The organism is Paenibacillus sp. BR1-192 (assembly GCF_029542445.1).
Lineage (GTDB): Bacteria > Bacillota > Bacilli > Paenibacillales > Paenibacillaceae > Paenibacillus_AQ > Paenibacillus_AQ lautus_A.
In genome coordinates, this window is record NZ_CP120718.1 from 132,672 (window position 1) to 190,342 (window position 57,671).

The 57,671-nt window shown below is 53.0% G+C and carries 43 protein-coding genes, 1 tRNA gene and 2 pseudogenes (1 of these 46 only partly in view); 35 read left to right on the forward strand and 11 right to left on the reverse strand.

The window, feature by feature from the left end:
* The 3 genes from P0X86_RS00675 to P0X86_RS00685 all read left to right on the forward strand — a co-directional run.
* A protein-coding gene (locus tag P0X86_RS00675) for an ABC transporter substrate-binding protein (RefSeq protein ID WP_009593633.1) crosses the window boundary here: on the forward strand, positions 1-286 show its final stretch. It extends 767 nt beyond the left edge of the window; 286 of the gene's 1,053 nt are visible here — the last part of the coding sequence; its start codon lies beyond the left edge, outside the window; it ends in the stop codon at positions 284-286.
* A 234-nt stretch (positions 287-520) separates the two neighbouring features.
* Complete coding sequence (locus tag P0X86_RS00680) at positions 521-775, forward strand: hypothetical protein (protein ID WP_192570094.1); 255 nt, start codon at positions 521-523, stop codon at positions 773-775.
* Between the two features lie 139 nt (positions 776-914).
* Positions 915-1,988, forward strand: coding sequence for a PdaC/SigV domain-containing protein (locus P0X86_RS00685; protein WP_192570093.1), 1,074 nt, complete (start codon positions 915-917; stop codon positions 1,986-1,988).
* Between the two features lie 484 nt (positions 1,989-2,472).
* On the opposite strand, the gene clpP is transcribed toward P0X86_RS00685, so the two are convergent.
* Both clpP and P0X86_RS00695 read right to left on the reverse strand, forming a co-directional pair.
* Positions 2,473-3,069 (reverse strand): ATP-dependent Clp endopeptidase proteolytic subunit ClpP, encoded by a 597-nt coding sequence (gene clpP, locus P0X86_RS00690; protein ID WP_009593635.1) that lies wholly within the window; start codon positions 3,067-3,069, stop codon positions 2,473-2,475.
* A 162-nt stretch (positions 3,070-3,231) separates the two neighbouring features.
* A tRNA-Arg gene (locus P0X86_RS00695) sits at positions 3,232-3,306 on the reverse strand.
* 257 nt (positions 3,307-3,563) lie between these two features.
* Between P0X86_RS00695 and P0X86_RS00700 the strand changes: the two genes are divergently transcribed.
* The 14 genes from P0X86_RS00700 to P0X86_RS00765 all read left to right on the forward strand — a co-directional run bounded on the left by P0X86_RS00700 (position 3,564) and on the right by P0X86_RS00765 (position 21,709).
* Positions 3,564-4,607: a sugar-binding transcriptional regulator gene (locus tag P0X86_RS00700; protein ID WP_009593661.1), complete on the forward strand. Its 1,044-nt coding sequence runs from the start codon at positions 3,564-3,566 to the stop codon at positions 4,605-4,607.
* A 100-nt stretch (positions 4,608-4,707) separates the two neighbouring features.
* Complete coding sequence (gene gap, locus P0X86_RS00705; RefSeq protein ID WP_009593640.1) at positions 4,708-5,712, forward strand: type I glyceraldehyde-3-phosphate dehydrogenase; 1,005 nt, start codon at positions 4,708-4,710, stop codon at positions 5,710-5,712.
* A gap of 195 nt (positions 5,713-5,907) precedes the next feature.
* Complete coding sequence (locus P0X86_RS00710; RefSeq protein ID WP_012818437.1) at positions 5,908-7,089, forward strand: phosphoglycerate kinase; 1,182 nt, start codon at positions 5,908-5,910, stop codon at positions 7,087-7,089.
* A gap of 79 nt (positions 7,090-7,168) precedes the next feature.
* Positions 7,169-7,921, forward strand: a complete 753-nt coding sequence (gene tpiA, locus P0X86_RS00715; protein WP_012818438.1) for a triose-phosphate isomerase — start codon at positions 7,169-7,171, stop codon at positions 7,919-7,921.
* Positions 7,922-9,466 carry a 2,3-bisphosphoglycerate-independent phosphoglycerate mutase gene (gene gpmI / locus P0X86_RS00720; protein WP_277747493.1) on the forward strand — a complete coding sequence of 515 codons (1,545 nt, stop codon included), beginning with the start codon at positions 7,922-7,924 and terminating at the stop codon, positions 9,464-9,466. It abuts the gene before it with no gap.
* Between the two features lie 49 nt (positions 9,467-9,515).
* A complete protein-coding gene (eno, locus tag P0X86_RS00725; RefSeq protein WP_009593642.1) occupies positions 9,516-10,805 on the forward strand; it encodes a phosphopyruvate hydratase in 1,290 nt (429 codons plus the stop codon).
* A 298-nt stretch (positions 10,806-11,103) separates the two neighbouring features.
* Entirely contained in the window at positions 11,104-12,954 is a 1,851-nt protein-coding gene (locus P0X86_RS00730) for an S-layer homology domain-containing protein (RefSeq protein ID WP_277747494.1), read from the forward strand.
* A gap of 300 nt (positions 12,955-13,254) precedes the next feature.
* Positions 13,255-15,039, forward strand: coding sequence for a sensor histidine kinase (locus P0X86_RS00735; protein ID WP_213579914.1), 1,785 nt, complete (start codon positions 13,255-13,257; stop codon positions 15,037-15,039).
* Between the two features lie 70 nt (positions 15,040-15,109).
* A complete protein-coding gene (locus P0X86_RS00740; protein ID WP_277747495.1) occupies positions 15,110-15,736 on the forward strand; it encodes a response regulator in 627 nt (208 codons plus the stop codon).
* Complete coding sequence (locus P0X86_RS00745) at positions 15,733-15,921, forward strand: helix-turn-helix transcriptional regulator (RefSeq protein ID WP_277747496.1); 189 nt, start codon at positions 15,733-15,735, stop codon at positions 15,919-15,921. Before P0X86_RS00740 ends, P0X86_RS00745 begins: the two co-directional genes overlap by 4 nt.
* Positions 15,922-16,073: 152 nt before the next feature.
* A complete protein-coding gene (locus P0X86_RS00750) occupies positions 16,074-17,405 on the forward strand; it encodes an ABC transporter substrate-binding protein (protein WP_277747497.1) in 1,332 nt (443 codons plus the stop codon).
* A gap of 274 nt (positions 17,406-17,679) precedes the next feature.
* Positions 17,680-18,561, forward strand: coding sequence for a carbohydrate ABC transporter permease (locus tag P0X86_RS00755; RefSeq protein WP_009593631.1), 882 nt, complete (start codon positions 17,680-17,682; stop codon positions 18,559-18,561).
* Positions 18,562-18,573: 12 nt separating this feature from the next.
* A complete protein-coding gene (locus P0X86_RS00760; protein ID WP_012818444.1) occupies positions 18,574-19,401 on the forward strand; it encodes a carbohydrate ABC transporter permease in 828 nt (275 codons plus the stop codon).
* Between the two features lie 52 nt (positions 19,402-19,453).
* Positions 19,454-21,709 (forward strand): FAD-dependent oxidoreductase, encoded by a 2,256-nt coding sequence (locus P0X86_RS00765; protein WP_277747498.1) that lies wholly within the window; start codon positions 19,454-19,456, stop codon positions 21,707-21,709.
* A 170-nt stretch (positions 21,710-21,879) separates the two neighbouring features.
* On the opposite strand, the gene P0X86_RS00770 is transcribed toward P0X86_RS00765, so the two are convergent.
* Complete coding sequence (locus P0X86_RS00770) at positions 21,880-22,764, reverse strand: LysR family transcriptional regulator (RefSeq protein WP_277747499.1); 885 nt, start codon at positions 22,762-22,764, stop codon at positions 21,880-21,882.
* A 109-nt stretch (positions 22,765-22,873) separates the two neighbouring features.
* On the opposite strand from P0X86_RS00770, the gene aroC reads away from it, so the two are divergent.
* On the forward strand, positions 22,874-23,932 hold the full coding sequence (aroC, locus tag P0X86_RS00775; protein ID WP_277747500.1) for a chorismate synthase: 1,059 nt from the start codon (positions 22,874-22,876) through the stop codon (positions 23,930-23,932).
* Positions 23,933-24,041: 109 nt separating this feature from the next.
* On the opposite strand, the gene P0X86_RS00780 is transcribed toward aroC, so the two are convergent.
* Both P0X86_RS00780 and P0X86_RS00785 read right to left on the reverse strand, forming a co-directional pair.
* Entirely contained in the window at positions 24,042-25,166 is a 1,125-nt protein-coding gene (locus P0X86_RS00780) for an NADH:flavin oxidoreductase (RefSeq protein ID WP_096777153.1), read from the reverse strand.
* Positions 25,167-25,282: 116 nt separating this feature from the next.
* Positions 25,283-25,594 (reverse strand): ArsR/SmtB family transcription factor, encoded by a 312-nt coding sequence (locus tag P0X86_RS00785; protein WP_090910344.1) that lies wholly within the window; start codon positions 25,592-25,594, stop codon positions 25,283-25,285.
* A 701-nt stretch (positions 25,595-26,295) separates the two neighbouring features.
* On the opposite strand from P0X86_RS00785, the pseudogene P0X86_RS00795 reads away from it, so the two are divergent.
* Together P0X86_RS00795 and fhuB are read left to right on the forward strand one after the other, a co-directional pair.
* Positions 26,296-27,329: pseudogene (locus P0X86_RS00795) on the forward strand (ABC transporter substrate-binding protein).
* A complete protein-coding gene (gene fhuB, locus P0X86_RS00800) occupies positions 27,326-29,431 on the forward strand; it encodes a Fe(3+)-hydroxamate ABC transporter permease FhuB (RefSeq protein WP_277747501.1) in 2,106 nt (701 codons plus the stop codon). Before P0X86_RS00795 ends, fhuB begins: the two are co-directional and overlap by 4 nt.
* Before the next feature lie 142 nt (positions 29,432-29,573).
* On the opposite strand, the gene P0X86_RS00805 is transcribed toward fhuB, so the two are convergent.
* Entirely contained in the window at positions 29,574-30,506 is a 933-nt protein-coding gene (locus P0X86_RS00805) for an ArsR/SmtB family transcription factor (RefSeq protein WP_096777156.1), read from the reverse strand.
* A 147-nt stretch (positions 30,507-30,653) separates the two neighbouring features.
* On the opposite strand from P0X86_RS00805, the gene P0X86_RS00810 reads away from it, so the two are divergent.
* Entirely contained in the window at positions 30,654-33,422 is a 2,769-nt protein-coding gene (locus P0X86_RS00810; RefSeq protein WP_277747502.1) for a glycoside hydrolase family 2 protein, read from the forward strand.
* Positions 33,423-33,576: 154 nt separating this feature from the next.
* Here P0X86_RS00810 and P0X86_RS00815 read toward each other — a convergent pair whose 3' ends face one another.
* Together P0X86_RS00815 and P0X86_RS00820 are read right to left on the reverse strand one after the other, a co-directional pair.
* Positions 33,577-36,279, reverse strand: a complete 2,703-nt coding sequence (locus P0X86_RS00815; RefSeq protein ID WP_277747503.1) for an S-layer homology domain-containing protein — start codon at positions 36,277-36,279, stop codon at positions 33,577-33,579.
* 211 nt (positions 36,280-36,490) lie between these two features.
* The gene (locus P0X86_RS00820; RefSeq protein WP_009590185.1) at positions 36,491-37,153 is read right to left on the reverse strand and encodes a M50 family metallopeptidase; all 663 of its coding nucleotides are present in this window, start codon (positions 37,151-37,153) and stop codon (positions 36,491-36,493) included.
* A gap of 139 nt (positions 37,154-37,292) precedes the next feature.
* Here P0X86_RS00820 and P0X86_RS00825 point away from each other — a divergent pair, with 139 nt between their 5' ends.
* From P0X86_RS00825 to P0X86_RS00870, 10 genes and pseudogenes are all read left to right on the forward strand, one after another.
* On the forward strand, positions 37,293-39,194 hold the full coding sequence (locus tag P0X86_RS00825; RefSeq protein WP_277747504.1) for a TerB N-terminal domain-containing protein: 1,902 nt from the start codon (positions 37,293-37,295) through the stop codon (positions 39,192-39,194).
* Between the two features lie 62 nt (positions 39,195-39,256).
* Positions 39,257-40,594, forward strand: coding sequence for an ATP-binding protein (locus tag P0X86_RS00830; protein WP_192570078.1), 1,338 nt, complete (start codon positions 39,257-39,259; stop codon positions 40,592-40,594).
* A pseudogene (locus P0X86_RS00835) lies at positions 40,591-42,809 on the forward strand (DEAD/DEAH box helicase). Before P0X86_RS00830 ends, P0X86_RS00835 begins: the two are co-directional and overlap by 4 nt.
* The gene (locus P0X86_RS00840) at positions 42,802-43,614 is read left to right on the forward strand and encodes an aminoglycoside phosphotransferase family protein (protein WP_277747505.1); all 813 of its coding nucleotides are present in this window, start codon (positions 42,802-42,804) and stop codon (positions 43,612-43,614) included. Before P0X86_RS00835 ends, P0X86_RS00840 begins: the two are co-directional and overlap by 8 nt.
* A gap of 174 nt (positions 43,615-43,788) precedes the next feature.
* Positions 43,789-44,808, forward strand: coding sequence for a LacI family DNA-binding transcriptional regulator (locus tag P0X86_RS00845; protein WP_119850513.1), 1,020 nt, complete (start codon positions 43,789-43,791; stop codon positions 44,806-44,808).
* Between the two features lie 121 nt (positions 44,809-44,929).
* Positions 44,930-45,919: an ABC transporter permease gene (locus tag P0X86_RS00850; RefSeq protein WP_277747506.1), complete on the forward strand. Its 990-nt coding sequence runs from the start codon at positions 44,930-44,932 to the stop codon at positions 45,917-45,919.
* 23 nt (positions 45,920-45,942) lie between these two features.
* Positions 45,943-46,827 carry a carbohydrate ABC transporter permease gene (locus tag P0X86_RS00855; RefSeq protein WP_090910332.1) on the forward strand — a complete coding sequence of 295 codons (885 nt, stop codon included), beginning with the start codon at positions 45,943-45,945 and terminating at the stop codon, positions 46,825-46,827.
* Between the two features lie 96 nt (positions 46,828-46,923).
* Positions 46,924-48,567 (forward strand): type 2 periplasmic-binding domain-containing protein, encoded by a 1,644-nt coding sequence (locus tag P0X86_RS00860; protein ID WP_277747507.1) that lies wholly within the window; start codon positions 46,924-46,926, stop codon positions 48,565-48,567.
* Between the two features lie 111 nt (positions 48,568-48,678).
* Positions 48,679-50,025 (forward strand): glycoside hydrolase family 30 protein, encoded by a 1,347-nt coding sequence (locus tag P0X86_RS00865; protein ID WP_277747508.1) that lies wholly within the window; start codon positions 48,679-48,681, stop codon positions 50,023-50,025.
* A gap of 168 nt (positions 50,026-50,193) precedes the next feature.
* Positions 50,194-51,356 (forward strand): IS3 family transposase gene (locus P0X86_RS00870; RefSeq protein ID WP_481858172.1). Its coding sequence is split into 2 segments (ribosomal slippage): positions 50,194-50,458 and positions 50,458-51,356, totalling 1,164 coding nucleotides; the frame shifts between segments, so codons are not numbered across the junction.
* 80 nt (positions 51,357-51,436) lie between these two features.
* Here the strand turns inward: P0X86_RS00870 and P0X86_RS00875 are convergent.
* Positions 51,437-52,150: an SAM-dependent methyltransferase gene (locus P0X86_RS00875; protein ID WP_277747509.1), complete on the reverse strand. Its 714-nt coding sequence runs from the start codon at positions 52,148-52,150 to the stop codon at positions 51,437-51,439.
* 98 nt (positions 52,151-52,248) lie between these two features.
* A complete protein-coding gene (locus tag P0X86_RS00880; RefSeq protein WP_277747510.1) occupies positions 52,249-52,647 on the reverse strand; it encodes a hypothetical protein in 399 nt (132 codons plus the stop codon).
* Between the two features lie 79 nt (positions 52,648-52,726).
* On the opposite strand from P0X86_RS00880, the gene P0X86_RS00885 reads away from it, so the two are divergent.
* Entirely contained in the window at positions 52,727-53,488 is a 762-nt protein-coding gene (locus P0X86_RS00885; RefSeq protein ID WP_036664886.1) for a kanamycin nucleotidyltransferase C-terminal domain-containing protein, read from the forward strand.
* Positions 53,489-53,648: 160 nt separating this feature from the next.
* Positions 53,649-55,397, forward strand: coding sequence for a M28 family peptidase (locus tag P0X86_RS00890; RefSeq protein ID WP_277747511.1), 1,749 nt, complete (start codon positions 53,649-53,651; stop codon positions 55,395-55,397).
* A gap of 121 nt (positions 55,398-55,518) precedes the next feature.
* Here the strand turns inward: P0X86_RS00890 and P0X86_RS00895 are convergent, their stop codons facing one another.
* Complete coding sequence (locus P0X86_RS00895; protein ID WP_213579938.1) at positions 55,519-55,965, reverse strand: DUF3888 domain-containing protein; 447 nt, start codon at positions 55,963-55,965, stop codon at positions 55,519-55,521.
* Positions 55,966-56,201: 236 nt separating this feature from the next.
* Here P0X86_RS00895 and P0X86_RS00900 point away from each other — a divergent pair, with 236 nt between their 5' ends.
* Both P0X86_RS00900 and P0X86_RS00905 read left to right on the forward strand, forming a co-directional pair.
* Positions 56,202-57,134, forward strand: a complete 933-nt coding sequence (locus P0X86_RS00900) for an alpha/beta hydrolase (RefSeq protein ID WP_347177530.1) — start codon at positions 56,202-56,204, stop codon at positions 57,132-57,134.
* A 311-nt stretch (positions 57,135-57,445) separates the two neighbouring features.
* Positions 57,446-57,658: a hypothetical protein gene (locus tag P0X86_RS00905; protein WP_277747513.1), complete on the forward strand. Its 213-nt coding sequence runs from the start codon at positions 57,446-57,448 to the stop codon at positions 57,656-57,658.
* The last annotated feature ends 13 nt before the right edge of the window (positions 57,659-57,671 follow it).

The window sequence follows — 57,671 nt, forward strand, 5'->3', positions numbered from 1 at the left end:
ATTCTCGGACAACTACGCGATTCCAAAAGGCGCGAAGAATAAGGAGCTGGCCGAGAAATTCATCAACTTCATGATGGAGCCTGAAGTCAGCGCCAAAAACTATGAATTTATCGGATACAGCAATCCGAACACGAAAGCGATGGAATTCCATAGCGAGGAATACCGCGCCAATACGATGATCAACCTGACGGAAGAGGAGCTGGGCCGTACCGAGTGGCTCGATAATGTCGGTGACTCGCTCTCCGTCTATGATCGTTTATGGACCGAACTGAAGAGCGGCCGTTAGTATAAGCTTCAGTTCTTCATCTTTTTGTAATAAAGGAAGCCTGTCCCCTAAAGGGGATGGGCTCTTTTTTTTGCAGAGCAGAATGAGACATTAGTCCCAAAGTGGGAAGAATTGGCCGATTTTCAGGAATTCCACCACAACTTCAGGATCCTTTTCGTTGTTATATATAAGGAGGTTGTATACGGTTTAGGCCCGTTTTTTATAAATGGGGTATCCCAGAAAGGAAGAAGCAGCTTGAGTGATCTGACGAGCATGGGGTTTATTGCTTTGATTGTTGCAGGCATCGCTGCTGTTTTTTTTCTGAATTTTTTCAGGAAAAGCGCGCTGCATCTGCTGCTGACGAGCATTCACAGTGCACTCGTTGGCATCGGTTTGATTCTTCTTGCTTACGTTGTCCAAGGCAGTGAACTACTGCTGCTTGCCGGTTCAAGTGCTCTCTTGTTCGGTGTGTTTCTTAGCGCAGCGGCGTTCGTCCGGAAAGAATCATGAGAATGTATAGGTCCTATGGCATGGAGTCAAAATTGTCATTCACTTTGTTACCAATACATTGAAAGCTTTCCTTATAATGATTAAGGGTAATAGATTAACAACTAACGGAAACTTAATTTAACAAAGGTGGAATTCTGATATGAATCCTAAATTTCGTGTATGTGCATCATTAATTGCAACTAGTGTCCTGCTTGGTAGTCTTGGTTTGAGCGGACAGGTCATCGATGCAAGCGCCGCTAAGGCACCCGTTTCCGCCAGCCAAAAAACGTCGAAAAATGAAGTTGTACTGAAATGGAACGGCAAAACCTTGTCACAAAAAGGTCTAGTGCTGCATGGGGTAACTTATGTGCCAGCGACAGCTTTGCGGGATGGTCTGGGGATGCCTCTTAAATATGATTCCAAAAAACGCACGTATACACTGGGTAACGGCTATAACAAGCTGAGCGCCGCCGTGTATGCTGCAAGCGAAATCGGCATTCTGGTGAACGGTTCGTATGCCGGCGAGCCTGGCGGACAGATCATCAATGGACGTCTGTATCTGCCGTTCAAAACGATCAGCGAATACATGGGCGTTCAGGGACAATGGAATCCTTCCTTGAAAACACTGAGCATGACACAGAAGAAGCTGAATGACATTACCATTAAATCGGTTGCGCTCAAGAAGAATATTCAGGGCGTAGACGCTGTTGTGAACTATCCTGTAATCAGCGGACTCGATAATGCGGAGGTCCAAGCCGAAATCAACAAAGTGTTGAAAGAAAATGCGTCCGGCGTAATCACCGGCGCGGAAGGAAACGCCGAGGAATTCCCGCCGTCGGAATCCAGTTTCCCTTACGAATTCAGCGGTGACTTCGTGGTCCATTACAACCAGAACGACATCCTGAGCATTACGGCGTATGATTATTCGTACACCGGCGGTGCCCATGGCATGACCTTCCGTAAAAGCTTCACGTTCTCCTTGAAGGACGGCAAGCAAATGAAGCTGGGCGATTTCATCAACATGCAGGGCAAGAACAAGCAGAAGCTGAACAACCTTGTGCTGAGCAAGATGAAGAAAGAGGGAGGTTACCTCGGCGGTTTTGAGGGAGTGCCTGCCGATGCCGACTTCTATGTGAAGGATAACGCGGCGGTGCTGTACTTCCAGCTTTATGAATACACCGCCTATGCCTATGGATTTCCTGAGTTTGAGCTGAAGCTGAAAGAGTGGAAGTAAGAGTATATCATAGGCGGTTTGTGTAAACTGTAATCACTAAATTTCATACTATAGCTTGTTTAGATACATGATGCTGTCCTGATGTAACACTGTGCTGAAACCCGTTGCGATAAATCCCCTGATCAATTGAGCGTGGAGCATATACTCCTGCGCCCTATGATCAAGGGGATTTTTTGTGTATCTCACCATAGGCGTACCCTTTTTCCCCTCCCCTCAAGTTAAGACAGGCCTTTTAGGAGGGGGATGGCCTTACCGTCTTTATGTTTTATTGAAAAAATCGTACCGAAGTGAGAGTATCCTTGGAGGAGCAACGCGTTCGCCTTTGGAATCGGGAAACCTCCTTATTTAATCATTCATGTTTCCCGATTTCAACAGCGACCGAAGGGGATACTCTCACTATTTAGTATTCGAAGTTTTCGATGAATCCAGAGGATAAGAAAAGGCAGGCACCGGATAACGGCGCCTGCCCTTTACTTCATTTCTTTTATAAACCTTGCGGCGGTGTGTTTTCCAGTACTTGATCGATCAGGCCATACTCTTTGGCTTCGTCAGCCGTCATGAAGTAGTCGCGATCCGTGTCCTTCTCGATGCGCTCCAGCGGTTGGCCGGTGCGTTCGGACAGGATGCGGTTCAGCTTGTCGCGCATTTTGAGAATGCGGCGGGCACGGATTTCAATATCCGTGGCTTGACCTTGTGCGCCGCCGAGCGGCTGGTGAATCATGATCTCGCTGTTAGGGAGACCGTAGCGTTTGCCTTTGGCGCCTGCGTTAAGCAGGAATGCGCCCATGGAAGCAGCCATGCCGACACAGATCGTCGAGACGTCCGGCTTGATGAACTGCATCGTATCGAATATCGCCATACCTGCGGTAATGGAACCGCCAGGGCTGTTGATGTAAAGATGAATATCCTTCTCGGGATCCTCAGCCGACAAGAACAGCATTTGGGCAATGATGGAATTGGCGACCACGTCATTTACGTCGGAGCCGAGGAAGATAATGCGGTCTTTCAGCAATCTGGAATAGATGTCGTACGCCCGCTCACCGCGGTTGCTTTGTTCAACGACCATAGGTATAAAACTCACGTGGAAAACCTCCTCTTAAGTACCTCATATAAATACTGTTACCGTATTACCCACATGATAAACAATTTAAATCAAAAAGTCAAAGAAAGTCAAACTATTGAGTAAAAAAAAGAGCCGTTATGGGCACTATAGGGTAATCAGTATAGAGAATAAATGTTATAATGGCGCGCCCGCGAGGAATCGAACCTCGATCTCAGGCTCCGGAGGCCTACGTCATATCCATTGGACCACGGGCGCACAAAAATCAGCAACGAAGTTGATTATACCGCATCTATTTCAAAAATACAATAGCGGACAAAACTTTGTTCCTATTATATAGACGAGCCGGTAGTTGGCCATAATGTATAAGAATGCCTGGGGTAGAGAAATATACTTTCGGACACTTGCAACCGGCATGATTATTGGTTAGAATAAGGGTGGGACTTAAAAAGTTTAACTGGGACATTTTACGACCAGGTAGGAGAGCCGAGACGAAGTTTGCAGGAGTGGAATGCATGCGTAACCTATTAGAAATACAAGAGCAACTTCTGCCGGATCTGATGGACACTCTTAAACGAAGGTATACCATCCTTCATCAGATCAAGTTGTCCGGAATTGTTGGCCGAAGAACACTGGCTTCATCGTTATCGATGACCGAGCGTGTTCTCAGAGCAGAGACTGATCTTCTGAAAGCGCAAGGGCTGATCGAGATTGAAACGCTCGGCATGCGGATCAGCGGCTCAGGGATATGCTTGCTGGAGGAGTTGGAACCGGTCATGAATGAGTTGTTCGGACTGGTTGAACTGGAAGAGAAGATTCGTCAGGCTTACGGGCTTCGTAAAGTGGTCATTATTCCCGGTGACAGCGAGTCATCTCCGGAAGTCAAACGTGAGCTTGGCCGGGCCGGAGCAAGAACGCTGCTTAACTTTGTCCAGGATGGAGATACGATTGCCGTAACAGGCGGCTCCACGCTCGCCGAAGTGGCAGAGCAGATGTCCTCTTTGCCTGGCGGCGAACCGTTGACAAGCACTTGGTTTGTGCCGGCGCGTGGCGGCCTCGGGGAGAGCATGGAGATTCAAGCGAACACCATCGCTTCCAAAATGGCTAAGCGCGTTGGGGCTGAGTACCGATTGCTTCATGTTCCGGATCTGCTCAGCGAGGATGCTTATCAATCGTTGGTTCAGGATCAGCACATCCAGGAGATCGTGGATGTGATCAGGCGCAGCCGCGTCATTATTCACGGCATCGGGGATGCCATGGAGATGGCCAGACGGCGGAAGCTGGATGAAGGCTCTATCCGGAACTTACAGGCAGATGGCGCGATCGCGGAATCCTTCGGCTATTATTTCAGTGAAGATGGCGAAGTTGTCCACAAAATGCTTACCCTTGGACTCCGGCTTGAGGATATTATGCGGACGGAGACCATCATCGGCATTGCTGGAGGGCAAGGCAAGGGCAAAGCGATTCACGCGGTGCTGAAATTCGGACACGAGGACATTCTCGTTACGGATGAAGCCGCAGCATTGGAAGTCGAGAAGGAAATTGACGCCGGCATCTGAGTCCGCGGGCGTACAACAGATTTTTCATTTTTTGTTGTCTTGATTGGCTTAACGGCCAATCTTGAATATATAAATTTTACAAATATGGAGGGAACTACTCATGGTTAAAGTAGGTATTAACGGTTTTGGACGTATTGGACGTAACGTATTCCGCGCTGCGCTGAACAACAGCGAAGTTGAAATCGTGGCAATCAACGATTTGACGGACGTAAAAACGCTGGCACACCTTTTGAAATATGACACCACTCACGGCAGACTGAATGCAACTGTTGAAGCTAAAGAAGGCGCACTCGTTGTAAACGGCCGCGAAGTGAAAGTATTCGCTGAGCGTAACCCTGAAGCATTGCCTTGGGCTGAGTACGGCGTTGAAATCGTTGTAGAATCCACTGGTATTTTCACAGCGAAAGACAAAGCTTCCGCTCACTTGAAAGGCGGCGCTAAGAAAGTTATCATCTCCGCTCCAGCTACTGACGAAGATATCACCATCGTTATGGGCGTTAACGAAGACAAATACGATGCAGCTAACCATACTGTAATCTCCAACGCTTCTTGTACAACAAACTGCTTGGCTCCTTTTGCTAAAGTTCTTGACGAGAAGTTCGGTATCGTTAAAGGCATGATGACTACGGTTCACTCCTACACGAATGACCAGCAAGTGCTTGATCTTCCGCACAAAGACCTGCGTCGTGCTCGTGCAGCTGCCGAAAACATCATTCCATCCACAACAGGTGCTGCTAAAGCGGTTAGCCTCGTTCTGCCACAATTGAAAGGCAAATTGAACGGTATGGCAATGCGTGTACCTACGAAGAACGTTTCCGTAACGGACCTCGTAGTTGAGCTGTCCCAAAACGTAACCCTTGAAGATGTAAACGGAGCTCTGAAAGCAGCTGCTGAAGGCCCGCTGAAAGGCATCTTGAACTACTCCGAAGAGCCGCTTGTATCCAGCGACTACAATGGCGATCCAGCTTCTTCCACTATCGATTCGCTCTCCACTATGGTAGTTGGCGACAACATGGTGAAAGTTGTTTCTTGGTATGACAACGAGTGGGGCTACTCCAACCGTGTCGTTGACCTCGCTGCTTACATCGCAAGCAAAGGTCTGTAATTGATCTAGCCATTCAATCGAAGAGGAGTTCCGTTCACGGGTCTCCTCTTTGGTTCATGGTTTTTCCTTGTTTTCATGCCAGAGCACTGGGAAGAATAGATAAGAATCCGGGCGCTGGTTAGACGATAGAGAGAGATACGAGAGCAACTGCATGCTGTCGGTGAGGAGAATAGTTTTCTTAGGAGGAACGTGGAGATGAACAAGAAAAGTGTACGTGATGTAGAAGTAAGCGGCAAACGGGTGTTTGTCCGCGTCGATTTCAATGTACCGCTCGAAGATGGTAAAATTACAGACGACACTCGTATTCGCGAGACTTTGCCGACGATTAAGTATCTGGTGGAGCAAGGAGCGAAAGTCATCCTGGCCAGCCACATGGGTCGTCCCAAAGGAGAGGTCGTAGAATCTTTGCGCCTGACTCCGGCGAGTCAGCGTCTGTCGGAACTGCTCGGCAAACCGGTAGCCAAAGCGGATGAAGCGGTAGGAGAAGCCGTTAAAGCTCAAGTCGAGAAGCTGCAAAACGGCGATGTGCTCGTACTTGAAAATGTTCGTTTTTACCCTGGTGAAGAGAAGAATGATCCGGAACTTGCGAAGCAATTCGCTGAGCTGGCCGATCTGTTCGTGAACGACGCGTTTGGTGCTGCTCACCGCGCGCACGCTTCGACAGAGGGGATTGCTCATCATCTTCCGGCCGTATCGGGATTGTTGATGGAGAAAGAGCTGTCCGTTCTCGGCAAAGCCCTTTCGAATCCGGACCGTCCTTTTACCGCCATCATCGGTGGATCGAAGGTTAAGGACAAAATCGACGTGATCGACAACCTGCTTACGCTTGCTGACAATGTCATCATCGGCGGTGGACTTGCTTACACGTTCTTCAAAGCTCAAGGCCATGAAATCGGTCAATCTCTGCTTGATAAAGAGAAGCTTGATGTGGCACTCGGTTTCATCGAAAAAGCCAAAGAGCTGGGCAAAAACTTCTACCTGCCGGAAGATATCGTCGTTACGGACGAATTCAGCGCAGACGCCAATACCAAGGTCGTTGATATCGACGGCATCCCAGCCGATTGGGAAGGCGTTGACATCGGTCCTAAGACTCGTGCCAAGTATGCAGAAGTGATCAAGAACTCCAAACTTGTCGTGTGGAACGGTCCTATGGGTGTATTCGAAATCGCTCCGTTCAGCAACGGTACTCGTGAAGTGGCACAGGCCTGTGCGGAAACGGAAGCTTACACGATTATCGGCGGCGGCGACTCGGCTGCAGCAGCGGAGAAATTCGGCCTTGCCGACAAGATGGATCACATCTCGACAGGCGGCGGCGCATCTCTTGAGTTCATGGAAGGCAAAGCACTTCCTGGTGTTGTGGCACTGAACGATAAATAGAATGAGGAACTGCATTGGATAGCAAGTGGATGAAGTTTGGACCCTGGAGAATCTTCGGGGGAATAAAGGAGTGAATCGTGTGAGAACACCTATCATAGCTGGTAACTGGAAAATGTTCAAAACTGTTCCGGAAGCAACTTCATTTATTGAAGATGTGAAGGGCAAAGCGGAAGTAGAAGGCGTGGAAAGCGTGATCTGCGCGCCGTTTACCAATCTTCCTGCATTGGTTGAAGCGGCAAAGGGCACGAACATCAAAATCGGTGCACAAAATCTTCATTTCGAAGACAATGGCGCCTTTACGGGTGAAATCAGCGGCTTGATGCTGAAAGACCTGGGCGTGGACTACGTCATTATTGGACATTCCGAGCGCCGCCAGTATTTTGCTGAAACCGATGAGATCGTGAACAAGAAGGTACATGCGGCATTCCGTCATGGTCTTCTTCCGATCGTATGCGTTGGCGAGAAGCTGGAAGAACGCGAAGCCGGCCAAACCAAAGACGTGTGCAAAGTACAAACGGAAGCAGCGTTCGCAGGTGTTCCTGCTGATCAAGCGGTTCATGTCGTTATTGCTTACGAGCCAATCTGGGCAATCGGAACGGGCAAATCCTCCACGGCAGAGGATGCGAACGAAGTCATCGCCTATATTCGCGAACTCGTTAAAGGTCTGTACGGCGAAACCGTTGCAGACCAAGTCCGCATTCAATACGGCGGCAGCGTGAAGCCTGAAAATGTAGCGGAGTATATGGGACAAAGCGACATCGACGGCGCGCTCGTTGGTGGTGCAAGTCTACAACCTGCTTCCTACATCGCACTCGTTGAGGGGGCGAAGTAAATGTCTGCTCCAAAACCCGTAGCTCTGATCATCATGGACGGTTTCGGGCTTCGCAACACCGAGGTGGGCAATGCGGTCGCTCAAGCGAACAAGCCTAACTACGACCGGTATTTGAAGCAATATCCGAACACCACGTTGACCGCTTGCGGCGAAGCCGTAGGCTTGCCGGAAGGTCAAATGGGGAACTCCGAAGTGGGTCACTTGAACATCGGCGCAGGCCGGATCGTGTATCAGGATTTGACCCGCATCACGAAGTCGATTCGCGAAGGAGAATTCTTCGAGAACGAAACGCTGGTGGAAGCCGTTCGCGCTGCCAAGAACAACAACAAGAAGCTGCATCTGTACGGGCTGGTATCCGACGGTGGCGTTCACAGTCACATTGAGCACATGTTTGCGATGCTGGATCTTTGCAAGAAGGAAGATTTCCATGACGTATACATCCATGGTTTCATGGATGGACGCGACGTGGCACCGGACAGCGGCAAGCAGTTCGTTAAGGATCTGATTGCGAAGATTGAGGAAGTGGGCGTTGGCCAAATCGCTACGCTTTCCGGTCGTTACTACGCAATGGACCGCGACAAGCGTTGGGACCGCGTCGAGAAGGCTTACCGTGCGATGGTGTACGGCGAAGGCCCTAAATATACGGATCCGCTGAAAGCCATCACCGAATCCTACGAGAAATCGGTTTATGATGAATTCGTAGAGCCGACCGTCATGGTAAATGGCGCGGGAGAACCGGTAAGTCTGGTGGAGAGCGGAGATTCCGTCATCTTCCTGAACTACCGCCCTGACCGTGCGATCCAGCTGTCCCAAGTGTTCACGAACAAAGATTTCCGTGGTTTCGATCGCGGACCGAAGTTCCCGCAAAGCTTGCATTTTGTCTGCTTGACGCTGTTCAGCGAGACGGTGGAAGGCTTCGTCGCCTACAAGCCGAAGGATCTGGACAACACGCTGGGCGAAGTGTTGGTTCAGCACAACAAGAAGCAGCTTCGCATTGCGGAAACGGAGAAGTACCCGCACGTGACGTTCTTCTTCAGCGGCGGACGCGATGTTGAGCTTCCAGGCGAAACGCGCGTATTGATCAACTCGCCGAAAGTGGCGACGTACGATCTGAAGCCGGAGATGAGCGCCTATGAGGTGGCGGATGCTTGCGTGAGAGAAATCGAAGCGGATAAGCATGACGCGATCATCTTGAACTTCGCGAACCCGGACATGGTAGGTCACTCCGGTATGCTGGAGCCTACCGTTAAAGCGGTAGAAACCACCGACGAGTGCGTTGGCAAAGTGGTGAATGCCGTTCTTGCCAAAGGCGGCGTGGTTATCATTACGGCTGACCACGGAAATGCGGACATGGTATTCGATGAGAATGGCCGTCCATTCACCGCGCATACCACGAACCCGGTTCCGTTCATCGTAACGGATGAGAACGTAACGCTGCGTGAAGGCGGTATTCTGGCCGACATCGCGCCAACGATTCTTGATCTGATGGGGCTGCCGAAGCCTGACGAGATGACGGGAACCTCCATGATTGCAGCACGTAAATAAGTAGTTCATAATGGAACATAAACATAACATTTCAAAGGAGACTATACACATGACTATTATTTCTGATGTATATGCACGCGAAGTCCTTGACTCCCGCGGCAATCCAACCGTAGAGGTTGAAGTATACCTGGAATCCGGTGCAATCGGTCGCGCTATCGTTCCATCCGGTGCTTCCACTGGCGTTCACGAAGCGGTTGAGCTTCGCGACGACGACAAATCCCGTTACCTGGGCAAAGGCGTTCTGAAAGCCGTTGAGAACGTGAACGAAATCATCGCTCCTGAAGTGATCGGCATGGACGCTCTGGACCAGCTCGGCATCGACAAGCTGATGATCGCTTTGGACGGTACGCCAAACAAAGGCAAATTGGGTGCGAACGCCATCTTGGCCGTATCCATGGCTGTAGCTCGCGCTGCTGCTGATGCTTTGGATCTTCCGCTGTATGTATACCTTGGCGGATTCAACGCCAAACAACTTCCAGTACCTATGATGAACATCGTGAACGGTGGCGCTCACGCGGACAACAACGTTGACGTACAAGAATTCATGGTATTGCCTGTTGGCGCACCTAGCTTCAAAGAAGCTCTTCGCATGGGCGCTGAAATCTTCCACAACCTGAAATCCGTTCTGAAGGGCAAAGGCCTGAACACGGCGGTTGGTGACGAAGGCGGCTTCGCTCCTAACTTCACGTCCAACGAAGATGCACTGTCTTCCATCATCGAAGCGATCGAAAAAGCCGGCTACAAGCCAGGCGAAGATGTATTGCTGGGTATGGACGTTGCTTCCACCGAGTTCTTCAAAGATGGCAAGTATGTTCTGGAAGGCGAAGGCAAATCCTTCACGCCGGCAGAATTCGTTGACCTGCTCGCTTCTTGGGTAGACAAATACCCGATCGTAACCATCGAAGACGGATGCTCCGAGGACGATTGGGAAGGTTGGAAATTGCTCACCGAGAAATTGGGCAACAAAATTCAACTCGTGGGTGACGACCTGTTCGTTACGAACACGGAGCGTCTGGAAAAAGGCATCAACGAGGGTATCGGTAACTCCATCCTGATCAAAGTAAACCAAATCGGTACATTGACTGAAACTTTCGATGCGATCGAAATGGCAAAACGCGCAGGATACACGGCTGTCATCTCCCACCGTTCCGGTGAGTCCGAGGACAGCACGATTGCTGATATCGCAGTGGCTACTAACGCAGGCCAAATCAAAACGGGTGCTCCTTCCCGTACCGACCGTGTGGCGAAATACAACCAATTGCTTCGCATCGAAGACCAATTGGGCGAGCTTGCTCAATACAACGGCTTGAAGTCGTTCTACAACCTGAAGCAAAAATAATTGAAATAAGAGAAAGCCCGGCTCCTGCTTTTGAGGGAGCTGGGCTTTTTTTGCATTTATTTGAGGAGCCGGGGCGTTAGGGCTGCACACTTGATAGGGAGCTGTGGGGCGGTGCGTATATCGGCTCCGGTTGCTGTTAAAATCGGGAAGCTGAAATGAAATAAGCTGTGCGACGACCGAAATACTCTATTAGATCTACAAGCCTATCTTTTTATAGTTCAAGTTTCCTATATTTGCCGTTATAATGATGAAGACGGAAGTTATAGGAAAAATACTAGAAGTAAGGTGGCTTGAATCTATGAAACGATCACTCCAACGATCGAGAAAATGGCTGATTCTGCCTGCGGCTATGCTGATCGCAGCAGTCTTATCGGCCCCCGATGCCCATGCAGCTGACGTTCAGCAGCTGACGGGAGATCGAACGAAGCAGGATATCCTGAATAAATGGCAGCAGTACAAACCCATGGATACCGGCACATCCTACATGGGGCCTGAACGAATTTACATGGAATCGCCAAGCGTCGCCGTACCCTATAAGGCAGGGACGATAAAACCGGAATATATCGAGGACGGCATTCGCGCCGTCAACTTTGTAAGGTACCTATCCGGCCTGCCCGATGACGTGACGGCCAACCCTTCGCTTGCAGGGCAGCAGCAGGCGGCAGCGCTTGTAAACGCTCTGCATCAAAAGCTGAGCCATTATCCAACCATGCCGGCCGGCATGGACGATTCGCTGTACGCTTCAGCGAAGGAAGGAGCGAGGACAAGCAACCTTTACGGGGGCAGCCCGACCTTTTATGACAATGTCCTTGGTTATATGGCGGATAGCGGGGCTACGAATATCGATCGCGTCGGACACCGCCGGTGGATCATCAATCCGGAGATGAAACAGACCATGTTCGGTATGGTACATACCGCCAACAACGTTGCCTATGCGTCGATGTACTCGATGGACAAGGGCCGCCCGGCTTCCGAAGTTCAGTATGATTACATCGCCTGGCCGTCTGCAGGATATTTTCCGGAAGAGGTTTTTAAGACAAACGATCCATGGTCGGTGTCGCTGAACCCGCAAAAGTATGACCGGACAAGAACGGATCAGATTCAAGTGAAATTGACCCGTGTCAGGGACGGGAAAGAGTGGAGCTTTGACAAAAGCGACAACGATAAATCGGGCAAATATTTCAATGTGCAGACCAGCTATTACGGCGTGCCTTTTGCCGTCATTTTTAGGCCTGACGGCATAGGCGATTTTGCGCCGGATGATGCCTTCACCGTTCAGATCACGGGTCTATATAGCGCTTCCGGAAGCGCGGCACAGGTTGAGTTCACCACGACGTTTTTCAAAATGATGCCTGGTTTGTTGGCCCGCTACGATATTCAGCTTCAAAAGGGGGAAACCCTTCAAATGGGCCTCACCGACGGACTGCAGACCAGCGGCAATACGTTCAAAAGCGGAGATAACCGGATCGTGGAGATTGATGCAAACGGCAAGGTCAAAGCCGTAGGCAAGGGATCGACATGGATCTCTGTCAATGATTATCTGGAGTCAAGAAGCCGGGTCCACGTTAACGTGAATGACGGTCCGGCTGATGGCAAAGTGAGTAACTGGGCTCAAGCGGATTACATGAAGGCAAAAGCGAATGGCATTATCGGCTGGCCGTTTGACCGATCCTACCAGCAGCCGATTACCAGAGTGGAGTTTACGGAGATGGCGGTACATATGATCGAGACCATGCTGGGACAGGATCTTTATATGGACGTCACCGGCGTTAAGACCCCGTTTAAGGACGTCGATGATTGGACCGTGACGTGGGCAAACCAAAACGGTATCATCAACGGCACATCGCCGCAATCCTTCTCGCCGCGAGCGACCATCACCAGAGAACAGGCTGCCGCGCTGATCCTTCAGGTGTATGCCAAGACGAATGAATTGAAAGGCAGAGCGGCATCAACCGGATCCGTTTCGGCTTCTCGGTTCGCGGACGACAGCAGCATCTCGCCATGGGCGAAGGAACAAGTATACCAAGCGATAAACCTCTCTTTAATGAACGGCATGGCCAAGAATCAGTTTAACCCGAAAGGGGAGCTCACCTTTGAGCAGACGTATGTGCTGCTGTTAAATTGCTTTGAAATGCTGATGGAAAAGTAAGTCCTTAAATCCGATATCAAATGCAACACGCATGATCGGGAGTGGCTGACCTCGACGTTAGCGGGCGCGATCGTTAACGCGCTTGAGCACGAAATGCGTTGATGCAATCGATGAGGACCAAGCTCTCTCGGAGAGTTTGGTCTTTTTTGTCTGATAAAAATAGAACAAATCTACACATCCACTGCGCCTGCCCCCGGCATCGACCGCACATATCCATGCAATTTCAGGCATTGTCATTCTCAAGCGAACCGGTGCTGATATAATTGAAGAACAAGCGAGCGAAAAGGAGAGTGCGGGAGGGTGCTGAACCGAATACGATCCCTGTTTCCACACAAGCTGAAATACCGTCTGTTTGCCGCGTTCGTTCTGGTCATACTGCTTCCTTTCGGCATTTTGAATTTGTACAACTACCAGCGGATCGAGACCTTGGTCCAGGAGAAAATCAGCCAGCAGAGCCACAGCCAGCTGGAGCAGATGTATCGAACGCTGGAGGATCAGTTGAGCGTAGCCTTCAAAACGCTGATATTTCTGGAGCAAGATTCGACGGTGGCCTCCGTGCTGACCCATCCCGGGCAGCGGCAGGGACTCGAGAACAAAAACCTGATGGAGGAAAAGTTCAAAAATTTGAACAACAGCTTTTTCCTATATAATCCGTCAGTCTACTTCACGATTCTCGACTTTCATGGCAACGCTTACACTTCTTATTCTCCCAGGGAGGCCCTCGATTACAGGAAACTGCGGGACAACCCTGGCTTTGATAGGGAACAGATGGATGGCGTGTCGTATCATTGGGTTTCCAGCGATGCGAACTACGTGCTGCGGGATATCTCGACGAGTCCTTACCTGCTGTCGCTGTACGCTTACATGGAAACTCCCCGCAACAAGCCGTACGGCATGGCCCGGATCAGCATCGACTACTCCTTCTGGTTTCAATCGGTATTGAAGCAGTCGACGCTGCGGCAGGAGTATTTCTTGATTACGAGCGCTGGCGAGAACGTATCCCAATCGATCTTGAACAGCAGTCTGACCGGCGAGGTGAAAGCCAGGATTGCGGCCGAGCCCAGGCAGAAGTATTTTATCGATAAAACCTCCAACACCCTGGTGAATTACATTTACGTGGAATCGCTGGATTGGTATATCGTGAACCGGATTCCGCTGACGGTGCTCTTTAACGAGATCGAGGAGCTGAAGCGCCAATATTTCATGACCTTTTTCCTGCTGACCGGCGCTTTCCTCATCATGACCTTCATTATTGCCGCCACGATTACCCGGCCGTTATCCCATTTGCAGAATAAGATGAAGGCGGTTGTCCGCAACAATCTGAAGATCCGTCTGCCGGAGCACAAGTTCCGGGGCGAGATTCTGGAGCTGACGCAGACGTTCAATTCCATGCTCAACGACATGGATATGCTGATTCAGCGATTGAAGGCCGAGGAAAGGCAGAAGGAAGCGGTGCATTTTCATATGCTTCTGGCTCAGATGAACCCGCATTTTCTGCTCAATACGCTAAATACGGTCAAGTGGAGTGCCATTCGCCACGGGAATGAGGATATCACGAATATCACCCTGTCACTCGGCAAGCTGCTGGAGGCGAGCCTGAATACGGAGAAGGATCTGGTGCACCTGAAGGATGAAATCGAGCTGGTGCAGGCTTACGTCCATATTCAGCAGGTGCGTTATAATCACCGTTTTGACGTGACCTTTGCGTATGATGAGGACATCCTCTATGCGCTTGTGCCCAAGCTCTGCCTGCAGCCGCTCGTGGAGAATGCCATCCTACACGGAATCGGGCCGCTGCCGGAGCAGGAGGGTCTCATTGAAATTACGGTTACCCGGGAGGGACCGAATCGATTGGCGGTGGAGATCAAGGACAACGGCGTCGGCATGGAGCAGTCCCGGCAGGCGGGCGGAATGCGTAAACGTCCGGGCATCGGTCTCAACAATGTGCAAGAGCTGCTGCGGCTGCTATTTAAGGAAGAGGGCAGCATGGAGATTATTTCTTCGGAGCGGGGAACGCGAATTCGATTTTCTATCCCGCTGTTAATCTCAACGCCTTATCAGAACGATCACTTGATTTCATCATAACGGGCAGATTATTCGCCTCTGGCCTATGTAGGCTTGGAACCGGATTGAAAGCTGCGAGGAGGAGAGACCTATGTGGAAGGTGCTGCTGGTGGAGGATGAGGTGTTTGTGCGAGAGTCCGTGCGGGAGATCATCGCGTGGGAGGAGCTTGGATTCAAGGTGGTGGGAGAGGCAGGCAACGGCGCCGAAGCGCTGGAGATGATCCGGAGCAATCCGCCCGATCTCGTGCTGACCGATATCGTGATGCCGGAGATGGACGGCGTGGAGCTCCTCCGCAGAACCCGGGAAGAAGGGTATGCCTCAAAGTTCGTGATGCTGACCTGCATGAGTGAATTCGAGTATGTCCGGCAAGCGATGGAATACGGGGCATCCAACTATATCCTGAAGCTGTCGATGAGCGTGAATACGCTGAGGGAGACGCTGCACAAAATGAATGCCGAGCTGACCAAGAGTAACCCGAGCCCGAACCCAAGCCAACCTGTTTCGATTCCGGTCGCGTCCACGGAGACGGTGCCGCCACAACCGGCGCATCATGCCTCCCCCGAGGAAATCACGTCGCACCCGGAAGTACAGAAAATATTGCAGTACATCCATAAGCACTACGAGCAGGACATTACGGTAAAATCGATGTCGGGCTACGTGATGATGGGCGAGAATTACGTCAGCGCGCTCTTCAAAAAAAGACCGGACGCACCTTGATTCATTATTTGCACCAGGTCCGGGTGGATAAAGCCATCGCGTATTTGCTTCAAACCGACCTCCCTGTTCACGAGATCGGCCTTCGGGTGGGGTTCGTGAACGACAATTATTTTATAAAGATATTCAAGCGGTTGACCGGCTTCACGCCGAGCAAATACAGACAACACAACAAAGACGCTAAATAGAACGATTCCATGCAGGGCATAGGATTCGCCGAAACAGGAATTCCATCGTTTTGTTCCATTATCTGAATGGATATGTAGCTTAAAAGCGGCTCCCGTTCCCTGCTACGATGAGAGGGCATCACACCAATATGATTCTCGGGGAGGTCTCTAATGTGAGAAATAAAAAAGGATGGGCGATGCTTCTCATCGGCGTATTGCTAATGGGTCTTCTTGCAGGCTGCGGCGGCAAAACAGCGTCATCCGCGAATGAGGGACAAGGAACGGACAATTCGAAAGCGCCTTCATCAGGCGATCCGGTCAAACTAACCATGTGGGGCGGCGTACCGCCGGAGGCCGGACCGCAAGAGGTCATCGACGCGTGGAATGCCGAGCATCCCGATATTCAAGTCGAGTATGTCCGCTACGTCAATGACGATGACGGGAACCTGAAGCTCGATACAGCCATGATTACAGGGCAGGATGTCGACCTGTTCGTGAATTACACGCTTTCTCAAACGTCCAAACGGGTGGAGTCCAATTTGGCCTTGGATCTGAGCCAATTCGACGATTACAATATCGACGAGAAAATGGGGCCCGACGCCGAAGGCTGGAAAATCAACGGGAAGTATTACGGGATGCCGACCACGAAAAGCGCCTTCTTCGTCGCGCTGAACAAGGATGCCCTTGATGCGGCCGGCCTGCCCGTTCCGAAGGACTGGACGTGGGATGAACTGCGCGAATATGCCAAGAAGCTCAAAGTCGGCAATAACTACGGATTTATTCAAAATATGGAGCCGTTCGTCGATCCGATTGATTCGGTGTTATCGCAAGAGGGGTACACCAAGGCGGACGGAACTTCGAATCTGGACCACCCGCTGGTCAAAAAATGGCTGGAAACCCTGAACGTCATGATGAAGGAGGACAAGACCACGCCGCCGCTCGGAGAGCAGCTGACTTCCAAAATGCCGGTGGAGCAAGTGTTCCTGAGCGGGGAAGTGCCTATGCTGAATATCGGGGCTTGGCTGCTGCGAAGCTCGAATAACTTTACGGATTTTCCGCGCGACTTCACCATCGCGTTCGCCCAAGTGCCGAGATTAACGGACAGTGCGGACAGCTACGTGACAAGGGGCGGACTCGGTGATTACATCTCCATTAATGCCAAATCCAAAAAACAAGCGGAAGCTTGGGAATTCCTGAAGTGGTATGCGGACGGAGGCATGGCTCCTATGGCTGCGGGCGGAAGATTGCCGGCTTCGAAGGACGCCGATCAGGATGAGGCGTTAAACAACCTGCTCGGTGATAAGAAAGACACGTATGACCTGGATTCCTTGATGCACGTCTTGTTCGAAGACAAAACGCCTACGTACGTTAGGAGCTTGCCGCAAGAGGTGATGGATATGCGGGCTCAGGAGTATGAGAAGTATTTCCTTAACGCCCAATCGCTCGATCAAACGCTGGAGGCCATGGTGAACCGGCACAATACGTTTTTAAAAGAAGGCAAATAAGGAGCTGTCGGCTCCAATAGAAGGGGACTATCGCTTCGGGCGGAGGTCCCCTTTTTGTTCGGCTTCGACACTGCCTATCTCGGCATGATCCGGGCTGGGGAGTTGATTGCCGCTTTTTTCTCGTCAGCCATAGAACAAATCTACGGAGACGTTGAAATTCACACCCCTGCAATTGCATACTTCTGTAGCATAAATTCAAAGGTTTTGTTCCTTATCCCCGCTTGGTCCCGACTGCTATGCTTGAGATGAAAAAGACCAAGAGGAGTGGGGCTATGTGAAAACATCCTGGATGAAACGGCAACAGTATCTCGGCTATCTGTTTATAGGGCCAAACATGGTCGGCGTGATGCTGTTTTTTATTGTGCCAGCCTTGTATTCGTTCTATCTCATGTTTACGGACTACAAATTTATGAGCTCGGACACGAAGTTCGTGGGCCTGGCCAACATTCAAAAAATGCTGGGCGACGAGGTCTTCTACATTTCGATCAAAAATACGCTGTTCTTTCTGTTATCCGTTCCTATATCGATCGGACTGGCTTTCATCGTCGCCGTGGTTCTGAACCGCTCGGTGTATTTAAAAAAGCTGCTCCGCGCCTTATATTTCATGCCTTACATCACCAGCGGCGTCGCCGTGGCTTTCGTATGGATGCTGCTGTTCCATCCGAATAACGGCCCGATCAACGGAATCCTCAAGTCGTTCGGGATAACCAATCCCCCGGGATGGCTGTCCACCATGGATTCGTCCATGTATGCCATCGACATCATCTGGATCTGGTTCATGCTCGGTTATAACATGATCATCTACCTGGCCGCGCTGCAGGAGGTCTCAACGGAGCTGCTGGAGGCTGCCAAAATCGACGGGGCCCGCGCCTGGCAAACGGTTCGCAGCATCCTGTGGCCGCTCGTCAGCCCCACGACCTTCCTGCTGCTTATTACCGGTCTCATTATGACCATCAAGCAGTTCGGGATCATTCAAGCCATTACGCAAGGGGGCCCGGGCAACAGCACCACCGTGTTATCCCTGTTCATATACCAGAATGCCTTCCGCTACTACGAAATGGGTTATGCATCCGCGATCTCCTGGGCGCTGTTCTTGATCATCATGATCTTCACCGTCATTCAATGGATCGGCCAGAAGCGCTGGGTTCACTATTAAGGAGGAAGGACAATGACCAAAGCCTTATACACCAAAATAATCGTCACGTTCATTATGCTGTTCTTCAGCGTGGTTATGATCGTTCCTTTCCTCTGGATGATCAGCACCTCGTTCAAGATGCCGGCGGAAGTATTCCAGTACCCGATTAAGTGGATTCCCGCCCAATTCATGTGGGATCATCATGTGAAAGTGTGGACCGGAGCGAACAGCTTTGGCCACTACTACCTCAACTCGCTTAAAGTCGCCTTGATCAGCACCGTCGGCGCGGTATTGCTGTCCGCTTTAGCCGCTTACGGTTTTGCCCGGATCGAGTTCAAGGGACGGAATGCCATGTTCATGATCTATTTGTCGATGATGATGGTCCCTCCTCAGGTCCTGTTTGTGCCGAAGTTCATCATGTTCGACTGGGTCGGCATTTACAACACGCATTGGGCTCTGATATTGCCGGGCGTATTCACGATATTCGGGGTGTTCATGATGCGGCAGTTCTTCCTCTCCGTACCGCATGAAATTTCGGAAGCTGCCTTTATCGACGGAGCAGGACATTTCCGCATTTTTTCCCGGATCATTCTGCCGATGGCGAAACCCTCGCTGGCCACGCTGGCCATTATCGATTTCTCCTGGCACTGGAACGATTACGAGAACGCCTTGGTATTCTTGATCGATCAGGATCTGTATACCGTTCCGCTGGGGCTGCAAAATTTCATCCTCGAAAATACGGTGGATTATAACGGCATGATGGCGGCGGCGACCGCAGGTATCATTCCGATGATTCTCGTGTTCCTGATCGGTCAGAAATATATCATTCAGGGCGTGGCGAGCTCGGCTGTAAAAGGATAGCCCATAATCCATGTCCACAGATGAGCTGGACGAAAATGAAAGGAGAAAGAGCATGAGAAACGAAACGGAAGTAAGCGACATAACGGTGATTGGCGGCGGTTTGGCAGGGGTCTGCGCGGCGGTGGCGGCCGCGAGGCTCGGACAAAAGGTAGCGCTCGTGCAGAACCGCCCGGTTCTGGGCGGCAACTCCAGCAGCGAGGTGCGCGTATGGGTATGCGGCGCGACGGCCCACGGGATCAACCGCTATGCCCGGGAAACCGGCATTATGGGCGAGATGTTCGTGGAGAACCAGTACCGGAATCCGGACGGCAACCCGTATCTATGGGATTTGATCGTGCTGGAGACCGTGCGGGCCGAGCCGAACATCACCCTGTTCTTGAATACGGACGTGCATGAGGTAGAAGCGGACGGAGATTCTGACGCGCGGCAGATCCGTTCGGTTACCGGTTGGATGATGGGCTCGGAGCGGCGCATCCGGTTTGAGAGTCCCGTGTTCCTGGATTGCACGGGGGACGGGCTGGTCGGATTCCTGGCGGGAGCGAAATACCGGCTCGGACGGGAAGCGCGCGATGAATACGGGGAAGAGTGGGCGCCGGAGACGGCGGACGATGTGACACTCGGCAGCACGCTGCTGTTCTACACGAAGGATGCCGGACATCCGGTAAATTTCGTGCCGCCCGTCTTTGCCAAGGATATTACGCAGACGCCGATCCCGATCAAACGGGTCATCCGCAGCGGCGACTCGGGCTGCCATTACTGGTGGATCGAATGGGGCGGCGAGCTCGACACCGTGCATGACAATGAGCGCATCCGCGATGAGCTGTGGTCAGTCATATATGGCATATGGGACTATATCAAAAATTCCGGCAAATTCGATGCCGCCAATATGACGCTAGAGTGGGTCGGTGCCCAGCCGGGCAAGCGGGAATACCGCCGGTTTGTCGGCGACTATGTGCTCACGCAAAACGATATTATGGCCCAAGAGCCGTTCGAGGACCGGGTGGCCTTCGGCGGCTGGTCGATCGATCTGCATCCGCCGCAGGGCATGTACGCCGAAGAGAGCGGCTCGAAGCATATGCATGCGGACGGGAATTACCATATACCGTTCCGCAGCCTGTACTCGGCGAACGTGGCCAACCTGTTGTTCGCCGGGCGCAACATCAGCGCCACCCACGGGGCCTTCGGCACCACGCGGGTGATGGCGACCTGCGCCGTCCTGGGCGAAGCGGCCGGCACGGCTGCAGCGCTGTGCGTCCAGCACGGCCTCTCCCCGGGCGAGCTGTCCCGCAGCCGGAGCGGGGAGCTTGGGCAGACGCTGCTGAAGCAGGATGCCTCCGTGCTCGGGGTTGCAAACCGCGATCCGCTGGATCTGGCCCGAAGCGCCAAGGTCAGCGCATCGTCCCACCTGTCCAGGATCGCGATCGAGGAGGCGGAGGCGCCTTACCCGCTGGAGCGGGACATCGCCGTGCTGATGCCGGCCGATCCGGGGCTGGCGGGCGAGGTGGCATGGCTGGTGGATGCGGAGCAGGAGACCGACATGATGGTGGAGGTTTGGAGCACGGGACGTCCGGAGAATTACGTGCCGGCCGCGTTAGAATTTCGCACCTCCGTCCGGATCATGCCGGGGCAGGGACAGTGGGTCCCCGTCCAGCTGGATTGGCAGCCGGCGGAGCCGCAGAACGCCTTTATCATCGTGCGCAAAAATCCGGATCTGACGCTGTATTTGTCGTCTAAGCCGATGAGCGGGCTGCTTGCCTTCGAACGGGGGGCGCCAGCCCGCGTCTCCAAGGAGTTGGAAGACCATGATGACAGCCAGCCGGTGGTGGAGTGGAGCATGAAGGGGCTGGTCCGCAAGCTGTTCTGCCTGCGGTCGGCGATCGGTTCAAGGGCGTATCAACCGGAGCATGTCATTGATGGATACAAGCGTCCTTACGGCGGTCCGCATATGTGGGTATCGGAGCGAATCGCAGACGGGGAGACGCCTTGGTTGAAGCTGGAGTGGAAGGAAGTGCAGTCGGTCCGCGAGATTCACCTGATCTTCAACGATGATGTCAACGAGGATCTGATCAATCTGCATCATCATCGTACGCCGTTCGACATCATCCCTGAGCTGGTCCGTGCCTACAGACTAGAAGCGCTGGATTCGGAAGGGAAGTGGATCACCCTTGCCTCGGAGGCGTTGAACCGCCGCCGGAGAACTGTCCACCGTTTGGAGGAGCCCGTTCCATGCGCGGCGCTTCGATTGGTGGTGGAGCGCACGAACGGCTCTGATTATGCCGAGGTTATTGAAGTGAGGGCTTACGGTTAGTTTTTCAAAGCTAACAGCTCTTGTGTGTATTCAACAGGTGCTTAGCCTGCCTGGATAGGATTTGATGAGCAGACAAGCTTATATCTGCTAAACCGTAGTCAATACAAACGAAGCAAAGGCAGCCGTTCATCCGGCTGCCTTGTTCAGTTGGGAATGTCGGCGGAAGATCGTCAGTTCTGCTGCAGCATCTCCAAAAATGCTCCTGCCGCCAGCGATGGCGACTGGTGCTTCCGAACGGAGACGCCGATATATCGATCCGGTAACCGAGTATCTGTTCGAAGCTCCAGCAAGGAACCCTCCGCGATGCGGGGCGAGACAAAGGCCCGCGGCAAGAAGGCTGTTCCATAACCGCGCTCGGCAAATTCCGCTAACATGTCCAGGCTGTTCAACTCGAAGTCGGCCTCCACTTCCACCCCTTGCGATCGGAACCACCCTTCGATGAAGGATCGGGTCGAGCTGCCAGGGGATAACAACAAGAGGGGAAGCTCCGTCAATTCTTCCGTCCGTAGAGGCCTGCGAGCCCAATCTGCGAAGGCCGTTCCAACCACGGCGCAATAAGGCGAAGTACGGGAGTCGATGATATGGATTTCCTCGTCCGATACGGGAAGGTGAACAAAGCCGAGATCCAACGAGCCTTTCTTTAAGCGCTCCACGATGCTGCTGGTTCGCTCCTGTGACAGCTGGATGCGGATGTCGGGATAGCGGGCATGGAATCGGTCGAGCAAGGAGAGGAGAAAGTCCTTAACGATAGCCCCGTTCGCGCCGATCCTCAGCCTGCCTTCGCCGAACTGCTTCAGCTTCTTCAAGCGGCGCTCGCCTGAATCGAGTTCGTCAAAGGCTTGCCGGACATGCTGATACAGGGCTTGGCCTTCTTGCGTCAGGCGGACGCCCTTGGATAATCGGTCGAACAGGCCCACGCCGAGCGCTTCTTCCAGCTGTTTGATGGCATAACTCACAGAAGGCTGCGTCATATGGAGGTTTTGAGCGGCTTTCGTCAAATTGGACGTCTCGGCGGCATGAAGAAACACCCGATACCATTCGGTGTTGGTGATCATTTGTCATCAATCCTCTCTATGGCATCTCTACGATATTACGATTTCATTTATTTCAACTATACCCTTAAACTAAATGAAAAGGAATCGAAAGTATTCGGGAGGTAGGGACATGGCAGGAAGCACGTTTGGAGAACGATTGAAAATGACTACGTTCGGGGAATCGCACGGAGAAGCAGTCGGCGTCATTTTGGAGGGCGTCACGCCTGGCGTTGAGCTGGATGAGGCCTACATCCAGATTCAGATGGATCGCAGAAGGCCGGGGCAATCCTCCGTTACGACTCCCCGCAAGGAATACGATAAGATCCGCATTGTATCCGGGCTATTCGAGGGGAAAACCACGGGCACGCCACTGTGCATCATGCTGAACAACACCGACATGCGCCCGTCGGCATACGACACCATCAAATCGGCCTATCGGCCCGGGCACGCGGATTTCACTTATGAGAAAAAATACGGGATACGCGACTATCGAGGAAGCGGAAGAGCTTCGGGAAGGGAGACGGCTGCGCGAGTGGCTGCCGGTGCCGTGGCGCGCAAGCTTCTGGAACGTCGGGGGGTCTCGATCCTGGCCTATACGACTGAGATCGGTGGCATCCGATGCGAGCAATTCGACGTCGATGCCATCGAACGCAATGCTGTACGGGCATGTGATCCTGAAGCGGCCGTTCGCATGATCGAGAGGATAGAACGACTGGCCGAAGAGGGCGACAGCTGCGGGGGGATCGTCGAATGTCGAATTAGCGGTATTGCCCCAGGACTGGGGGAGCCCGTATTCGACAAGCTTGACGCTGAGCTGGCGAAGGCGATGTTGTCCGTGGGAGCGATTAAGGGCATCGAATTCGGGACGGGCTTCCAAGCCGCCTCCATGCGGGGAAGCGAACATAACGACCAGATGGACGCGGAGGGATTTCGGACGAACCATGCCGGCGGGATCATCGGCGGGATCAGCACCGGGGCGGACATCGTGTTCCGAGTCGTCGTCAAGCCGACTTCCTCCATTTCGATCCCCCAACGGACAGTCGATGTGGAGGGTAATGAACGGGAGATAACGACGATCGGCAGGCACGATCCCTGCATCTGTCCCCGTGTCGTACCCGTGATCGAAGCGATGGCTTGCATGGTCATCGAGGATCATTACAAACGTCAAGCCGCTTTGCATGACGAATAGCCATGAACAGCATACGGCAAAAAAACCGGAAGCAGTCTGCTTCCGGTTTTGTATTTGAAGATCTAATGCGGCGCTCAGGTCCCAAGGGGGCTGGGGAGCTGAAATCGCATTAAACCAGGGTTTGCAAGGATTCCGGCGTGAAAGGGGCAAGCTCGTCGAAACGCCCGTCTCGAACCTTGGCAGCCCATTGCGGATCCGCCAGCAGAGCACGGCCGACGGCAACCAGGTCAAATTCATTTTCCTCAAGACGATTCAGCAGCTCTTCGAGGTCTCTTTGGCCGGCACCCTTACCTTGGGTGAAGAGGCTGGTGAATACTTCATCGAGACCGACGGAACCGACGGTGATGACCGTTTTTCCAGTCAGCTTCTTGGCCCATCCGGCAAAGTTCAGGTCAGAGCCTTCAAATTCAGGCTCCCAGAAGCGGCGGGTCGAGCAGTGGAATATGTCGACGCCAGCGTCTGACAGCGCGGTTAACAACTGCCCTAGCTTTTCAGGCGTATCTGCCAGCTTGGCTTCATATTGGGTCGTCTTCCATTGGGATAGACGGATGGCAACAGGGAAGTCAGGACCCACCGCTTGACGGACTGCCTTTACGACTTCGATCGCAAAGCGGGCACGCTTCAGCATGTCGCCTCCGTATTCATCGGTACGCCGGTTCGTTCTTTCCCAGAGGAATTGGTCGATCAGGTAACCGTGGGCACCATGGATTTCTACGCCGTCAAAGCCAAGGCGTTTGGCATTCGCGGCTGCATCGGCATAAGCTTGAATCACCTGCTCGATTTCATCCTTGGTCATGGGTTTCGTGACGACGTTGCCGTCCAGGTCAAGTCCGGATGGCCCGATCGGAAGTGCTTCCGGGTTAGGCTCGGCACCTAGCGGTCTTGTCATGCCGATGTGCCAAATTTGCGGCATGATCTTACCGCCGGCTTCATGGACCTGACGGACCACCTCGGCCCAGCCGTTCAATGCGGCCTCTCCATGGAAATTAGGTATATTAGGGTTATCGGTAGCCGCCGGGTGGTTAATCAGCGTTCCTTCGGTAATGATCAATCCGACGCCGTTCTCCGCACGCCGGCGGTAGTAAGCGGCCACATCCGGGCCCGGAACGCCATTCGGGGAGAAGCCTCGGGTCATGGGAGCCATCACCACGCGGGAAGGCAGGGTAAGGTTACCGATGGTATAGGGCTCGAATAGGGATGCGGTGGATCGGATACTTTGATTTTGGTTGCTCATGTATGGAATCCTCCAATATGTTTAATATGCTTTTCTGTATTTTCATAAAAATAGATATATATGATAAAAAGAAAGAGCTTTTAAGCTTAATCTTCAGGTTGATTTGCTTTTTAAGCCTAAAGCTCTTCCTTGAGTTGTTCGATAAAACGCTTAATGCCCTCCTCATTACGTCTGTAATATGTCCACTGGCCCGCTCGATGGGATTCCAGTAGACCAGCCTTTTGCAATTTTACGAGGTAGCCAGAAACGACCGACTGAGCGAGTCCTGTTTTTTCTGAAATGGAGCCCACGCAGATACCGCCATGAAAATCACATTTGGAAGGCATGTGCTCCTGCGGATCAAAATGTTCTTCCGGGTGCTTCAGCCACTCCAGGATTTTGAACCGGGACTCGTTTGATAGTGCTTTGATGGTTTGTAAGGTATCCATAAGCTCATTATATCTATTTTTATAGAAATGTAAATATGTTTTTTGTGAATGTTCTCCTTCGGTAAGGTTTGACGTATTGGAGCAAACATAAACGTGATGGATCCCTGAACCTTTTTGCGGCTTAGGGAATCCATCCTATGTAGGTACCTTATGTATTCACTCTTTTTTTTATTCTTTGAAGCCAGACCCTTCTCGGCCAAAGCGGCGCGCAATACTCCGATCGCCTTTGGACCAACTCCGTGAAGCGCAAGCAGCTCTTTCTCCGTCGCCCGGGTAAGATCGGCAAGCCGATGATAGCCGGCAACGATCAGGGCTCGCCGTGCCGGATTGCCGGCTTTAACGGGAAAGTCGCTCTCGGCCGCAGCTGCAGGGGGGTTGTCACGCATGGAAATCCCTCACTTTTTCGGTTATTTGTCAAAAGAGCCACGGACTTCCGTGGATGAGTCGATGGCTGAGATTAAGCGTGCATAAAACAATCAGTAAGATTATGTTACAGAATGACTTGGCTGTAAAGAGTTAATCCGATCTTCATGGCGAAAAGTAAACGATTCATGAAGGGTTCAGATTATCTTCATAAATCTATTGACATTATCAATGAGAATGATTATCATTGTGCTGAGTATTTAATGATAATTGTTCTCAATAATTATTATTAATAAACAATATCTACAATACATAGAGGGTATAGGGGGAGAAATTCAATGCGGAGTATGAAGGGTCTTGTATTTATTGTATTGATATTTGCTGTGGTTTTAGCCGGCTGCGGCGGGGGGCGGCATCCAATGAAGGAAGCGGCTCCACAGCAGCGCAGAATTCGGATCAAGGGGCCGCCCAAGGCGGGGATAAAACCGAGGCCGCGCCGGAAACCCGAACCATCAAGCACGCGATGGGCGAAACGAAAATTACGGGTGTTCCGAAGCGCGTGGTGGCGCTGGAATGGCTTTATGCAGAAGATGTTCTTGCGCTGGGTGTTCAGCCTGTCGGCATTGCAGACATCGAAGGGATGAAACAGTGGGTGAACATTCCGGTGGAGATCGGTTCGGACGTAACCGATGTCGGCACTCGTCAAGAGCCGAATCTGGAGCTTATCGCTTCGTTGAAGCCGGACCTGATCATCGGTTTGAAATCCAATCTTGAAGCCGGTTTTGAAACGTACAACAGCATTGCGCCAACATTGGTGTTTGATCCTTATCCGGCTGAGGGACAAGGGGATCAGTATGAAGAAATGATCAATACCTTTAATACGATTGCTGACGTGCTTGATAAAAAAGACGAAGCCGCAAAAGTGCTTGGCGATTTGGATCAAACCTATGCCGATGCCAAAGCCAAGCTTGAAGCTGCGGGCATGACGGAAAAACCGTTTGCGCTGGCGATGGGTTACAGCAACCAGAATGCGGCGGTATTCCGAATATCGACGGATAATTCCCTCGCCGTAAAAATTCTTGAGCACATCGGGCTGACCAACGCCCATAAGCCGGGTCAATTTGAGGTCTACGGATTCACCACTGCGGACGTCGAGGCGCTGCCGGCTCTTCAGGACGCGAATTTCCTGCACATTATCCAGGACAGTGATAACGTTATCGAGAATCAATTGAAGGACAATCCGGTTTGGAAAGGCCTGAACTTTGTTAAAGAAGACCGCGTGTATGCACTTGGCGGTGACATGTGGCCTTACGGCGGCCCGTTGTCTGCCCAGACCATGGCTCAAAAGACAGCTGACCTGCTCACGCAATGAGTTTCGGCGAGAAACCGGCTCAAGGCTCCACGCCGGTGAGCATCCATCCGGCCCCGCCTGTTGCCTCAGGTAGGGGCTGGAAGCCGTTATGGATGCTGGCTGGAGGCCTTGCGGCACTGCTATTTCTTATGTTTATCAGCTTAACGCAAGGGCTTGCGGATATATCGGTCAAAACGGTTGTGCAGGCGCTGGTGTCTCCGCAGGATATTGCAGATCACCACCTGATCCGCAGCGTGCGCCTTCCGCGAACGGTCATGGGCCTGCTGGCGGGTGCGGCCTTGGCGGTGTCCGGCGTGCTCATGCAAACCGTAACGCGCAATCCGCTTGCCTCGGAAACGACGCTTGGCGTGAATGCGGGCGCTTATTTGGCTGTCGTGGCCGGGATGATCTTCTGGCCGGGATTGCTGCACCAATATGCCCTTCCACTGGCAGTGGCAGGCGGAACGCTGGCGGCTGTAGCCGTCTATGCGCTGGCTGGCAGGACGCACGGCTCTCCCTTGCGGATTGCATTGTCCGGCATGATCGTAACCCTGGTCCTATCGTCCGTCACGAGCGCGCTGCTGCTGTTGAATCAGCAGACAACACAGGGCATTTTACTATGGGGTTCTGGCTCGCTGATCCAGAACGATTGGGATGGCGTAGCTTTTTCATGGCCGTGGATCATCGGCGGGTTAGTCGTGTTATGCATGGCGGTACGCCAATGGGACATCCTCACGCTCAATGAGGAATCGGCGCGCTCCCTCGGCCAAAAGGTCGGTACCACCCGCTTGCTTGCCATGGGGGCAGCTATCGTGCTGGCCTGCGTGACCGTGAGCGTAGTCGGTCCGATCGGCTTTATCGGGTTGATTGCTCCCCATTTGGTCCGCTTGTCCGGCGTAGTCCGGCATGCAGGGTTAATTCCGCTGGCCGCGTTATGGGGCTCTGCTCTGCTTGTCGGGGCCGACACGGTGGCCAGGATGTTCGTGAACGCCTACGGGGAACTCCCGGTCGGAGCCATTACGGCCATGATCGGTGCCCCTTGCCTGATCTGGCTTGCGCTTCGGGTATCCCGCTCGTTGATCGGGGGACGCGGAGCCTCGGGGGGATCGATGATGGCGGGCACAAGCCTGCGCCGGATTCCGTATCCGGTCCTGGTTGCACTGTTCAGCGTGCTGCTGGTGCTCGTCTGGGTGTTCAGTCTGGTGAGCGGCAGCTTGCGCATCCCCTTTACGGAAGTGATGGCCGTGCTTACCGGAGGCGGCGAGGAGATGTATCGCCAAATTCTGCTGGACTTCCGCCTGCCAAGGCTGCTCACGGCCGGCTTGTCCGGCATAGCGCTGGCCGTCAGCGGCAGCCTGCTGCAGAATGCGGTACGCAACCCGCTGGGAGATCCTCAGGTGATCGGGGTAACCAGCGGGGCCGGAGCCGGGGCGCTGCTCCTGATGGTAGGCTTCCCGCAATTGTCGGCCGGCTGGGTACCGGTCGGCGCGGTGATCGGGGGAATGGCTGCTGCGGCTTTGGTATACGCAGTGTCCTGGAAGAGAGGGCTTCACCCGACAATTCTTACGCTGGTCGGCATTGCCGTCGCCGCGCTGGGTTCGGCCATCATCAATTTGATGATTGTCTATGCGAAGGTCGACGTTGCGCCCGCTTTATCCTGGATGGCGGGGAGTACCTATAACCGGGGCTGGACGGAGGTGCAGCGGATTGTTCCGGCGATCCTCATCCTGCTGCCTTTGGCGGCATGGCTCGGACGGAAGGTGGATCTGCTGACGTTTAACGAAGAAAGCTCCACCGGACTTGGACTGAATGTGCGGAATACCCGGATGTATGTCGCCATCATTGCGGTACTGCTGGCTTCCATCGCTGCCGCGAACGTCGGCTCGGTCGGCTTTATCGGACTGCTTGCGCCGCATGCCGCCAGAATGCTGGTCGGTGCCCGTCACCGGCAATCGATGGTGATTGCGGCGCTGCTCGGCGGAATTCTGCTGGCCGGGGCAGACTGGATCGGCAGGGTGGTCATCATTCCGAAGGAGCTGCCTTCGGGTATCGTTACCGCGCTCCTGGGAGCACCGTATCTGTTATATTTAATGGGGAAATCCAATAAACTGAAGAAGAAATAAACCGTTAGGATTGTAATAGCGAAAGAGGCTATTCCATCGTCGCCAAGGGGTGACATGGAATAGCCTTTTTGCGTACCATCGCCCCTGGACTGCCGGGGGTGGCCAAGCTGACGATCGTTCCGTTCGTCGTGGCGTATAAGGATCAGGCTTCCGTGTACCGCACAAACGACAGGATGATATCCTGCGGATGATCACCGAAGCCCGAACCGTATAGATTCAGTCCGTTTGGATATTCCGCGTCTTTTTTCACCTCAAAGCGGACGCGGATCGGCCGGTTAAAAGCAAGGTCCAGCGAATCGATGGTCGTGGCACTGGATGCATGGCCGTCGACCTGGCTGCCTTGTTTCGTCACGCGCCATTCCGTCAGCATGCCGTACTCGCTGCCGCTCCTCCATTTATCCGGGGTGAGCTTCCCTTTGCGGTCGCCAAAATCACCGGGGCTTCTCCAAGTACCTACAGGTAGGTCGTTGATGCTGACGGTGATGTCGGACGGCCATTCCTGCTGGAAGGAAGGCGCCTCGGAGCTTAGTTCCGCGCGGATGCGCAGTTCATCGAGGGCCGCACCAGGGGGCATGGGGTTCGCAAAATAATATTCGATGTATCCCGCCCCCGAGAACCAGAGGAGCGCAGCCTCCGTTCGTTCCGGCATGTAAAAGGCGCGCGGATCGTCAGGCGATCCGATCAGCGAGCCGTCCCGAGCCGCCATGCCGCACGTAGGCTCGATGAAGCAGTGGGAAAACATGCCGATCGGCATGTGGATTTCTTCCGTGCGCTGCAGCCCTTCTCCCGGCTTCGAGGGCAGCTCGAGAAGAATGGAGCGGCAGGTGACGGCGCAGATTTTTTCCCGATTCGCACCTTGCGAAGAGACGATCAGCTCGGCTTGCTCCAGCATTTGGACATTAATGGACACCGTAGGCTGGGCAATCCCCAGCGCCTCCGCCAACTGACCGACGCTCATCGGTTTATCGCCGAGCGCTTCAAGGATGCGGACCCGGACATCGCTGGATAAGGCTTTGGCGACTTCCACGATCCGCGATGCCGGATAACGGTTGGTTTCCAGCTTCGATTCGTTCATAATTCCCTTCCTTTTCTGAAGCGTTATAGTGACTCCAAGTGTACAATAAATTTGTTATATTGTAAAAATATAATGTACATTGCAATAATTATATATAGGTGCTAGAATAGGGGCAAATTCAGAACAAGGAAAGGTTGTGTTCGCTTCATGAAGATTTCTGTGGCAGCGCCCATCGGTACGGACATTCCACGTCCCGAGTATCCGAGACCGGATTTTGAACGAAAAGACTGGCTGAATTTGAACGGGCGGTGGTCGTTCACGCTCGAGACCGGCGGCGCTTTGGAGCAAGGCGGCGCGGGCTCGAAACGGTTGCAAGGGGGAGACGCCGGTCTTTTTGATTCGGAGATCACGGTGCCGTTCTCGTGGGTCAGTCCCTTATCCGGCATTGCACGAGACGAGAAGGGAGTTGGCTGGTATCGCCGGTCCGTGAGATGGGAGCCGGCCGAGAAGCCATCGCGGATCTTCCTGCGATTCGGCGCCGTGGATTATTTGTGCGACGTATGGGTCAACGGCAAGCATGTGGGCTCGCATCAAGGCGGATACGGAACCTTCGAGTTTGAGGTGACAACCGTTTGGAATACGGAACAAGACAATATTCTCGTGGTTCGTGCCGAGGATTACGACCATAACTACCAAGCCCGCGGGAAACAGGGGTACGGCGAGATCAGAGGGATTTGGCAGCCGGTTTGGCTGGAGGCCCGGCCGCAAACCTACTTGGAGCAAGCAACCTTTACGACTTCCATGGACGGCCGCATCGAATTGAAGTCTAAAATCCAGGCGCAGGAAGCAGGCACCGTGACACTTGGGCTCTCGTTCGCTGGGGGCTCGATCACCCATCAGACGGAGTGGGAGCTGCAAGAAGGCGCGAATGAACGGATAACGGTGTTCCAGGTCGACGATCCGCAGCTTTGGAGTCCCGAAACCCCGCATTTATACGAGGGGGAGCTGCGCCTGGCGGGTTCCGCCGGCGAGGATGTCGTTCATACTTATTTTGGGATACGCGAGATCGGGACGGCGAAGTTCGACGGCCGGGATTACCGCTGGATTACGTTGAACGGGAAGCCGGTTTATTTAAACGGAACGCTGGACCAGTCTTACCATCAGACGGGATTCTTCACTTACCCGACGGATACGGAGATGCGGGACGAGATTTACCTGATGAAACGGCTCGGGCTGAACTTCGTGCGGATTCATATTAAGCCGGAGGAGCCCCGCAAGCTGTATTGGGCGGATAAACTCGGGATTCTGGTGATGGAGGATATGCCGTGCTTCTGGGGCAACCCGGACGAGACGGCGCGTTCCGCCTATGAGCGCGAGGCGCTGGAAGTGATTGAACGGGACCGGAATCATCCGTCGATTTTTTCGTGGGTTATGTTTAACGAAACTTGGGGGCTTCGCACGGATAGCGAGGCTGCCGGCCTGACAGGCGGCGAAGGACAGCAACATTATTATCTCCCGGAGACGCAGGAGTGGGTGCGGGAGAAGTACCGCTGGGCCAAGAGTGTTGACCCTACCCGGATCGTGGAGGACAATTCGCCATGCAATTATGATCATGTGGAGACAGATATCAACACTTGGCATTTTTATATCAACGGTTATGAACCGCTGCGTAATCATATCGAGGAAATTGTACAGAAGACGTATCCTGGATCGGAGCATAACTACATCGGCGGCAACCAGCAAGGCGATGCTCCGCTCATGAACAGCGAATGCGGAAATGTGTGGGGAATCGACGGGGGAGCCGGGGACAGCGATCTCGCATGGCACTATCGTTACATGCTCAACGAATTCCGCCGCCATGATAAGCTGTGCGGCTTCGTGTTCACGGAATTCCGCGACGTCACGAACGAGTTCAACGGCTATTATCGGCTGGATGGGACGGACAAAAAATTCGGGTACGAGGATTTTGTGCCAGGCATGACAATCGCCGATCTGCACACGCCGGACTTTATCGTGATCGACGCACCGCCGTGCCAGACGCTGGACCAAGGGGCTGAGAAGACCATACCGCTGCTGCGTTCCAGTTATTCGGATCAATATCACGGGCAGAAGCTGACCGTTGCCTGGGAATTATCCTATGACCGGCTTGGCACGAAGGTCGTGGCGGATCAAGGAACCCTGGAAGTGGCATGGGACGGCTACGGCGTGGCGCCGCTGACCGAACTGCAGCTTCGCATGCCGGAGACCGATGCGGTCGCGATCCTCGGTGTTCGTCTCCTGAATGCAGGAGGCGTCGTCGTAACGCGTAACTTTACCACGTTTGATGTGCGTGGTGCAGAGGAACAAGGGAACGATGGAGCGGATGTCACTACCTTAAGCATTCCCGTCAACTCGTTCCGTGAGCAAAGCTTTGCCTACATGTGGGAGGCGCTTCTAGGCTCCAAAGTAAACGGCGGCGGTGAAGGGCGGTTCGTCTATGACGTGCAGCTGCCGGACCGTGAGGAACAGCCGCTGATCCGCGATATCGACATTGTTTTCGAGGCAGGCGCGAAGCGCTTATTGGCAAGAAATATCGAGGGCGCGCGGCATCGCGCTCACGGAATCGACTTTATGCACGGGGCGTCGGCGGACGTGGAATATAATCCAAGCACCTATTATATGACGGATGAAGAGCTGCATGAATCCCGTGTATCGGTGTGGGTGGACGATGTCAAAATCGGCGAGGCCGTGCTCGCGGATGACCCTGCCGACAGCCGGGGCGTGCTGTCGTGGCACTATCAGCCGGTTCATAACCTTCTGGAAGAGGCCGGTTCGTACGGCTATCTGTGCCAGGCGCAGGTGCCGGGCAGACTCGCGGCAGAGCTGGACCGCAAGCGGAGCTTCCGTCTGGAGCTGCGCACCGAGGAGGGCGGCATCAGTTTGTATGGTCGGAATGCAGGCCGTTATCCGATCGATTTGCTGGTACGGTGCCGGTGATATAAGAAAGGTTGATGAATGGCAGCCTTGAGTTTAGTGGTGAGGAATATGGGAGGCGATCAAATGCGACCGGCCCATGGACCGACCCAGGGAACAGCAAAGGAGCATCGTTGTAGCGTCGCTACAACGATGCTCCTCTTTAGTTAACTCCTACTTACGGAGTCGGCTGCCAGGTTTCAGACGGCGTAAACCCGTCAGCAACATGGTCCTGGTCGAACTCCAGGATGGTGACGTATTGACCGATGATGTTGCGATTTTCATCGTATAGACTTAGGTACACGACTTTATCGTTGACTATTTTTTCATTATCATAGTCGGATTGGTGGTAGTATCCCCCGGTGAGCTGTAACTCTCCCGAACCGGATGGAATCGGGCGCAAGCTGCTCATTTGGTAAGATTGGTACCCGTACGGCTGCAAATTGCCCTTCAATTCGTCAATGCTCAATCCCGAAGGGAGCGAGGAGGTCGGCATGTGCATATCATACGACCCTTCCACGAAGAATTTGGCTGCCGGAAACTCGGCGCGCAGCTTGGACATGTCCGCGTAGACGAGATAGCCATACTTAAACGGCGTGGTGAAGTTTCCTCCACTCAAGAAGAAATCGATCAATTCTTGCTTGGTAACGGCAGAAGCGCGCAATCCGATGTCGTTGGTCAGCACAGGAGCCGTCGTGAAGTCGTATTGATACTCGCCGGTTCCAACAAGCGTCCCGTCGCGAAGGATCTCTACTTTCCAGGTACCTGTGGTATTCATAGTAAATTTGTCGTCCGGCAGGTTGCAGCTGGTATATTGGCAGGTCAGGAACGGCGAGGAGGCGTTCGGCTCGTATAAGAGAACCGTATACAGATCCCCGAGCTTGACTCCGCCTACATTGCCTTTAATGAGGTTGTAGTACATCTTTTCCCCTACCAGCACTCCGTTGTTGCTGTGCGTCCCCTTGTGGGAACCAATCTTTAGACCCTCTTGGATCGTTCTTGGGTATTGAATGAAAATTTCGTAGACCTTCTTGCCGATTCCGTCTCCGCTCGTGACGGTCAAGCGAACCCGTACATCCTTCATGCCTTTGATCTCCAGGTTGAATGCAGGATTCTCGTCGGTGATCGTCCCGGAAGCCAAGGTATTGGCTCCATCCTCCCAGACGGTATAGTCTACCTTGTGGTAAGTCGCTTTCGTGACCGATACCGTAGCCGGTACGGGCTGAGTCATACTGCGGTCCGTCACGATGCTGTATTCGAACGCGTCCGGACTAAAGCCGGTGACTCCCGTAGTGTACTCGTTCGCATCCAATTGGTTCATGGTGAAGCCGGATACGGTGAGATCCACCAGGCGGGCGTCTCTGCACTGGTCTGCCGTTCCTGTGCAAGGAACGGGTTCTCCGCCGTTTCCGCCACCGTTGCCTGGTCCCGGGTTGCTCCCATTATTGCCGCCGTCGTTTCCGCCGGAGCCGCCATCCACCACACCGCCGCCATTGTTGTTGCTGTTGTTGCCGCTGTTATTGCCGCTGCCCGTGGTGCTGCCGCTTGCGGGCGGTGCTGTTATTGTGTTTGCCGCATCGCCGGCAACCGCGCCAGGGCGCTTCTGGAATGTAGAGCCGGCGGCATCCGCGTTAACCGTTGCATTGGCGATGGTGCCTTGACCAAGCAGTTTGGCAACGGCGTTCAGAACGAGATCCATGACCGAAGCATTGGCATTGACGTTGATCTCCGTATTTTTTGCTCCTTCTTCCACGTTCAACTGCTTAACGGACCCGCTAGGGATGCTGACTTTGATGTCCGATGAAAGCACGCGAACATCCTCGAATTGGCCGACAAGCTGAACCTCCGAGCCTTGAGGCATGTTCTTCGCGATTTCCACATTGGCGAACCCGCTGTCGGTCACGCTGGATTCCTCAAGTTTGACCGGAGAATGGACAACCACATGCTGAATCGCGGATTCTCCGACGACAACGACACGCACGGTGCCGGTTTGCTTGTCAACGGATACGCGTACCAATACAGAGTCCTCGAAGTGGACCGAGTTGGCTCCGCCGCCTTGAATGGTCGTGGTACCTTTGACGTTTACTTTTTTGAAGAAGGCATCACCCTCTCCGACGGCCTCGGTCAGCGTAAGATTCCCTTCGATCACCACATTTTGAAGGGTAACGCCCGGCGCGGCTACGATGACATTCCCTTTGATCGTTTCGACGCCGGCAGTCGGTCCGTAAGTTCCAGCCTTAACGTATGTAATATCCGTCGGAACCTTGTACTCCAGTGATTTATCGAGCAGGGTAACGGCCTCCGCGCGAGTAAGTTTGCCCTGCGGATTAAAGTTCCCTTTGGCGTTGCCGGTGATAACGGCTTTCTCAGCCAAGGCGGAAACCGCCGGTTTACTCCACTTGGAAATGGAGGAGTCGTCCTTAAAATCGGTTGCAGGCACGGTTTCGGCGGAGACAAGCTCCGTCAATTTGGCCACCATGACGGCGGCCTCTTCGCGGGTAACCGTATGGTCTGGGCGAACCGTATTGTCGTTATATCCATCGATGTAGCCTGCTTTCACGGCTCTGGCGATTTGGTCATAAGCCCAATGAGAAGTTTCCAAGTCCTTAAACGAGATGCTGCTTGGTTCGGATACTTCAAAAGAACGGTTGATCAGCGTTACCAATTCGGCCCGCGTTACAGGACGATCGGGGTTAAATTTCCCGTTGTAGCCCTGAAGCAGACCCTGATCGGACCAGCTGCGCAGCCGGGTTTCCGCCCAATGTCCTTGAAGATCGTCCGCATTCGGTTGTGCGGCCCATGCCGTCGTCATGATGGACAGCGAGAAGATGAGCATGATCATGACAAAGACGGGTTTCTTTAGTGCTTTCGTGATGTGCATTCTAGTAGCCTCCTGGTAAGATTTTATATGAATATAGTTCTTAAAACCCTCTTCAATCATTGCTAAATACCTAATATGAGATTAAAATACTAGGACTATGTTATTATATTTTGGAATATTGATAGAGTCAAAGAAAATATTGGAACGAAAAAAAGACCATTTCCATCATGGAATGGTCTTTTATATTAAATATAAAGCAATCTACGATTCGTCACCGCTTCTTCCAGAACAGCTGCAGCGCCACCTTGGCGCACCATAGGGAGAACAGCAGGAACAGCAGCGCCCAGGCGAACGCCGGGAGCACGGTCATGTTGGCCAGGTTGGACGCGTCGCCCGCTTGCTTGGGCTGGGTCAGCGCCATGGTCAAGAGGGTCAGCGGACCGACCACGGATTCTTCCAGCACGAGAAAGGCGAGCAGCAGATAATAGAAATTGCGGACCTTATCGCCGAGGAAATAGAAGATCAGATTTACGATCATAAATATGATAAGCCACCATAATCCGTAACCGGCGCGAACGAAGAAGATGATCATGATGAGGGCTAGCACGGTAATGGTGATCAGGCCGGTAGCCTGTTTTTTCTTGGCATAGCCGTAGAACATCAGAATGGCGAACAGGGATGCCGACGTATAGCCTGCAAGCGAGACTACGATCGGACTCCACCCGCCGGAAGCCAGCATGGAATAGGTGACGCCGCTGTGATCGGGATTCAGCTCGATGCTGAGCACCCGGCCCGACATGAGAAGGGTCATGGCGGCATGCCCCAGCTCATGGATCATCGTATCCAGAATACGGAACCAGGAAGAGAAGGGGATCAGCCTCGTCAGAAAAGCCGCGCCGGCCAGAAATAACAATGCTTTCAGCCATTTATTCATTCGAAGGTCCTTTCAGCATAAAGTCATTCGCTAGACTATCATTTCGTCCATTATAATACAGATGAGAAACATGTGAAAACTCAGGTGGCGCCCATAGGTTAAATGGTATAATTGAAGTTGTGACGGAGGTTCATGTTCGATGAAAAACGATAAGCCTAACAACGACAATCACATAGATTCGATAAGACATACTACGCACGTGACCGACCAAGGGATTCGCTTTGCCGAATTCGAGCTGGCCGGTGATGAGCAGGATATTCCACTGCCGGACAAGCGGCCGGATCGTCAGGAACAGGAGATCGTTAATCCTAACGAGCAAGCGAAGAATTCCCTGATTGTGAAGCCGCAGCAGCCGCTGGACATGAATTGGGGCGAGGACTTCCGCTATGTGACCAAGGAACAGCAATTCGTGCAGAAGGCGAGGGAACTCGCATGGCATGTGGAGGATGAGGCCCCTTTCGTAGCCTTCAAAAGCTATTGGCCGACCTACGACCAGATGGCCAGCGACCAGTTCAAATGGTATTTTTACTGGCGGGAGGAAGTAAGGTCCGGGCGGTACCCGGATACGGACCTTTCCTATCTTTTTGTCTATTTTTACGAGCTGATCCATGGCGTGGGCTGGAGCGATCCCCTGCAGGGCTATGCATTGATGGAGCAAGCGTGGACGGCCTACCGCAAGCGTTATGCCAAGCTGGATACGTATCTGCGGGAGTGGTTATATGATTTTATGATCGTGCATGGCCTGGATATGCCGATCCGGGAGACGTACCAGCGTTTTCCGCGCGTCTTATCCGCTGAGCTGAAGGAGAAGGAATGGAAGCGCCGGTTCTCCCTCCAGCCGGTGGAGCTGACGTGGGAGCTGCTGCTCGATTTGCTGGATTATGACGTGGAGAAGAGCCGTTTTTACCAGGAGAAGGGACGCAAGGACCTGGAAGGGTACGCTCCGAAGGTGATTGCGCTCGTGGACAGCTATTGGGCCAAAATGAAGGGGCAGCGTCTTATCGACCGCTTTCAGCCGCGGCCCCGGCAGGTGAAACGGCATTTATTCCGCAGCGCGGTGTACGATCACGGGTTATACGGCCGAACCGTCGTGCTGACGGTGGTGTCCTTAAGCGAGCACGCTCCTTTGCGCTCCTATATAACCGGGCTGGTCCGCTTGACCGAGAATAAGCTGCGGGAATTGAGGGGCTTCAAGGGACGGCTGCGCGGAGCGGAAGCGGTAGAACCCGAAGTGGAAGAGATCATCACCCGTTATCTGAAAAAAGAGATTCAGGAGCAGATGGAGGCCGAGCGCAAGCAGAGCCTGCCTGAGGTTCAGATCGATACGGGGAAGCTGCGCCGCTTGCAGCGGGAATCGGACCAGGTCCGCGACATGCTGCTTACGGAGGAAGCCGGGCAGCTGGAGGTTGAAGCGGAGAACAGCCGATCTGCAGCGGAAATTGTAACGGATGCGGGGACCTCTTCGGGCTATGGGGGACATGCAGCAACTATCAGGAGAACGGGTGCGTCTTCAAAGGGGCATTCCTCTCCAAAATCCGCGGCGAAGAACCCGGAAGTGTTCCAGGCAGTGATGGATTTTGATGCGGTTATTTATGAAGAGACGCCAGTTCCAGAGGAAGCCCGGAATGAAGCTAAGGAGCAAGAAGCGCTCGTTGTGACCGAGAAGGAAGAAAAGGCAATCGCTGCTTCGGAGGATGAAGGAACAGCGCTCGCTGCACCCGAGAGTAAGGAACCATCCGTCCCGGCGGCTGGTAAATCATCTGAGGGTGCGGTGGTTTGGAATACGGACGGACTGGATGAGGATTGGCAGGAGCTCGGAGAGCGTCTTAACCTTATACACTTGGAGGTTCTGCACGCCCTCAAGTCCGGATCGAACCGAACACAGCTGCAGCGGATTGCGGAGCAGGCCGGCTCCATGCCGGCGCTGCTGCTTGATGAGATCAACGAGGCCGCGATGGATACCGTCGGCGATCTGCTGATCGATGGGGAGTCCATTGCGGATGACTATATAGATATGCTGGAAACATTGAAGTCCGTATAACCGGACGGATTGACATCGATTGGAATCGTTAAGACTGTAAGATGCTTGAAAGAGGTGGAACCATGACGGAACTGAAAATACCGAAGCGGCTCACGACCGCCCTCGTGAACTCTTTGACGGCAGGGGTCGTGCCGCGGGTGGGGCTGGAGTTCATCGCCGTCGGCCGCAAGCCGGAGGTGGAGTCGATCCTGCGCGACATGGATAATATCGCCGAGGGCGGCGCCGCATTTCGGCTGATTACCGGCCGCTACGGAAGCGGAAAAAGCTTCCTGCTCCAGATCATCCGCAACTACGCGATGGATCGCGATTTTGTGGTGGCGGATGCGGATCTGTCGCCGGAGCGGCGGCTTGTGGGCACGAAAGGGCAAGGGCTTGCCACATACCGCGAGCTGATGACCCATCTGTCCACGAGAACGCGTCCGGACGGAGGCGCGCTGGAGGCCATTTTGCAAAAATGGATCGCCGCGATCCAGCAGGACATCATGCAGGAGACAGGCCTGCGCCCGGATGACCCTGCGCTGAACGATAAGGTGGAAACGCAGATTTATGCCGTGACGAACGGTATGCAGAATCTGGTGCACGGTTTTGATTTTGCGAAGGTCCTCGCTGCTTACTGGAACGGCTATAAGCTTGGCGACGATGACCGTAAGGGAGCTGCGCTGCGCTGGCTCCGCGGGGAAGTCCCGACGAAGACGGAGGCCCGCAAGGACCTTGGCGTCGGGGTCATTATCGATGACGACAATTGGTACGATTACATGAAGCTGTGGTCCGAATTTACGGCGGCCATCGGGTATAAGGGATTGCTGCTGTTCATTGACGAAGGGGTTAACCTCTACAAAATCACCAACAGCGTGTCCCGCCAGAGCAACTACGAGAAGCTGCTGACCATGTTCAACGACACGATGCAGGGCAAAGCGGAGCATCTGGGCATCTATATGGGCGGAACGCCGCAGTTTGTCGAGGATGAGCGCCGGGGACTGTTCAGTTATGACGCGCTGCGCTCCCGCCTGATCGACGGACGCTACGGCAGCAGTTCGCTGAGAACCTACACGTCGCCTATCCTGAAGCTGGACATGCTGTCGTATGAGGAGATTCTCATCCTCCTGCAAAAGCTGCGCGACATCCATGCCCTGCATTTCAAGTACGAAGCGCAGTTGACGGACGAGCAGCTGATCGCGTTCATGCAGACGGCCGTGAACAGGCTGGGAGCTGAGGAGCTGCTAACCACCCGCGAGGTGGTGCGGGATTTCATGGATCTGCTGCATACGCTGCATCAGCATCCGGAGGCCGCGTTTGAAGAGCTGCTAGGCGAGAGGGCCGCAGCGCAGCCGCAGGGCAAAGGGCAAAGCGATGCTCCTTCGGACGATCTGGACGATCTGCTGGCGGAGTTTGAGCTATGAGCGTGAACCCGTTTTCCAGACTGGCCCCGTTCATTCAGGAGTTTATCTATAAAAAAAGATGGGACGCCCTTCGCGAGGCGCAGGTGGAAGCCTGCCGCGTCCTGTTCGATACGCCCAATCATCTGCTGATCGCTTCCGGCACGGCATCGGGCAAGACCGAAGCCGCATTCTTCCCGGCGCTGACGGAGCTGTACAACGTGCCTTCGAGCTCGGTCGGGATCCTGTATATCGGGCCGCTTAAGGCGCTGATCAACGACCAATTCGAACGCATCACCGATCTGCTGAAGGAAGGCCAGGTGCCGGTATGGCATTGGCACGGCGATGTGTCCCAAGCCGAGAAAACGAAGCTGATGCAGAAGCCGTCGGGCGTGCTGCAGATTACGCCGGAATCGCTTGAAGGGCTGCTCATGAATCGTCCGAACGCCATTCCGGCGCTGTTCCAGGATTTGCGGTATGTCATCATTGACGAGGTGCATGCTTTCATGGGAGCCGACCGGGGCATTCAGGTGCTGAGCCAGCTGACCCGGATCGAGCGGATGGCTGCCTGCTCCCCTCGCCGCATCGGGCTGTCGGCGACGCTCAGCGATTACGAAACCGCAGCCGGCTGGCTGGGCGCAGGCACGAAGCACGCAGTCGAGGTCGTTTCGCCGCAAGGGGGCGGAAGCTGCGGCTGTCGGTGGAGCATTTCTCCTTCCCGGATGCCCGGGACGAGAAGCAGGCGGAGCAGCTGGAGCTTGCGCGTAAGGCCTACTATGATTTCGTATACGACAACACCCACCTGAAAAAAGCGCTGGTCTTCACCAACAGCCGTTCGGATGCCGAGCTGACCACGCTCGAGCTGCGGCGGATTGCGGCCAAGCGCGAGCAGCGGGATGTCTTCCATGTGCATCATGGAAGCATCTCCGCCATGCTGCGCGAGGAAGCCGAGGCCGCGCTCCGCGAAGGTCCGGGGCCGGCGGTTGCGGCGGCCACCCTGACGCTGGAGCTCGGCATCGATCTCGGCGAGCTGGAGCGGGTCATCCAGCTGGGCGCGCCGTACAGCTGCTCCAGCTTCGTTCAGCGGCTGGGCCGCTCCGGCCGGCGGGGGGATCAGGCCTCCGAGATGATGTTCCTCTGTCCGGAGGACGAGGACGAGGAGGCCATGCTGCCCGCGCGCATGCCGTGGATGCTGCTCCGGGCCATTGCCGTCATTGAGCTGTATATTCGGGAGAAATGGGTCGAACCGCTGGCCCTGCGGAAGAAACCGGTTGGCGTGCTTTATCATCAGACGATGAGCACGCTCAAGAGCATGGGCGAGGCCGAGCCGCCGGATCTGGCGCGAGCGGTGCTCACGCTCCCGGCCTTCCGCGGCATCGAGCCGGAGGAATACAAGGAGTTCCTGCAGTATTTGCTCCAGACGGACCACATCCAGCGTACGGAGGAAGGCAGCTTGATCATCGGCCTTGGCGGGGAGAAAATCGTGAACAACTACCGCTTCTATGCGGTGTTTAAGGACGATGAAGAGCATGTCGTCTATAACGGGTCGGAAGAAATCGGATCGATTACGACCGTGCCGCCGCCGGGCTACTGCTTCTCGCTGGCAGGCAAGCTGTGGAAGGTAGAGGAAGTCGACACGAAGCACAAGGCCCTGTACGTGAAGTCGGCCAAGGGCAAGGTCGATACGTTATGGCTTGGCGCAGGCGGCGATGTGCATACCCGCGTGGTGCAGAAGATGCGGGAGGTGCTCGCTGACAGCGCCATCTATCCGTACCTGGCGCCGGGTGCGGTGAATCGCCTAGAGCGGGCCCGCCGACTTGCTCGGGAGAGCGGACTGCTGAAACAGGTGGTCATACCGGCGGGCGGCGACTCCCTGTTCATTCTGCCTTGGGCAGGCAGCAAGCAATTTCGCACGTTGGAGCGGTTGCTGAAGCATAATCTGTCGGAGCGGCTTGCTCTCCGTTCTATCGTGCCGATGGAGCCGTATTACATGGTGGTCGCGGGCAAGGTCGATAACGAGACGCTGATGGAGGAAATTAAGCAGGAGTTGGCGGACTGCGAGGACGCCGGCGCGCTTCTCGATCCCGACGAAGCGCCGTATCTCGGCAAATATGACGAGTTCGTCCCGCCGAAGCTCGTTCGCACCGCTTTTGCCGCCGACGGACTGGATCTGGAGGGACTGGCCGAGGCGCTGGGGCTGGCATGTGGAGCAGCGGGAAGGGGAGCTGCGGATGGGTGACAAGGAAGAAATACTTCCCGGTGGGAATGTTAACGAAGTCGTACGTATCGGAAATAACGTTCACCGTACTACGAAATGGAGTTCCTTCGTGCATGACTTGCTTCGACACTTGGATAAGCAGGGTTTTGAAGGCGCCCCTAAGTTCATAGGCATTGATCATGTCGGTCGGGAGATCTTGTCCTACATTCCTGGCGAGGTGCCGGGAAACCAATATCCTGATTTTAAACCCTATATATGGTCGAACCATGCCCTTATCCAGAGTGCAGCGTTGTTACGGCGATATCATGACGCCGTACAAGGCTTTACAGCAACTTCAATCCAAATGGAGTCTGCACATACCTCTCAGGCTTCGGGGGAATGGGACGATGAAGTGATCTGTCATAATGATGCCGCGCCATACAATATCGTTTTTCAAGACGAAGTGCCGGTTGCACTAATCGATTTTGATTTGGCTGCGCCAGGTCCGCGTATCTGGGACATAGTTTATATGCTGTACACCTCAGTCCCGCTGGCAAGCTTTGCAATAGATTACACGACAGGGACATCGATACCTTATCGATCGGAATTGCATGCTGCGGATCGCACGCACAGAATATCGCTGTTCTTTAAATCCTATGGCATATCACCGCCTCCCAACTTGAAAGAATGGACTATAAGACGCCTCAAGGCATTATGCGATACACTTACAACCGGTGCGGCACAAGGCAACAAGGCTTACCAGAACATGATCGATGAGGGACATGTGGCCCATTACGAAAAAGAGATTCAATTTCTGCAGGCACACTTTGAAGAGTGGTACCGATGAAGGGTACGATTTGAAGAGTGCCTGCCTTTTTTCATATTATCCCTCCAAGGGTTGTGGAGCATAACTGAAAAAAATATTTGTAACCCCTTCCAAAAAAGCATTGTGTTCACCTCACATATGTGGTAACTTATGAACATAAAAACGTTTTTATCGCAAAGGAAATGGAATGGTTATATGGGTAAAGTAACGATCAAGGATGTGGCAAGAGAAGCCGGAGTCTCCATTTCTACGGTTTCGAATGCATTGAATGACGTAGATGTATTGAACCCGGAGACCAAATCCCATGTGCTGAAGGTGGCGGAGCGGCTCAATTACGTACCTAACCTGAACGGAAAGCTGTTGAAGTCGGGCAAGACCAAGATGCTGGGCTTCTTTACAACAAGCGTGTCAGGGCCTTACTTCTACACATTGGTGGAGTCGATGTCACGGGAATGTGACCGTCTGGGTTATGGTTTGAACGTGTTTGTTACGAAGGATAAGCAGGTGATCATGAGCAATATTATGGGCGGCCGGGTGGACGGCGTCATTATCTTCGAAGAGCTGAAGATCGACGACAAAGACATTGCTGCCATGGAGAAGGATAAGATCAAGGCCGTTTTCCTGGATCGCGAGGTTCAGAACGAGACGATGGGCAGCATCATATTCGACTCTTATGTAGCCGGTTATGAAGCAACCAAGTACCTGATCAGCCTGGGGCATAAGAAGATTGCCTACATCTCCGGCGTAGATACGATGTTTGACAGCGTGCAGCGGAAGGAAGGGTATCTGGCTGCGCTCCGGGAGTGCCAGTTCCCGATCGACGGAGACTACATACTGCAAGGCTATTTCGAGGAAGAGGGTTCCTATAACGCCGTCAAATCGTTTCTTCACTTACACCCAGGCAAAGTGCCGGATGCTTTTCTCGCCGGTAACGACGTGAGCGCCATCGGCTGCATCCGGGCCCTGAAGTCCCAAGGATACGAGGTTCCGCAAGACGTCAGCGTCGTGGGCTTCGATGATATCGATATCGCACAGTATTTTACGCCGCCTCTATCGACCGTTCGCAACCAGATTGCCAGACAGGGAATTCTGGTCGTGGATCATCTGGTGCGCATGATTCAGAAGAAAGAGAAGGGCAAGATTCAGAAGCTGCCGGGAGAACTGGTCGTTCGCGGCTCCAGTCACGTGAAGATGAATCGGAATGAACCGGTTTAACCGAAGGGAAGGATCGCATCAAACGGTTTTTTTAAAATGGTTTTATAAATTCGGGGTTTTTTTGGCGAAAAATAAAAACGTTTTTATTATGAAGCGTTTTTGATCAAAGGGGGTTAAGCAGGTGAGCAAAACAGCTGCAGTTCAGTCAACCGGCACGGGAGCGGTTCAGCCCACCGGGAAGAAGCCGATGGGGCAGAGGATCAAGGAATTTTTTATTGATTACAAGCGGCAATGGGAGCTTCAATCGATGATCATTCCCGGCGTCATCTTCATGTTCATCTTCTGCTACATACCGATTTACGGTTTGACGATTGCGTTTAAAAATTACACCGTTATCGATACGCTGGATTCCGCGCCGTGGGTTGGCCTGGACAATTTCAAGATCATTATGTCGGACAAGTATTTCTGGGACTCCGTCGTCAACACGCTGGGCATCAGCTTCTTGAAATTGGCGATCGGCTTTGTCATTCCGATTATTCTGGCCATTATGATTTACGAGGTTGGCATGGGGCGCTTCAAAAAATTCGTCCAAACTGTCTCGTACCTGCCCCACTTCTTGTCCTGGATCGTATTGGGCGGCATGCTCATTACTTGGTTCTCGACATCCGGCTTGTTCAACGAAATATTGCTTGCTCTGGGGCTGATCTCGCAGCCGCAAAACATTTTGCTTGATCCAAGCAAGTATTGGTGGATTGCAACGCTGTCGGATATTTGGAAAGAGGCCGGCTGGGGAACGATTCTGTACCTGGCGATCATGGCCAAGATCGATCCTACCTACTACGAGGCCGCAAGAATCGACGGGGCCAGCCGCTTGAGACAAATCTGGAACATCACCCTGCCGAACATGAAGATGATTATCAGCTTGAATTTGATCCTAACTGTAAGCGGTTTATTGGGATCGAATCTGGATCAAACCTTGGTGCTCATGAATTCGCAGAACCGTGAAAAGGCCGAAGTCATTAACTCGTACGTGTACCGGATGGGTATGACGCAGGGAGATTTCTCCTATGCCACAGCGGTTGGTTTGGGCGTATCCATCATCTCCGTCATTCTGCTCGTTACGGCGAATAAGGTGACCAGTAAATTAAACGATAATCAATCCGTTCTATAGGTCATGCAGAAGGGGGTATAACGGTGAATTTCAAAGCAGCAAAAGGAGATCTCGACAGCCGGATCTTTGATACGATCAACATCATTTTACTGGTTACGTTTACGATCATCATCGTCGTTCCGTTATGGAACGTCGTCGTCTCATCCTTCAGCTCGGGCAGGTCCCTTGCCGAGGGCGGGTTCATCTTCTGGCCTACCGAGTTCTCCCTTGAGAATTATCAGGCCGTGTTCAGGGATGCCAACATATGGAATGCTTTCTTCATCTCGGTGGCGAAAACCGTGATCGGGGTCATCACGCACGTGTTCTTCTGTGCCATGGTGGGTTACGGCTTGAGTAAAAAATACGTCCGCGGCCGCAAGTTTTACGTGGCGATGGGCGTTGTCACCATGTTTTTCTCGGGCGGCATGATTCCGACGTACTTGTTGATCAAAGACTTGGGGCTGCTAAACAGCTTCTGGGTTTATATCATCCCGGCTCTGTTAAGCTTTTACGACGTTATCATTCTGATGAACTTCTTCCGCAACGTGCCGGATTCGCTGGAAGAGTCGGCAAAGATCGACGGCGGGGGCGACTGGAGAATATTCCTGAGCATCTTCATTCCGCTTTCCATGCCGGCTATGGCCACAATTGCCCTCTTTAACGGAGTCGGGCAGTGGAACGATTTTATGACCACCAAATTGTATATCACGGATCAGTCGCTGTATCCGTTACAGATGATGCTGTATGAGATTATTGTGCAGTCCCAGACCCAATCGATGCAAAATATCGGTTCGGTCGCGATTCAGACGACGACCAAAGGGGTCCAACTAGCAACAATTGTCGTGACGACGCTGCCGATTGTTGTGATGTATCCAATATTACAGAGATATTTTATCTCCGGCATGATGCTCGGAGCTGTTAAAGAGTAGCGAAGCCGCAGCTCTTTAAGGGAGTGGAACAGAAGCAAGCCTGTAAAGACAAGGGTTTATTGAGAAAGCGCTTTTATTTAAAGGGAGGGTTACAGGATGTTAATGAACAAGGCTATGGGTAAGAGAGGACTTACGCTGCTTACGGCAATGATGGCCGTTGTGCTGGTTGTGAGCGGCTGCGGCGGATCGGGGGGCTCCGGCTCCAAGAAGGAGAATTGGGTTTCGATCGAGGACCGGTATACGCCGGATCCGGAAAAGCCGGCTTGGCAGCTGGACAAAAAAGAAGAGACCACCGAGCTGACTTGGTACGTGAATGCGGACTGGTGGAACACGGATTTCGGCAAGGACGTTGTCACCAAGAAGATCAAGGAAGACCTGAATATCAATATCAAATTCATTACGGGTGACGATACCAAATTGAATACGTTTTTTGCCGGCGGGGATATGCCGGATTTGATCACGACGTTTGACTCGAACTCCCCGGTCGTACAAAAAGCGGCTACATGGGCGCTGCCGCTGAACGATCTGGCCGAGAAATATGACCCTTATTTCAATAAGGTAGCGGCGCAGGATACCCTCAACTGGTTCCAATTGAAGGACGGCAAAACGTACGGATACCCGAACTATTCCAATACGCAGGAAGACTATGACAGCGGCAACATTCCTGCCAAAACGGCATTTATCATCCGCAAGGACGTGTACGAGGCTATCGGCAAGCCTGCGATGGGAACGCCTGAGGAATTCCAGGCTGCTCTCGCGGATATCAAGAAGCAATTCCCTGCCCTGATTCCACTGGGCTTCAACTCCATCGGCGAAGGAACGGGCTCGCTCGGCGACGTGCTGCAGGATTTCATCGGCGTGCCGCTGGAAGACGAGAACGGCGGCTTCTATAACCGGAACCTGGATGAAGATTATCTGACTTGGGTGAAGGCGTTCAATACCGTATACCGTGACGGCGCGATTAGCGATGACAGCTTTGCCGATGACGGAACGGCTTTTGAAGAGAAGGTGAAGGCGGGCAAATACGCAACGATCATGCTGGACGGCACGCCGCAGCAGGGCGGAAACCTGCAGAGCTTCTACAGCAACAACAAAGGCAAAGAGTACATCGCAATTGACGGACCGCAAAGCACGGTCGGACATGCGCCGACTTTGAACCAATCCGGTATCACGGGCTGGATGATCAGCTTTATCACGAAAGAGAACGCAGACCCTGCCAAATCCATTCAGCTCTTCACGTACCTGTTAAGCGAAGAAGGACAAATGCTGATGAACTATGGCATCGAAGGCGAGACTTACCAAGTGAACGCAGACGGAACGGTGGAATTCCTGCCAGACGTGAAGGAGCTTCAGATGAACAATCCGGATACGTTCAAGAAGGACTACCGCATGGGTGAATTCATGTTCTTCGGACATGACCGCCACAAGGCGCTGAGCGGGGATGCTTTCCCGGATGCGATCAAGCAAATGCAGGAATGGGGCAAAGGCAAGCTGACGCCGCACTTTATTTTGGAGAATATCAACCCGGATCAGGGCACGCCGGAAGCGCGCTCCCTGACGGCCATCAATACGAAATGGAACTCCACGCTCGTCAGCATGATTCGCTCGAAGGACGACGCAACCTTCGATAGCCTCTTGAACGATTATAAAAAGTTCCTGGACGATAACAACTGGGATAAAATCGTCGAAGTCCGCAACGAGAAGATGAAGGCGAACAAAGAGAAGCTGGGGCTGAAATAAGTTTGCGTTAATGGATGGAGGGGCCCCTTTCTTGACAGGAGAGGGGCTCTTTCCAAGTTATCTTCGGTAGGCCATGGGTAGGAAGACACAAGAAACCTGGAGGGAAACAACATGCTGAACATCACCATCTACCAATCAAACGGTGAAGAAGAATTATTCGTGAAGAAAGACAAGGCGCAGCTCACGCCCGTAACTACGGGTGCAGCGAAGCATAAGGTTGTCATCGATGAGGAGCAGACGTTTCAGGAGATGGACGGCTTCGGCGCGTCCTTCACGGACTCCGCTGCTTATTTGATCCATCAGGTGCTGGAGACGAAGCAGCGTTCCGAGCTCATGACGCAGCTGTTCGATCCAAACGAAGGGATCGGGTTATCCGTACTCCGCCAGCCGATGGGAGCATCGGATTACGCGCGTGACTTCTACAGCTACAATGATATGCCTGAGGGCCAGACGGATGTAGAGCTGGACCAGTTCTCCATTGCGCATGACGAGAAAGATATCATTCCTCTCCTGAAGGAAGCGCTCCGCTTGAACCCGGATGTCAAGCTGATGGGTTCCCCGTGGAGCCCGCCCGGCTGGATGAAGACGAGCGGGTCGATGATCGGCGGAGAGCTGAAGCCGGAATACTATTCGGTATATGCTGATTACTTTGTGCGTTACATCCAGGGGTATGAAGCCAACGGGCTGCCGATTTATGCCGTCACGCCGCAGAACGAGGCATTATACTCGCCGGGACATTACCCCGGCATGATCATGCTGCCCGAGGCGCAGAGCGATTTCATCAAGAACCATCTGAAGCCGCAATTCGTAAAGAACGGCATCGGTACGAAGATTCTCTGTTATGACCATAACTGGGACAAGCCGGACTACCCGCTGACCGTATTTGAGCAAGCGGCCGACGCGGTGGATGGGGTTGCCTGGCACTGGTACGGCGGCAAGCCGTCGGCCCAATCGGAAGTCTTCGAGGCATTCCCGGGGAAAGAGGTTCATTTTACGGAAGGATCGGGCGGGGAGTGGATTCCGCCGTTTGAGCAAGCCTTCTCCAATGTGATGCGGACCGGAATCGAGATTCTCCGCAATCACAGTAAATCTTACGTGCTGTGGAATATGGCACTGGACGAGAAGAACGGACCTACCGTGCCGGGCTTTGGCAAAAGCACCTGCCGCGGCATCGTGACGGTGAATCAGCAGACGAAGGAGCTTACCTATACGCTGGACTACTACGCGCTGGCGCACTTTAGCAAGGTGATCCGTCCCAAAGCGCGGCGTGTGGCATCTACCAGCCATGAGTTCATCCGTTCGGTAGCCTTCAAGAACACGGACGGCTCGATTGCCGTCGTGTTGTTCAACGACAGCGAGGCTCCGGAGAGCGTGGCGATCCAGCTGCGCGGGGAAGAGGCGTTGCAGCTGGAAATGCCGGCCAAGAGCGCGCTGACAGTCAAGTTGGAGAGCAACTGATTGGAGGCGGGGCTTCTATAACAGCAACTGATTGAAAGCTGCGACCTCTATAACTGAATGATAAAAAAAGCCTGGAACGATGGTTGGTATTATCCCCTTTTAGTAGACAAGAGAAAAAAGACATCTGTTAAGATGGACTTAATCTTGCCTAACGAAGGGGATTTTTTCATGGCTAAAAAAGGACAAACTTACCAACGGTACTCCTTGGAATTAAAATTGGAGGCGGCCCGGCTGGTCAACGAAGAACATATGAGTATTCGTGAAGTAGCAAAACGTTTAGGTATTCAAAATAAATCTCAAGTACAAGTATGGGCGGCGAAAACGAAACGTGGAATGAGCCTAGAACCTGCCACATCCAAACGGGGACGCCCCAGAACGAAGTTTTCCAGTATGGAAGAAGAGATGGCATACTTGCGAGCGGAGATTGAATATTTAAAAAAGCAGTATCCAAATCTACACAAGGAGTGACGAGTAAAGCAGCTAGATTTCAGATCATAGAGGACTTGCGAGTACGCCATCGTCTTGTTTGGCTCTTGAAGTTAGCCGCGGTTTCCCGTTCAGGCTATTACAAGTGGAGAAAGAGCTTGCAAGCGGCAAAAGAACGTAGACAAAAGCAGCATGAATTGGAATCCCATCTGCTTGCCATCCATCGCATTCATCCCTACTTTGGTTATCTTCGAATGACGGTAGCTTTACGGAGGGAAGGCATTAGGGTCAACCACAAGAAGGTGTACCGATTAATGAAACAATTAGGAATCTGTTCTGTCATTCGGAAGAAGCGTCGATTCTTTGGAAAACAAGCTTCCGTGGTGAATCCGAATCGGCTTCAACGCCAGTTTAAAGCGGATACGCCACGAACTAAACTGGTCACAGATATTACCTATATTCGTGCTGGAGAACAATTTGTGTACCTGTCTGTGATTCAGGATTTATACAATAACGAGATTGTAGCTTGGCATTTATCGGAACGAAATGACCTCGCTTTGGTTCATGAAACGCTGGATAGACTCCGTCAGCACGTGGATGTGAGTGGGGTAATCCTACACTCGGATCAAGGATTTCAATACACGTCAAAACCATTTAACCGTAAACTGAAACAACTCGGCATGCTAGGCAGTCACTCTAGGCGAGGGAATTGCCTGGACAATGCCTGTATCGAGTCTTTCTTCTCTCATTTGAAGAGCGAGAAAATATACTTGAATGAGGCAGCAAACAAAGCTGAGGTTGAACAGCAAGTGAGTGAATACATTTTGTTCTATAACCAGAACCGATTCCAGAAAAAATTAAACGACCGTTCCCCGGTAGAATACCGGGAAACGGCCGCAGCTTAAATCTTGTCTTTTTTGTACTGTCTACTTGCCAGGGTTATGACCACATTGCCGGCTTCCTCGCTTCTTGCCTTCTCAAGCTTCTATATCTTGCGAATGCTTAGCAGCGAATTGCCGTTCTTCATAAACTCATAGGGTACTTTAACTTCCGCTACCCGCAAGCCTTCTGCCTCCAGCTCATGAATCAGACGGTCCAAATGGACGTAGCGGCTCCCCGATAAATCGGTCAACGGGAAGATGCGCACCTCTTCCGAGGCCGCTCGCAGCAGCTCCCGAACCGTCTGGACATGAAAGTCATAGTCCAATCGGTCGCTGTACATGAACAGAAAATGGGCGGACAGCACCAAATGAAACTGTTCGTTATCAAAAGGCAGTCCCGGCAGTACCGCAGCGACATAGCGATCCGGAAACTCCCGCATATCCCTAACGCAATCGCGGAGCGCTTGCTCGCGATGCCGGCGGAGCCCCTCCACATCCCCGTAATAATCCCAGACATAATTGCTTTTTGCCTGCTCCATCGTTTCCATGGCATGCCCGATATCCTGCAGTCCCTTGGCCTCCAGATCATCCGGTTTGTGATCATAAGCAATATCGCTGGCCGTTATATCGAGACCCTGCTTCGAACCGTGAGCGGTGAACGAACACGCGCCGGAAGGGCAATCCAGCACCCTTTTACCGGCGAGCTCCGGCATCTTCAAATCAAACATGTGCGCGTACTCTTCAAACGTGCGGCCAATGAATACAACCCGGTCCAATTCCTGCTTGGTCTTACCTCTACTCTGCTCAGCTTTACTCATCTCTTCTCACCTCAGCTATAGATTGGCTGCGGATGCGGCAGCTCCTGCACACTCCGCAAGGATATACTACCATAATATGGGGTAAGGGAATTGGAATATTATGATCCCTGCCTGTTCTTTTTAAGAAAATCTATAACATCATCTAAGTCATCTGTTTTCAAGACGATTTCCTTATCATTCACCAATACAATAATCGGAAATCTGGCTAGTCCTATAGCATCCGCCCTTTGCCTGCCGGTCTCGTCCCTTACATTATGGAGCATGGTAGCCTGCAAAACCTCTCGATCGGCATCGGACATACGGACCTCTTCACTCCACCATGCAACATGCGTCTGCCCATTCGGCCCTTTCGCGGCATTTGCATCCTCGTAGAAATAATGAATTCGTAATTCATCTTCTTCCGCCAGCAGATCCTCAGGCACAGCTATCTTGCTTAATCCAGAACAACCAATCACCGTCGCCAAGACGAACCCGGTTAGAACGCTCTTAAACTTCAAAAACCCGTCACCCCCTAATGCACCCGTTCTATTTATACTATAATATAGATAACTAACTTTCTTCGGAGGGGATTTCCTTATGCTATCTTATCCTGCGGCTACGACCAGAGAAGAGAAAATGAACATCATTCATCACATCAAAGACCGGCTGCTTCACTTGCACGGCGATGACATTCTGGCCATCGGCCTGTACGGTTCGATTGCGCAAGGAATGGATGGCCCTTACTCGGACATTGAGCTTCGGGTTGTTACGCAGGACGGAGTCTCCCTGCCCGGATACGAATTCATATATCCCCCATTCAAAATCGAAATCGGAATGAAACAGAAACAGGACATCTTCAAGGCTGCCGCGTCAGTGGATGACTCCTGGGCAATTAAAGCCGGCGCCTATGTACACCTGCAGGAAATCTACGATCCGGGGAACCTGCTCGCCGAGATTCGGAAGCTGCCCCTTGAAGTTTCGGACGAGGCGATCAAAGAAACGATGCGGGAATTCATGATTTGGGAGCCCTACGAAACGATGGGCAAAATCCGAAACAACGTCCAGTCCGGGAACCTTAACTATCTCCCGCTTGGCGCTAAGGACCTGACCTGGCAGACGGCCAAGCTGATTGGGCTTGCCAACCGAACCTTTTATCATACTAGGGCCCGGACGTTGGAGGAATCCCTTACCCTCCCATCCCGACCTTCCGGTTATGACGAGCTGGCACAGTTGGTCATGCGTGGACAGCTTCTCCAAATCGATCATGTCTATGAACTCTGCGAGCAGCTCTGGACCGGACTAAACGCATGGTATGAACAGATGAATATTGAATATAAATTAAAGGAGCTTCCATTCTGATGGAGGCTCTTTTGTTAGTTAGGGAGCCATCGTTCTCAATCTTATATTGACACATGTCATATTCTGGAACTACGCTGTGTAAGGGCCTATTTCTTACATATGATGAAAGATCACACCGCGAATGACCCTGAATGATCCTAAAAGGAAGTGAGTATTGATCATGCAAATTCAATTGAGCAGACCGCCGGACCGCAGACCTCCTTATTGGCTGCCGCTTACAACCATCCTGGCCGTCATACTCTTTATCTCCCTCATGCTGTGGTTCGAGAAGCCGCCGGAAGCCAGAAAGATCGATGCACCCGCAACCGAGTTCTCGGCGGAACGCGCCATGGCACATGTCGAACGGATTGCCCAAGAGCCCCACCCGATGGGGTCCCCTGCCAATGCGGAAGTCCGGGCTTATTTGGTGGAACAGATGAAGCAGCTCGGCTTGAACCCGGAGGTTCAGGAGTTTAATGACCGTCTGACAACCAAGTACGTCGACGCCGACGTGCAGCTTACGAACATTCTTGGCGTCATTAAAGGAACCGGATCGGGGAAACCGCTCCTTCTGATGTCGCACTATGACTCGGTCCCTACCGGCCCCGGGGCGAATGATGCTTCGGTCAGCGTAGCTTCCTTGCTGGAGACGGCAAGAGCGATCCAGGCCGGACCTCCGCCGCAAAATGACATCTGGCTCCTACTGACAGACGGGGAGGAAAGAGGCCTGCTCGGTGCCGAGGTGTTCTTTCAGGACCCGGCGCACCGTGAGATCGGCATGATTGCGAATTTTGAAGCCCGGGGATCGAAGGGTTCGTCCTTCATGTTCCAGACCAGCGACAGCAATGGACGGATCATTGAAGAATATGCCCGGGCCGTATCCAATCCTGTCAGCAACTCCCTCTTGGTGGATCTCTACAAACAACTGCCGAACGATACCGATCTGACGGTGGCGCTGGAGCATGGCCTCCCGGGGCTGAACTTTGCCTATGGCGACGGGTGGGCAGCTTACCATACCCCGATGGACAACACGGAGAATGTCTCCCTTGAGACCATGCAGCATCAAGGCGAGAATGCGCTCGCCATGGCAAAGCATTTTGGCAATCTGGACTTGGCTGACCTGACCTCCACAGGCGACCGCATCTATTTCAATCTGTTTGGCCTGCTGGTTCATTACCCTGCGCAATGGGCGATTCCGATCACTGTGGCGATCGCAGCGCTATGGCTGGCTTTTGCTTGGTTGTTTGCCCGCTTCTCCCTGCTTACCGTTAAGGGAAGCCTGATCGGGCTCGGAACTCCGATTCTGGCCGTCGTGCTCTCAACCGCGCTCAGCTATGGCTTGTGGACGCTCATCGATGCGTTGTGGGCAGGCAAAATGACGCAGCCTACAGGCGCAACCTACGATTCGCTTCTGTACAGCATCAGCTTTGTGCTGGTGACCCTCATCGCTCATGTCGCGCTTACCCGCTGGGTGGTGCGAAAAGCAAATGAAGTGGAGATGCTGCTTAGCGGCGCACTCCTGTTCCTGCTGCTGCTCATCGGCTCGACCTGGCTTCTGCCGGGCGCAAGTTATTTATTCGCGATACCGCTGCTGGTTCATTTCGCGGCTCTGACGTGGGCGGCATTTACCCGGGACCCGCGCGAAACCTTAACCCATCCGGCCGTCGTGTTGGGAACGTCGCTTATCCCTGTTCTGATGTTCACGTCGGTCTTTCACATCGTATTCCTCCTGCTCCCGCCGGGGATTCATCTGTTCAGCGTTGTGCTGATCGGACTGATACTGGCCCTGATGTCCCCGGCAGTCCGAATGCTCGCGCATTCTTGGAAATGGGTGCTGCCGGCTGCTTTCATCGCCATCGTTGTCCTGCTCGGCATCGGCTGGAGCCAAGCTGAACCCGGGCCGGATCGACCGGTTTATGAGAGCCGATAGGGTTCCCCTAGAGCAGCTGATAGTTGTTACACCTGATAAGTGCACTCTATCCTGCATGCCAAACAAGCAAACGCGAACACCGCGTTTGCTTGTTTTTTTACATTGAACAGCCCAGCCCCCGTTACTTCACGATGTCTTGCCAATGCGTAGGGAGCTCATACGTCTCCAGATGCTTGTATTCTACCAGCTTCACCATACCGCCGGGAATCGTCGGAGCGACCTCAAAGACAAGGCGGTCCTTACCCACCGGGATATGGGGGCCGACCACCGGGCGCGCCTCCAGCGTGATGACGAAATGAAAGCCGCGGAATCCGTTCACTCTCTTCACTTGAATCACGTCCACGAAGTAGGGATAGACAACCGGAAGCTCCTTCAACGTATGGCTATAATGCCGATCGACCACTTCATCGATATGGGGAAGCAGAAACAGCATCAGTATATCTTGATACTGCAGCTGGGCACTATCCTTTTTCGGTGATGTATAATCGGTCACCTCGGCATGGGACGGCAGCGGCAAGCCGAAAATCGTGACGACGGCAAGGATCAGGCTGATAAAGCATTTGTTCATGTTCCTCTCTTCGCACCTCCTGCCACAGCTCTTATGGATTAGGTTCTCCCATCCGATAAGATTGATGTAACGCCATCCGAAACGAATGTTGTCTGCCATATGGATGAATCAAGTTACGTACGATATGATAGGTGGAAGGAAGCTATCGATTCGGCACATCCCTTCCTCTCGGCATGCCTTCGGCGCATACGATCAACACCGACGGGAGGATATACATCATTAAGAAAAAAAGGATTATGACCATGTCTGCAGCTATTATCGCTTTACTAGCAACCATTATAATTTCAGCCAGCTTCTACTTTTATAACGTCGCTATTGCCCGGGCCGACAAGGCCTTCCTGAACGGCAACCCGGACCTGGAAGCCAACTCGAATATCGACAATCCCTTTGCGGACAGCAAGGATTGGTGGGCCAAGCAAAGCTTCGAGGAATGGAGTCTTACCTCAGACGACGGCTTGAAACTGCATGCGTACTATTTACCTGCCGAAGTGCCTACGGATAAAACCGTCATGATCGCGCACGGATACTCCGGCCATTCGGAGCAGATGAGCGGATTCGCCCAAATGTACCATGAGGACCTGGGCTACAACGTCCTGCTTCCCGACGCGCGTGGCCATGGAAAGAGCGAAGGCGATTACATCGGCTTCGGCTGGCCGGAGCGGATGGATTATCTCAGATGGATTGAACGTGTCATCCGGCATACAGGGAAAGACGCCCAGATTGTCCTGCACGGCGTGTCCATGGGCGGGGCAACGGTGATGATGACCAGCGGCGAAGAGCTTCCGCCCCAGGTAAAAGCCATTGTCGAGGACTGCGGGTATACCTCGGTCACGGATGAGCTGACCTATCAGCTGAAGCGCATGTATAAGCTTCCATCCTTCCCGCTGGTTCAATCCACGAGCCTGCTCACCAAAATCCGGGCCGGATACTCCTTCGGCGAGGCCTCCGCGCTGGAGCAGGTGAAGAAATCCAAGACGCCGACGCTGTTCATACACGGCGGCGGGGATCTGTTCGTCCCTACCGAGATGGTGTATGAGCTGTACGAGAACGGTCCGGAGCAAAAGAAGCTGTTCATCGTCCCCGATGCAGGCCACGGCCTGGCACGCCAGTTCGATCCACAAGGGTATGACCGGGAAGTGAAGGAGTTTATCGGCACGTATGTGCAATAAATTGAAAGAAGAGCAGTCCATGCGGACTGCTCTTTTTCGGTGAGGTGAATATACCCCTGATCAGCTTTGCGGTCACAATTAAGCCCATGTTGGTGAGCTATACCCTTTGAGCGAACTCAGGTTTAGAACATAAATGTTGGATGCATGATATGAGACCACTTGACCTGGTTTCCCTCAGAGATCAACTACATGTTCCTGTTTAGATTCAGAATCATGCTATAATTAGAATATTCTGTAAACAAACATTGTTTTTGGAATGAGTAAATAAATTAAAAGGTTTTTAGTTCCATTGTTGAAAGGATGGATTCTTCATGGTTGTTGGAGTACAAGAACTCATTTTTTTTATCATTATTTTAGCAGCAAATTACTTACTAATTTACCTGATTGTTAGTAATGCTATTTCAAATTCAGGGTTGAAATCGGAAATGGATAGTCTCAAGAACGAATTGATAGATATAAAGAAATTGCTAGCAGATCATTCGGCAAAAACACTTGGGGATCGTAAGAATAAAGAAGAAATCTAAATGCTACCTCATT

Bases quoted from the DNA above. Each gene is read 5' to 3' on its own strand.
- P0X86_RS00740 (WP_277747495.1), top strand. From the start codon at position 15,110: ATGTGGAAGGTGCTGCTGGTGGAGGATGAGGTGTTTGTGCGAGAGTCC.
- P0X86_RS00830 (WP_192570078.1), top strand. From the start codon at position 39,257: ATGACGGAACTGAAAATACCGAAGCGGCTCACGACCGCCCTCGTGAAC.
- P0X86_RS00685 (WP_192570093.1), top strand. From the start codon at position 915: ATGAATCCTAAATTTCGTGTATGTGCATCATTAATTGCAACTAGTGTC.
- P0X86_RS00845 (WP_119850513.1), top strand. From the start codon at position 43,789: ATGGGTAAAGTAACGATCAAGGATGTGGCAAGAGAAGCCGGAGTCTCC.
- P0X86_RS00860 (WP_277747507.1), top strand. From the start codon at position 46,924: ATGTTAATGAACAAGGCTATGGGTAAGAGAGGACTTACGCTGCTTACG.
- P0X86_RS00885 (WP_036664886.1), top strand. From the start codon at position 52,727: ATGCTATCTTATCCTGCGGCTACGACCAGAGAAGAGAAAATGAACATC.
- P0X86_RS00820 (WP_009590185.1), bottom strand. From the start codon at position 37,153: ATGAATAAATGGCTGAAAGCATTGTTATTTCTGGCCGGCGCGGCTTTT.
- P0X86_RS00805 (WP_096777156.1), bottom strand. From the start codon at position 30,506: ATGAACGAATCGAAGCTGGAAACCAACCGTTATCCGGCATCGCGGATC.
- P0X86_RS00875 (WP_277747509.1), bottom strand. From the start codon at position 52,150: ATGAGTAAAGCTGAGCAGAGTAGAGGTAAGACCAAGCAGGAATTGGAC.
- P0X86_RS00895 (WP_213579938.1), bottom strand. From the start codon at position 55,965: ATGAACAAATGCTTTATCAGCCTGATCCTTGCCGTCGTCACGATTTTC.
- P0X86_RS00810 (WP_277747502.1), top strand. From the start codon at position 30,654: ATGAAGATTTCTGTGGCAGCGCCCATCGGTACGGACATTCCACGTCCC.
- P0X86_RS00900 (WP_347177530.1), top strand. From the start codon at position 56,202: ATGACCATGTCTGCAGCTATTATCGCTTTACTAGCAACCATTATAATT.
- P0X86_RS00840 (WP_277747505.1), top strand. From the start codon at position 42,802: ATGGGTGACAAGGAAGAAATACTTCCCGGTGGGAATGTTAACGAAGTC.
- P0X86_RS00765 (WP_277747498.1), top strand. From the start codon at position 19,454: ATGAGAAACGAAACGGAAGTAAGCGACATAACGGTGATTGGCGGCGGT.
- eno (WP_009593642.1), top strand. From the start codon at position 9,516: ATGACTATTATTTCTGATGTATATGCACGCGAAGTCCTTGACTCCCGC.
- P0X86_RS00700 (WP_009593661.1), top strand. From the start codon at position 3,564: ATGCGTAACCTATTAGAAATACAAGAGCAACTTCTGCCGGATCTGATG.
- P0X86_RS00825 (WP_277747504.1), top strand. From the start codon at position 37,293: ATGAAAAACGATAAGCCTAACAACGACAATCACATAGATTCGATAAGA.
- P0X86_RS00730 (WP_277747494.1), top strand. From the start codon at position 11,104: ATGAAACGATCACTCCAACGATCGAGAAAATGGCTGATTCTGCCTGCG.
- gpmI (WP_277747493.1), top strand. From the start codon at position 7,922: ATGTCTGCTCCAAAACCCGTAGCTCTGATCATCATGGACGGTTTCGGG.
- P0X86_RS00770 (WP_277747499.1), bottom strand. From the start codon at position 22,764: ATGATCACCAACACCGAATGGTATCGGGTGTTTCTTCATGCCGCCGAG.
- gap (WP_009593640.1), top strand. From the start codon at position 4,708: ATGGTTAAAGTAGGTATTAACGGTTTTGGACGTATTGGACGTAACGTA.
- P0X86_RS00710 (WP_012818437.1), top strand. From the start codon at position 5,908: ATGAACAAGAAAAGTGTACGTGATGTAGAAGTAAGCGGCAAACGGGTG.
- P0X86_RS00780 (WP_096777153.1), bottom strand. From the start codon at position 25,166: ATGAGCAACCAAAATCAAAGTATCCGATCCACCGCATCCCTATTCGAG.
- aroC (WP_277747500.1), top strand. From the start codon at position 22,874: ATGGCAGGAAGCACGTTTGGAGAACGATTGAAAATGACTACGTTCGGG.
- P0X86_RS00760 (WP_012818444.1), top strand. From the start codon at position 18,574: ATGACCAAAGCCTTATACACCAAAATAATCGTCACGTTCATTATGCTG.
- P0X86_RS00785 (WP_090910344.1), bottom strand. From the start codon at position 25,594: ATGGATACCTTACAAACCATCAAAGCACTATCAAACGAGTCCCGGTTC.
- fhuB (WP_277747501.1), top strand. From the start codon at position 27,326: ATGAGTTTCGGCGAGAAACCGGCTCAAGGCTCCACGCCGGTGAGCATC.
- P0X86_RS00865 (WP_277747508.1), top strand. From the start codon at position 48,679: ATGCTGAACATCACCATCTACCAATCAAACGGTGAAGAAGAATTATTC.
- P0X86_RS00890 (WP_277747511.1), top strand. From the start codon at position 53,649: ATGCAAATTCAATTGAGCAGACCGCCGGACCGCAGACCTCCTTATTGG.
- P0X86_RS00815 (WP_277747503.1), bottom strand. From the start codon at position 36,279: ATGCACATCACGAAAGCACTAAAGAAACCCGTCTTTGTCATGATCATG.
- P0X86_RS00905 (WP_277747513.1), top strand. From the start codon at position 57,446: ATGGTTGTTGGAGTACAAGAACTCATTTTTTTTATCATTATTTTAGCA.